Annotated in this window: 58 protein-coding genes and 1 pseudogene (1 of these 59 running past the window's edge); 37 read left to right on the plus strand and 22 right to left on the minus strand. The window is 67.4% G+C overall.

Annotation, left to right across the window (positions count from 1 at the left end; translation table 11 throughout):
* Positions 1 to 49: 49 nt before the first annotated feature.
* The gene (locus ACTIEF_RS04650) at positions 50 to 1,207 is read right to left on the minus strand and encodes a bifunctional 2-C-methyl-D-erythritol 4-phosphate cytidylyltransferase/2-C-methyl-D-erythritol 2,4-cyclodiphosphate synthase (protein WP_439471030.1); all 1,158 of its coding nucleotides are present in this window, start codon (positions 1,205 to 1,207) and stop codon (positions 50 to 52) included.
* Positions 1,208 to 1,271: 64 nt separating this feature from the next.
* Between ACTIEF_RS04650 and dusB the strand changes: the two genes are divergently transcribed.
* The 7 genes from dusB to ACTIEF_RS04685 all read left to right on the plus strand — a co-directional run bounded on the left by dusB (position 1,272) and on the right by ACTIEF_RS04685 (position 10,595).
* Positions 1,272 to 2,324: a tRNA dihydrouridine synthase DusB gene (gene dusB / locus ACTIEF_RS04655; RefSeq protein ID WP_439471031.1), complete on the plus strand. Its 1,053-nt coding sequence runs from the start codon at positions 1,272 to 1,274 to the stop codon at positions 2,322 to 2,324.
* On the plus strand, positions 2,321 to 4,603 hold the full coding sequence (locus ACTIEF_RS04660) for an ATP-binding protein (protein WP_439471032.1): 2,283 nt from the start codon (positions 2,321 to 2,323) through the stop codon (positions 4,601 to 4,603). Before dusB ends, ACTIEF_RS04660 begins: the two co-directional genes overlap by 4 nt.
* A gap of 9 nt (positions 4,604 to 4,612) precedes the next feature.
* A complete protein-coding gene (gene ntrX, locus ACTIEF_RS04665) occupies positions 4,613 to 6,028 on the plus strand; it encodes a nitrogen assimilation response regulator NtrX (protein WP_439471033.1) in 1,416 nt (471 codons plus the stop codon).
* Complete coding sequence (locus ACTIEF_RS04670; RefSeq protein ID WP_439471034.1) at positions 6,025 to 6,888, plus strand: D-amino-acid transaminase; 864 nt, start codon at positions 6,025 to 6,027, stop codon at positions 6,886 to 6,888. The genes ntrX and ACTIEF_RS04670 overlap by 4 nt, the downstream gene beginning before the upstream one ends.
* Positions 6,889 to 7,001: 113 nt before the next feature.
* Entirely contained in the window at positions 7,002 to 7,247 is a 246-nt protein-coding gene (hfq, locus tag ACTIEF_RS04675) for an RNA chaperone Hfq (RefSeq protein ID WP_131249128.1), read from the plus strand.
* A 174-nt stretch (positions 7,248 to 7,421) separates the two neighbouring features.
* Positions 7,422 to 8,729, plus strand: a complete 1,308-nt coding sequence (gene hflX, locus ACTIEF_RS04680; RefSeq protein WP_439471493.1) for a GTPase HflX — start codon at positions 7,422 to 7,424, stop codon at positions 8,727 to 8,729.
* A 228-nt stretch (positions 8,730 to 8,957) separates the two neighbouring features.
* A complete protein-coding gene (locus ACTIEF_RS04685) occupies positions 8,958 to 10,595 on the plus strand; it encodes a Na+/H+ antiporter (protein WP_439471035.1) in 1,638 nt (545 codons plus the stop codon).
* Here ACTIEF_RS04685 and ACTIEF_RS04690 read toward each other — a convergent pair.
* Genes ACTIEF_RS04690 through ACTIEF_RS04700 form a run of 3 tightly spaced genes read right to left on the minus strand, consistent with a single transcriptional unit; the run spans position 10,592 to position 13,304 of the window.
* Entirely contained in the window at positions 10,592 to 11,140 is a 549-nt protein-coding gene (locus ACTIEF_RS04690) for a DUF1643 domain-containing protein (RefSeq protein WP_439471036.1), read from the minus strand. The two genes, ACTIEF_RS04685 and ACTIEF_RS04690, sit on opposite strands and share 4 nt — an antisense overlap.
* A complete protein-coding gene (gene mazG, locus ACTIEF_RS04695; protein ID WP_439471037.1) occupies positions 11,137 to 11,925 on the minus strand; it encodes a nucleoside triphosphate pyrophosphohydrolase in 789 nt (262 codons plus the stop codon). The genes ACTIEF_RS04690 and mazG overlap by 4 nt, the downstream gene beginning before the upstream one ends.
* Positions 11,922 to 13,304, minus strand: a complete 1,383-nt coding sequence (locus ACTIEF_RS04700) for an MFS transporter (protein ID WP_439471038.1) — start codon at positions 13,302 to 13,304, stop codon at positions 11,922 to 11,924. Before ACTIEF_RS04700 ends, mazG begins: the two co-directional genes overlap by 4 nt.
* 120 nt (positions 13,305 to 13,424) lie before the next feature.
* Here ACTIEF_RS04700 and ACTIEF_RS04705 point away from each other — a divergent pair, with 120 nt between their 5' ends.
* The 4 genes from ACTIEF_RS04705 (at position 13,425) to ygiD (ending at position 16,219) form a co-directional block, all read left to right on the plus strand.
* Positions 13,425 to 14,318: a D-alanyl-D-alanine carboxypeptidase family protein gene (locus ACTIEF_RS04705; protein ID WP_439471039.1), complete on the plus strand. Its 894-nt coding sequence runs from the start codon at positions 13,425 to 13,427 to the stop codon at positions 14,316 to 14,318.
* Positions 14,318 to 14,773 (plus strand): hypothetical protein, encoded by a 456-nt coding sequence (locus ACTIEF_RS04710; protein ID WP_439471040.1) that lies wholly within the window; start codon positions 14,318 to 14,320, stop codon positions 14,771 to 14,773. The genes ACTIEF_RS04705 and ACTIEF_RS04710 overlap by 1 nt, the downstream gene beginning before the upstream one ends.
* 83 nt (positions 14,774 to 14,856) lie before the next feature.
* The gene (gene wrbA, locus ACTIEF_RS04715) at positions 14,857 to 15,459 is read left to right on the plus strand and encodes an NAD(P)H:quinone oxidoreductase (RefSeq protein WP_439471041.1); all 603 of its coding nucleotides are present in this window, start codon (positions 14,857 to 14,859) and stop codon (positions 15,457 to 15,459) included.
* A gap of 4 nt (positions 15,460 to 15,463) precedes the next feature.
* Entirely contained in the window at positions 15,464 to 16,219 is a 756-nt protein-coding gene (ygiD, locus tag ACTIEF_RS04720) for a 4,5-DOPA dioxygenase extradiol (protein ID WP_439471042.1), read from the plus strand.
* Here the strand turns inward: ygiD and ACTIEF_RS04725 are convergent, their stop codons facing one another.
* Both ACTIEF_RS04725 and ACTIEF_RS04730 read right to left on the minus strand, forming a co-directional pair.
* Entirely contained in the window at positions 16,220 to 16,615 is a 396-nt protein-coding gene (locus ACTIEF_RS04725) for a DoxX family protein (RefSeq protein ID WP_439471043.1), read from the minus strand.
* A gap of 89 nt (positions 16,616 to 16,704) precedes the next feature.
* Positions 16,705 to 18,258 carry an AMP-binding protein gene (locus ACTIEF_RS04730; RefSeq protein ID WP_439471044.1) on the minus strand — a complete coding sequence of 518 codons (1,554 nt, stop codon included), beginning with the start codon at positions 18,256 to 18,258 and terminating at the stop codon, positions 16,705 to 16,707.
* 160 nt (positions 18,259 to 18,418) lie between these two features.
* Here ACTIEF_RS04730 and lipA point away from each other — a divergent pair.
* The 7 genes and pseudogenes from lipA to ACTIEF_RS04765 form a co-directional block, all read left to right on the plus strand.
* Positions 18,419 to 19,396: pseudogene (lipA, locus tag ACTIEF_RS04735) on the plus strand (lipoyl synthase); the annotation flags it as partial.
* A 7-nt stretch (positions 19,397 to 19,403) separates the two neighbouring features.
* Positions 19,404 to 19,871, plus strand: coding sequence for a type II toxin-antitoxin system RatA family toxin (locus tag ACTIEF_RS04740; RefSeq protein ID WP_439471045.1), 468 nt, complete (start codon positions 19,404 to 19,406; stop codon positions 19,869 to 19,871).
* Positions 19,868 to 20,980 carry an NAD(P)/FAD-dependent oxidoreductase gene (locus tag ACTIEF_RS04745; protein ID WP_439471046.1) on the plus strand — a complete coding sequence of 371 codons (1,113 nt, stop codon included), beginning with the start codon at positions 19,868 to 19,870 and terminating at the stop codon, positions 20,978 to 20,980. The genes ACTIEF_RS04740 and ACTIEF_RS04745 overlap by 4 nt, the downstream gene beginning before the upstream one ends.
* Positions 20,973 to 21,500 (plus strand): GNAT family N-acetyltransferase, encoded by a 528-nt coding sequence (locus ACTIEF_RS04750; protein WP_439471047.1) that lies wholly within the window; start codon positions 20,973 to 20,975, stop codon positions 21,498 to 21,500. Before ACTIEF_RS04745 ends, ACTIEF_RS04750 begins: the two co-directional genes overlap by 8 nt.
* Complete coding sequence (locus tag ACTIEF_RS04755) at positions 21,500 to 22,015, plus strand: GNAT family N-acetyltransferase (RefSeq protein ID WP_439471048.1); 516 nt, start codon at positions 21,500 to 21,502, stop codon at positions 22,013 to 22,015. The genes ACTIEF_RS04750 and ACTIEF_RS04755 overlap by 1 nt, the downstream gene beginning before the upstream one ends.
* Positions 22,016 to 22,136: 121 nt before the next feature.
* Complete coding sequence (rpmF, locus tag ACTIEF_RS04760; RefSeq protein WP_056449735.1) at positions 22,137 to 22,319, plus strand: 50S ribosomal protein L32; 183 nt, start codon at positions 22,137 to 22,139, stop codon at positions 22,317 to 22,319.
* 109 nt (positions 22,320 to 22,428) lie between these two features.
* A complete protein-coding gene (locus tag ACTIEF_RS04765; protein WP_439471049.1) occupies positions 22,429 to 23,022 on the plus strand; it encodes a hypothetical protein in 594 nt (197 codons plus the stop codon).
* On the opposite strand, the gene ACTIEF_RS04770 is transcribed toward ACTIEF_RS04765, so the two are convergent.
* Complete coding sequence (locus tag ACTIEF_RS04770) at positions 23,019 to 23,432, minus strand: VOC family protein (protein WP_439471050.1); 414 nt, start codon at positions 23,430 to 23,432, stop codon at positions 23,019 to 23,021. The genes ACTIEF_RS04765 and ACTIEF_RS04770 overlap by 4 nt on opposite strands.
* A gap of 116 nt (positions 23,433 to 23,548) precedes the next feature.
* Here ACTIEF_RS04770 and eno point away from each other — a divergent pair, with 116 nt between their 5' ends.
* From eno to ACTIEF_RS04815, 9 genes are all read left to right on the plus strand, one after another.
* Positions 23,549 to 24,826, plus strand: coding sequence for a phosphopyruvate hydratase (gene eno, locus ACTIEF_RS04775; protein WP_439471051.1), 1,278 nt, complete (start codon positions 23,549 to 23,551; stop codon positions 24,824 to 24,826).
* Positions 24,827 to 24,951: 125 nt separating this feature from the next.
* Complete coding sequence (locus tag ACTIEF_RS04780) at positions 24,952 to 25,269, plus strand: FtsB family cell division protein (protein ID WP_439471494.1); 318 nt, start codon at positions 24,952 to 24,954, stop codon at positions 25,267 to 25,269.
* Between the two features lie 114 nt (positions 25,270 to 25,383).
* The gene (pdhA, locus tag ACTIEF_RS04785; RefSeq protein ID WP_439471052.1) at positions 25,384 to 26,403 is read left to right on the plus strand and encodes a pyruvate dehydrogenase (acetyl-transferring) E1 component subunit alpha; all 1,020 of its coding nucleotides are present in this window, start codon (positions 25,384 to 25,386) and stop codon (positions 26,401 to 26,403) included.
* Positions 26,404 to 26,406: 3 nt separating this feature from the next.
* The gene (locus tag ACTIEF_RS04790) at positions 26,407 to 27,768 is read left to right on the plus strand and encodes a pyruvate dehydrogenase complex E1 component subunit beta (RefSeq protein ID WP_439471053.1); all 1,362 of its coding nucleotides are present in this window, start codon (positions 26,407 to 26,409) and stop codon (positions 27,766 to 27,768) included.
* Entirely contained in the window at positions 27,765 to 28,082 is a 318-nt protein-coding gene (locus ACTIEF_RS04795) for a DUF5076 domain-containing protein (RefSeq protein WP_439471054.1), read from the plus strand. The genes ACTIEF_RS04790 and ACTIEF_RS04795 overlap by 4 nt, the downstream gene beginning before the upstream one ends.
* On the plus strand, positions 28,079 to 29,350 hold the full coding sequence (locus ACTIEF_RS04800; RefSeq protein ID WP_439471055.1) for a pyruvate dehydrogenase complex dihydrolipoamide acetyltransferase: 1,272 nt from the start codon (positions 28,079 to 28,081) through the stop codon (positions 29,348 to 29,350). The genes ACTIEF_RS04795 and ACTIEF_RS04800 overlap by 4 nt, the downstream gene beginning before the upstream one ends.
* 15 nt (positions 29,351 to 29,365) lie before the next feature.
* On the plus strand, positions 29,366 to 29,845 hold the full coding sequence (locus tag ACTIEF_RS04805) for a glutathione peroxidase (RefSeq protein WP_439471056.1): 480 nt from the start codon (positions 29,366 to 29,368) through the stop codon (positions 29,843 to 29,845).
* A gap of 2 nt (positions 29,846 to 29,847) precedes the next feature.
* A complete protein-coding gene (lpdA, locus tag ACTIEF_RS04810) occupies positions 29,848 to 31,254 on the plus strand; it encodes a dihydrolipoyl dehydrogenase (RefSeq protein WP_439471057.1) in 1,407 nt (468 codons plus the stop codon).
* Positions 31,254 to 31,715, plus strand: a complete 462-nt coding sequence (locus ACTIEF_RS04815) for a YcxB family protein (RefSeq protein WP_439471495.1) — start codon at positions 31,254 to 31,256, stop codon at positions 31,713 to 31,715. Before lpdA ends, ACTIEF_RS04815 begins: the two co-directional genes overlap by 1 nt.
* A gap of 20 nt (positions 31,716 to 31,735) precedes the next feature.
* On the opposite strand, the gene ACTIEF_RS04820 is transcribed toward ACTIEF_RS04815, so the two are convergent.
* Together ACTIEF_RS04820 and ACTIEF_RS04825 are read right to left on the minus strand one after the other, a co-directional pair.
* A complete protein-coding gene (locus tag ACTIEF_RS04820) occupies positions 31,736 to 32,623 on the minus strand; it encodes a sigma-70 family RNA polymerase sigma factor (RefSeq protein WP_439471058.1) in 888 nt (295 codons plus the stop codon).
* A gap of 46 nt (positions 32,624 to 32,669) precedes the next feature.
* A complete protein-coding gene (locus ACTIEF_RS04825) occupies positions 32,670 to 32,963 on the minus strand; it encodes a glutathione S-transferase C-terminal domain-containing protein (RefSeq protein ID WP_439471059.1) in 294 nt (97 codons plus the stop codon).
* Positions 32,964 to 33,169: 206 nt separating this feature from the next.
* On the opposite strand from ACTIEF_RS04825, the gene ACTIEF_RS04830 reads away from it, so the two are divergent.
* Genes ACTIEF_RS04830 through arsH form a run of 5 tightly spaced genes read left to right on the plus strand, consistent with a single transcriptional unit; the run spans position 33,170 to position 36,284 of the window.
* Positions 33,170 to 33,505, plus strand: coding sequence for an ArsR/SmtB family transcription factor (locus ACTIEF_RS04830; protein WP_439471060.1), 336 nt, complete (start codon positions 33,170 to 33,172; stop codon positions 33,503 to 33,505).
* Positions 33,506 to 33,512: 7 nt separating this feature from the next.
* Positions 33,513 to 33,938, plus strand: a complete 426-nt coding sequence (gene arsC / locus ACTIEF_RS04835) for an arsenate reductase (glutaredoxin) (protein ID WP_439471061.1) — start codon at positions 33,513 to 33,515, stop codon at positions 33,936 to 33,938.
* The gene (gene arsB, locus ACTIEF_RS04840; RefSeq protein ID WP_439471062.1) at positions 33,935 to 35,017 is read left to right on the plus strand and encodes an ACR3 family arsenite efflux transporter; all 1,083 of its coding nucleotides are present in this window, start codon (positions 33,935 to 33,937) and stop codon (positions 35,015 to 35,017) included. Before arsC ends, arsB begins: the two co-directional genes overlap by 4 nt.
* The gene (gene arsN2 / locus ACTIEF_RS04845; protein WP_439471063.1) at positions 35,017 to 35,433 is read left to right on the plus strand and encodes an arsenic resistance N-acetyltransferase ArsN2; all 417 of its coding nucleotides are present in this window, start codon (positions 35,017 to 35,019) and stop codon (positions 35,431 to 35,433) included. The genes arsB and arsN2 overlap by 1 nt, the downstream gene beginning before the upstream one ends.
* Complete coding sequence (arsH, locus tag ACTIEF_RS04850; protein WP_439471064.1) at positions 35,433 to 36,284, plus strand: arsenical resistance protein ArsH; 852 nt, start codon at positions 35,433 to 35,435, stop codon at positions 36,282 to 36,284. The genes arsN2 and arsH overlap by 1 nt, the downstream gene beginning before the upstream one ends.
* Positions 36,285 to 36,512: 228 nt before the next feature.
* Here the strand turns inward: arsH and ACTIEF_RS04855 are convergent, their stop codons facing one another.
* From ACTIEF_RS04855 to ACTIEF_RS04880, 6 genes are all read right to left on the minus strand, one after another.
* Entirely contained in the window at positions 36,513 to 36,863 is a 351-nt protein-coding gene (locus ACTIEF_RS04855) for a hypothetical protein (protein WP_439471065.1), read from the minus strand.
* Between the two features lie 75 nt (positions 36,864 to 36,938).
* A complete protein-coding gene (locus tag ACTIEF_RS04860; protein ID WP_439471066.1) occupies positions 36,939 to 38,000 on the minus strand; it encodes a hypothetical protein in 1,062 nt (353 codons plus the stop codon).
* On the minus strand, positions 38,000 to 38,893 hold the full coding sequence (locus ACTIEF_RS04865; protein WP_439471067.1) for a TniB family NTP-binding protein: 894 nt from the start codon (positions 38,891 to 38,893) through the stop codon (positions 38,000 to 38,002). The genes ACTIEF_RS04860 and ACTIEF_RS04865 overlap by 1 nt, the downstream gene beginning before the upstream one ends.
* Positions 38,887 to 40,530 (minus strand): Mu transposase C-terminal domain-containing protein, encoded by a 1,644-nt coding sequence (locus ACTIEF_RS04870; protein ID WP_439471068.1) that lies wholly within the window; start codon positions 40,528 to 40,530, stop codon positions 38,887 to 38,889. Before ACTIEF_RS04870 ends, ACTIEF_RS04865 begins: the two co-directional genes overlap by 7 nt.
* Positions 40,531 to 40,671: 141 nt before the next feature.
* Positions 40,672 to 40,962 carry a LytR/AlgR family response regulator transcription factor gene (locus ACTIEF_RS04875; RefSeq protein WP_439471069.1) on the minus strand — a complete coding sequence of 97 codons (291 nt, stop codon included), beginning with the start codon at positions 40,960 to 40,962 and terminating at the stop codon, positions 40,672 to 40,674.
* A complete protein-coding gene (locus ACTIEF_RS04880) occupies positions 40,962 to 42,068 on the minus strand; it encodes a sensor histidine kinase (protein ID WP_439471070.1) in 1,107 nt (368 codons plus the stop codon). The genes ACTIEF_RS04875 and ACTIEF_RS04880 overlap by 1 nt, the downstream gene beginning before the upstream one ends.
* 246 nt (positions 42,069 to 42,314) lie before the next feature.
* On the opposite strand from ACTIEF_RS04880, the gene ACTIEF_RS04885 reads away from it, so the two are divergent.
* Entirely contained in the window at positions 42,315 to 42,818 is a 504-nt protein-coding gene (locus ACTIEF_RS04885; protein ID WP_439471071.1) for a hypothetical protein, read from the plus strand.
* On the opposite strand, the gene ACTIEF_RS04890 is transcribed toward ACTIEF_RS04885, so the two are convergent.
* On the minus strand, positions 42,815 to 43,684 hold the full coding sequence (locus ACTIEF_RS04890) for an NAD(P)-dependent oxidoreductase (protein WP_439471072.1): 870 nt from the start codon (positions 43,682 to 43,684) through the stop codon (positions 42,815 to 42,817). The two genes, ACTIEF_RS04885 and ACTIEF_RS04890, sit on opposite strands and share 4 nt — an antisense overlap.
* The gene (locus ACTIEF_RS04895; RefSeq protein WP_439471073.1) at positions 43,681 to 44,184 is read right to left on the minus strand and encodes a flavin reductase family protein; all 504 of its coding nucleotides are present in this window, start codon (positions 44,182 to 44,184) and stop codon (positions 43,681 to 43,683) included. The genes ACTIEF_RS04890 and ACTIEF_RS04895 overlap by 4 nt, the downstream gene beginning before the upstream one ends.
* A 125-nt stretch (positions 44,185 to 44,309) precedes the next feature.
* Here ACTIEF_RS04895 and ACTIEF_RS04900 point away from each other — a divergent pair, with 125 nt between their 5' ends.
* Positions 44,310 to 45,212, plus strand: coding sequence for a flagellar motor protein MotB (locus tag ACTIEF_RS04900; protein ID WP_439471074.1), 903 nt, complete (start codon positions 44,310 to 44,312; stop codon positions 45,210 to 45,212).
* Positions 45,213 to 45,339: 127 nt separating this feature from the next.
* Complete coding sequence (locus ACTIEF_RS04905) at positions 45,340 to 46,101, plus strand: arginyltransferase (protein WP_439471075.1); 762 nt, start codon at positions 45,340 to 45,342, stop codon at positions 46,099 to 46,101.
* Here the strand turns inward: ACTIEF_RS04905 and ACTIEF_RS04910 are convergent.
* The 3 genes from ACTIEF_RS04910 to parC all read right to left on the minus strand — a co-directional run bounded on the left by ACTIEF_RS04910 (position 46,071) and on the right by parC (position 49,991).
* Entirely contained in the window at positions 46,071 to 47,111 is a 1,041-nt protein-coding gene (locus tag ACTIEF_RS04910) for a M48 family metallopeptidase (protein WP_439471076.1), read from the minus strand. The genes ACTIEF_RS04905 and ACTIEF_RS04910 overlap by 31 nt on opposite strands.
* 6 nt (positions 47,112 to 47,117) lie before the next feature.
* Entirely contained in the window at positions 47,118 to 47,687 is a 570-nt protein-coding gene (locus ACTIEF_RS04915) for a LemA family protein (RefSeq protein ID WP_439471077.1), read from the minus strand.
* A 90-nt stretch (positions 47,688 to 47,777) separates the two neighbouring features.
* Entirely contained in the window at positions 47,778 to 49,991 is a 2,214-nt protein-coding gene (gene parC / locus ACTIEF_RS04920; RefSeq protein ID WP_439471078.1) for a DNA topoisomerase IV subunit A, read from the minus strand.
* 101 nt (positions 49,992 to 50,092) lie between these two features.
* Between parC and ACTIEF_RS04925 the strand changes: the two genes are divergently transcribed.
* On the plus strand, positions 50,093 to 51,154 hold the full coding sequence (locus ACTIEF_RS04925; RefSeq protein WP_439471079.1) for an NAD(P)H-dependent flavin oxidoreductase: 1,062 nt from the start codon (positions 50,093 to 50,095) through the stop codon (positions 51,152 to 51,154).
* Here ACTIEF_RS04925 and recO read toward each other — a convergent pair.
* Positions 51,151 to 51,882, minus strand: coding sequence for a DNA repair protein RecO (recO, locus tag ACTIEF_RS04930; protein ID WP_439471080.1), 732 nt, complete (start codon positions 51,880 to 51,882; stop codon positions 51,151 to 51,153). The two genes, ACTIEF_RS04925 and recO, sit on opposite strands and share 4 nt — an antisense overlap.
* Before the next feature lie 124 nt (positions 51,883 to 52,006).
* Here recO and ACTIEF_RS04935 point away from each other — a divergent pair, with 124 nt between their 5' ends.
* A complete protein-coding gene (locus ACTIEF_RS04935) occupies positions 52,007 to 52,915 on the plus strand; it encodes a hypothetical protein (RefSeq protein ID WP_439471081.1) in 909 nt (302 codons plus the stop codon).
* Here the strand turns inward: ACTIEF_RS04935 and ACTIEF_RS04940 are convergent.
* Positions 52,912 to 53,369: the 3' portion of a nuclear transport factor 2 family protein gene (locus ACTIEF_RS04940; protein ID WP_439471082.1), read on the minus strand. It continues 43 nt past the right edge of the window; only the last 458 of its 501 coding nucleotides appear in the window; its start codon lies off the right edge, out of view — the gene reads right to left on this strand; it ends in the stop codon at positions 52,912 to 52,914. The genes ACTIEF_RS04935 and ACTIEF_RS04940 overlap by 4 nt on opposite strands.

Raw genomic sequence — 53,369 nt, forward strand, 5'->3', positions numbered from 1 at the left:
GTCCATATCGCCGCTTCCATGATCTGGATGCGGTGAATGTCGATTCGGCCTAGCGGGAAGGCAGTTCGACGGTCGCCACGGCCTGGGCCGCCAGACCCTCGCCGCGACCGGTGAAGCCGAGGCCCTCTGACGTGGTCGCCTTCACGCTGACGGCGTCCAGCGGGATGTCGAGAATCTCGGCCAGCCGTTCGCGCATGGCCTGACGGTGCGGCTTCACCTTGGGCCGCTCGCAGATCAGGGTCACATCGACGTTCGAGATGCGGCCCCCGCGCGCGGTCACCAGACCGGCGGCGTGTTTCAGGAACAGGTCGGACGGCGCGCCCTTCCACTTGTCGTCGGTGGGCGGGAAGTGGTCGCCGATATCGCCTTCGCCGATGGCGCCGAGGATGGCGTCGGTCAGGGCGTGCAGGCCCGCGTCGGCGTCCGAATGGCCGATCAGGGTCTGGTCGTGCGGGATCTCCAGCCCGCACAGCCACACCCACTGGCCTGGCCCCCAGCGGTGGACGTCATAGCCCTGACCGATCCGGACGGTGCGGGGAATCAGGGCCTCGGCCATGGCGAAATCCTCGGGATAGGTCAGCTTCATCAGGCGGGCGTCGCCCTCGACGATCTTCACGCGGCCGCCCGCGCGCTCGACCATGGTGGCCTCATCGGTGGCGGTTTCATCAGCGGGCCAGGCGGCGAAGGCGTCGGTCAGGGTCTTCAGTGAAAAGGCCTGCGGGGTCTGGGCGCGCCACAGGGCCTCGCGCTCGACCGCGCCGGAGACGATGCCGTCCGGGCTGGCGCGGCGCAGGCTGTCGGCGACGGGCAGGGCGGGCAGGGCGCCGTCGGCCTGATCCAGCGCCGCGATGCAACGGGCGATGACGGCGGCGGACAGGAAGGGACGCGCCGCGTCATGCACCAGAACGGGCCGGTCGTCAGGACCGCCCAGCGCCGTCAAGCCAGCCTTGACCGAGTCGGTCCGCGCCGCGCCGCCGGTCACGGCGCGCCAGCCGGTCAGGCCGTGCAGCGCCTCGGCGGCCTCGGCCTCCGAACCGGCGGAGACCACGACCACCACATCCTGCGCGCCCGCCTTCAGCAGGGCCTCGACGGACCAGCGCACCACCGGCTTGCCGCCGAGCAGCCGCCATTGCTTGGCCCCTCCAGCACGGGTTCCAGAGCCGGCGGCGACGACCACGGCGGCGAAGGCGGGGAGGGGCGAGTTCATGTCCGGCCTTCTAATCGCCGCCGTAGTGCTTGACGAGAGGACATTGAGCGGCGGTAAGGAGCCGATGACCACAGGCCTTCAGATCGGTGATGTTTGGGTGCCCGGACGGGTGCTCACCGCGCCCATGACCGGGATCACCGATCTTCCGTTCCGCGTGCTCGCCTCCCGGCTGGGCGCCGCCTATGTCGCGACCGAGATGGTGGCCGCCGCCGAGCTGGCGCGCGCCCGGCCCGACGTCGTGCGCCGCGCCGCGGTCGGCGAAGGCCTGCCCCTGACCGTGATCCAGCTGGTCGGCCGTGATCCTGAGGCGATGGCCGAAGGCGCGCGCATGGCCGAGAAGGCGGGTGCGGACATCGTCGATCTGAACTTCGGCTGCCCGGCCAAGGAGGTCACCGGCGCCGCTTGCGGCTCGGCCCTGATGCGGACGCCGGACCTGGCCTGTCGCCTGATCGAGGCGGCGGTGAACGCCACCAGCCGCCCGGTCACGGTCAAGATGCGCCTGGGCTGGGACGAGGCCACCCGTAACGCGCCGCTGATCGCCAAGCGGGCGGAAGAGATCGGGGTGAAGGCCGTCACCGTGCACGGTCGCACGCGCCAGCAATTCTATACCGGCAAGGCCGACTGGACCGCAGTGGCTGATGTGAAGGCGGCCGTCTCCATCCCTGTGGTGGTCAACGGCGACATCCTGACCGCCGAGGACGCGCGCGAGGCGCTGCGGCAATCCAACGCGGACGCCCTGATGCTGGGGCGGGGCGTCTATGGCCGTCCGTGGCTGGCGCCGCATCTGGAGCGGGCGCTGGCCGACGGGACGGTGCTGCAGGAGCCGGATCGCGAGGAGCGGCTGGCCATCGTCATCGAGCACCTGCGCGCCTCGGTCGCCTTCTACGGCCTGCCGCTCGGGCTGAAGATGTTCCGCAAGCATCTGGGCTGGTACGTCGAGCAGGCACCCTGGCCGGCTGATCCGCTGGACCGCCGCGCGGCCAAGAGCCGGCTGTGTCGTCTGGACAGTCCACAGGAGGTCGAGACGGCCCTGACGGATCTGTGGTCTCCAGTGGCGCATTCCGGCAACTCAGGTGTTGATATTGCGCCACAGCTGGTCAAAGCTGGAGCGGCATGACGGACACACCCGCCGCTGATGTCGAACCCGCACCCACCGCGTCGAGCGGGCCGGGGCGCTGGTTCGCCGGTTGGTCGGAAACCCATCGTCGCAACGTCTTCATCGTCGCCTTCGCCCTGGCGCTGATCACCAATATCGGGGCCATCTGGCTGGTCGCCGTCGCTCCCGGCTTCGGCGGGCAGGGTGATCGGGCCTCGATCAGCCAGCTGATGCTGCTGATCCTGATCGCCAACCTGCTGCTGATCGGCGGGCTGGCCGCGGTGGTCGGGCGACGGGCCTTCAGCCTTGTCCGCCGTCGGGGCGACGCGGGCGCGCGCCTGCACCTGCGCTTCGTGATCCTGTTCTCGTCCGTGGCCCTGGTGCCCGCCATCCTGATCGCCCTGGTGTTCGGCGTGCTGGTCAATCGCGGCGTGGACCAGTGGTTCAGCAACAATGTGCAGGCCGCCGTCGACAACGGCGCCGCCATCGGCCTGGCCTACACCACCGACGTCTCCGGCGAGATCGACGCGGACATCTCGGTGATCGGCGAGCAGCTGGAGAGCATCCGGCCGATCTTCGACAACCGCATCCAGTTCTCGGACGCCCTCAGCCAGGTCGGCGAGCTGTTCGGCTATCCGGCCGTCTACATCATCGACGAGCATGGCGAGGTGCTGGCCAGCGGCGAGAGCCCGGACGCGCCGCCCTATGTCGCTCCGTCACGCGACGCACTGGAAGAGGCGCAGGCGCAGGAACAGCCGTCGGTCCAGCAACTGACCGAGGGACCGGACGCCATCCGGGGGCTGCGCGCCTTCCCGGCCTATGGCGACGCCTACCTCTATGTGGTCCGGCCGCTGCAGCCGGGCCTGGTCGGGCAGGTGGCCTCGGCCCGGGAATCCATCGTGGCCTACAAGGAGGCCGAGGACAGCCGCGCCCGGATCCAGGCCGTCTTCGCCCTCAGCTATTTCGAGACCGCGCTTCTGGTGCTGGTCGGCGCGGTCTGGCTGGGCATGTCGGCGGCCACCGCCATCTCGGCGCCCATCGGCCAGCTGGTCGCGGCGGCGGACCGGGTGTCGGGCGGCGACCTGTCCGCGCGGGTGAACGCCGACGACGGTCCGGGCGAGATCAAGACCCTGTCCGCCGCCTTCAACCGCATGACCGACGACCTCGAGGCCCAGCAGACGGCCTTGAGAATGGCCAGCGAGGAGGCGGTCGAGCGCTCGCGCTTCATCGAAACCGTGCTGTCGGGCGTCTCGGCCGGGGTCATCGGGGTGGACCGTCAGCGCCGCGTCTCGGCCATCAATGACAGCGCCGTCGAACTGCTGGGCATCTCCGAGGACGTCATCGGTCGTCCGCTGGGCGAGGTCACGCCGGAGCTGAGCGAACTGGCCCGCCGCGCCGAGGCCCATATCGAGGAAGAGATCGACGTCAGCACCGACGGCGAGACCCGCCGCCTGCGGGTCCGCATCGAGGGCGGGGTCGGGGGCGAGATGGTCCTGACCTTCGACGACATCACCCGTCTGGTCACCGCCCAGCGCAACGCCGCCTGGCGCGACGTGGCCCGCCGCATCGCCCACGAGATCAAGAACCCCCTGACCCCGATCCAGCTGTCCGCCGAGCGCCTGCGTCGCCGCTATCGCAAGATGGTCGAGGAGGACGTCGAGGTCTTCGACCGCTGCACCGAGACCATCATCCGGCAGGTCGGCGACATCGGCCGGATGGTGGACGAGTTCTCGTCCTTCGCCCGCATGCCCGCCCCGCGCTTCACCGCCGTCAGCCCGGCGGAGCTGCTGCGCGAGGCGGTCTTCGCCCAACGCGTGGCCGTGCCCGACATTGACATCGATCTGGTCGAGCCCCTGCCCAAGGTCACCATCCACGCCGACCGCCAGATGGTCGGCCAGGCCCTGACCAACATCCTGAAGAACGCGGGCGAGGCCGTGACGGCCCGGCGCGAGGCCAGTCCCAGGCCGGACGACGGCGACGGCCCCGGCATGTCGGCCCGGCTGTCGGTCGACGAGACAACCATGACCTTCGTCATCGAGGACGACGGCCCCGGCCTGCCGGCCAGGGACCGCGACCGCCTGACCGAACCCTATGTGACCACGCGCGAGAAGGGCACGGGCCTGGGCCTGGCCATCGTCAAACGCATCTGCGAGGAGCATGGCGGCGAGCTGAAGCTGGCCGACGCCGAGACCCTGTCCGGCGCGCGCGTGTGCCTGATCTTCCCCCTGAAATCCCCAGTGAAAGCCCCGGCCGGATCGAAGGACGCGAAAGCGTCCGGCGCCGTCCCGGCCGTTGAATAGCGAGGCGATATGCGACCCACCGGTGCCGATATCCTGGTCGTCGACGACGAGGCTGACATCCGCGAACTGGTCTCGGGCCTGCTCGAGGACGAGGGGCACGCCGTGCGCGTGGCCTCCAACTCCGACGAGGCCCTGGCCGCCATCCGCGCGCGTCGTCCATCGCTGGCGCTGCTCGACATCTGGATGCAGGGCGGGGGGCTGGACGGCCTCGAACTGCTGGACGTCATCAAGGAACTGGATCCCGACCTGCCGGTCGTCATGATCTCGGGCCACGGCAATATCGAAACCGCCGTCAGCGCGCTTCAGCGCGGCGCCTATGACTTCATCGAGAAGCCGTTCAAGTCGGACCGGCTGGTGGTCGTGGTCCAGCGCGCGCTGGAGGCCTCGGCCCTGAAGCGCGAGAACCGCCGCCTGCGCGCCCAGGTCGCCGCGCCGACCGGCCTGATCGGCAAGTCCGCCGCCGCCCAGACCCTGCGCTCGACCATCGCCAAGGTCGCCCCGGCCAATAGCCGCGTGCTGATCTCGGGCCCGCCCGGGTCGGGCAAGGAGCTGGTCGCGCGTCAGATCCACGAGGCCAGCGCCCGCTCGCGCGGCGAGTTCGTCGCCATCGCGGCGGCGGGCATGACCCCGGAACGCCTCGACGTCGAACTGTTCGGCGAGGAGGGCGGCGACGGCCGTCCGCGCAAGATCGGCGTGTTCGAACGCGCCCACGGAGGCACCCTGTATCTGGACGACGTCGGCGACATGCCGCGCGAAAGCCAGAGCCGGGTCCTGCGCGTGCTGGTCGAGCAGCGCTTCCGCCGCGTCGGCGGCGAGCAGGACGTGCAGGTCGACGTCCGCGTCGTCACCTCGACCTCGCGCGACCTCAAGCAGGAGATCGCCGAGGGCCGCTTCCGCGAGGACCTGTTCCATCGCCTGAACGTGGTGCCGATCCGCGTGCCCGCCCTGTCCGAGCGCCGCGAGGATATCCAGGAGCTGGTCGACTACTTCATCGAAAGCCTGGCCTCGTCGCAGGGGCTGCCGCGTCGCCGTCTGGGCGATGACGCCATCGCCGTGCTGCAGGTGCACCCGTGGCCGGGCAACGTCCGCCAGCTGCGCAACAACGTGGAGCGGCTGCTGATCCTCGCCACCGGCGACATCAACGACCCCATCGGCGCCGACGCCCTGCCGCAGGAGGCGACCAACGCCGGCTCCACCGGCAGCCTGGGCGCCGAGCGGATCATCGCCCTGCCGCTGCGCGAGGCCCGCGAGGTGTTCGAGCGCGAGTATCTGGCCGCCCAGATCATGCGCTTCGGCGGCAACATCAGCCGCACCGCCGCCTTCATCGGCATGGAACGGTCGGCCCTGCACAGAAAGCTCAAGTCGCTGGGTGTCTCGCCCGCCCGGGGCGGCGAGGAAGAGGAAGAAGGACCCGTCGAGGAATGAGCCGCGTCGCCTACGTCAACGGCCAGTACGTCCCGCACAGCCAGGCCAGCGTCCACGTCGAGGACCGGGGCTTCCAGTTCGCGGACGGGGTCTATGAGGTCTGGTCGATCTTCGACGGGCGCATGGCCGATTTCGACGGCCACATGACCCGCCTGCACCGCAGCCTGAACGAGCTGCGCATCGACATTCCCATGTCGCGCGAGGCCCTGACCGCGGTGCTGAAGGAGACCATCCGGCGCAACCGGGTGAAGAACGGCATCGTCTATCTGCAGGTCACGCGCGGCACGTCGCGTCGCGACCACCCTTTTCCGCCAGAAGGCACCCCGCCCAGCGTGGTCATCACCTCGAAGTCGATCAACCCGCTGAAGACCGACACCATCGCCGAGAAGGGCGTGGCCGTGGTGACGACGCCGGACATTCGCTGGGGCCGTTGCGACATCAAGACCGTGGGCCTGCTGGCCAATGTGCTGGCCAAGCAGCACGCGAAGGATCGCGGCGCCTATGAGTGCTGGATGGTCGACGACATGGGGCTGGTGACCGAGGGCTCCTCGACCAACGCCTGGATCATCGACGAGCACGGCAAGCTGCGCACCCGCGACACCCAGGCCAACATCCTCAAGGGCTGCACCCGCACGACCCTGCTCGACATCCTCAAGGAGGAGGGGATCGAGCTGGAGGAACGCGCCTTCACCGTCGAGGAGGCCCAGCGCGCGAAGGAGGCCTTCTTCACCGCCGCCGGGGCCTTCGTCATGCCCGCGATCTCGATCGACGGGGTGAAGATCGGCGACGGCAAGCCCGGCCCGGTCGCGACCCGTCTGCGCGAACTGTACATCGAACGCGGGACAAGGGACGCGGTCTGACCGGATTGGCGGTTGCCCCCCGCGTTCGGGCCGTTAAGGTGGCTGGACCGGCGTCGACCGGTCCCGCGCCGCTCCTCCGGCCGGAGAACAATCAAGAACGGGAACTACCCGCCATGTCTCAAGACAAGCGTCAGAACCTTCAGGACACCTTCCTCAACTCGGTCCGCAAGACCAAGACGCCGCTGACCATCTTCCTGGTCAACGGGGTCAAGCTGCAGGGCATCGTGACCTGGTTCGACAACTTCTGTGTGCTGCTGCGCCGGGACGGCCAGTCCCAGCTGGTCTACAAGCACGCCATCTCGACCATCATGCCCTCGGCCCCGGTCCAGCTGTACGAGCCGGACGCCGACGAGGACTGATCGTCCCGCCGGTTGCGGCGGTTGAAGAGTGAAAAGTGCTAGTGAGCGAGATGTGAGCCGATGCGGTGCACGTCTGCGCTTACTATATTCGCGCAGGCTGTGATGCGGACGGCGACATGTTGCGCGCGCCCTCTCTCACTAGCACTCTTCACCCACTCATCTCCGAGACCTGATCTGACCACCAAGCTTATCGACCATTCCGTGCCGCTCATCCGGGCGGTCGTCATCCATCCTGACGGACGCTCCGACAGCCCCCGGCTGGCGGAGGAGCGCCTGCAGGAAGCCGTGGGTCTGGCCGCCGCGCTGGACCTCGATGTGCGCGCCGAGGAAATCGTGCGCGTGCGCAAGACCGCGCCCGCCACCCTGTTCGGCTCGGGCAAGGTCGAGGAACTTGCCGCCCTCGTGCGCGCGGCCGAGGCGGAGGCCGTCGTCGTCGATGACCAGCTGACCCCCGTCCAGCAGCGCAATCTGGAGAAGGCGTGGGAGTGCAAGGTCATCGACCGCACCGGCCTGATCCTCGAAATCTTCGGCCGCCGGGCCCGCACCAAGGAAGGCCGTCTTCAGGTCGAACTGGCGCGGCTCGACTATGAGCGCTCGCGTCTGGTCCGTACCTGGACCCACCTTGAGCGGCAACGCGGCGGCACCGGCTCCACCGGCGGCCCCGGCGAAACCCAGATCGAGCTGGACCGCCGCCTGATCGCCGACCGCATCGTCCGCCTGAAGGCCGAGCTGGAGGAGGTGCGCCGCACCCGCGGCCTGCACCGCAAGGCCCGCCAGAAGGTCCCGTTCCCGACGGTCGCCCTGGTCGGCTACACCAACGCCGGCAAGTCGACGCTGTTCAACCGGCTGACGGGGTCCGAGGTCTTCGCCAAGGACCTGCTGTTCGCCACCCTGGACACCACCCAGCGCACCATCCGCCTGCCGCAGGGCCGTCCGGCCATCGTGGCGGACACCGTCGGCTTCATCTCCGACCTGCCGCACGAGCTGGTCGAAAGCTTCCGCGCCACGCTGGAAGAGGTGGGCGAGGCCGACCTGATCCTGCACGTGCGCGACATCGCCAGCCCCGACACCGAGGCCCAGGCCAAGGATGTCGAGGCGGTGCTGGACCAGATCCCCGCCGTCGAGGGCAAGACCCGCCGGGTGCTGGAGGTTTGGAACAAGATCGACCTGCTGGACGAGGACGCCCGCGAGACCATCCTCGGTCACGCCGAGCGCCTGCGGGCGCAGGGCAAGGCCGTGGCGGTCTCGGCCTGGACCGGGGAGGGGGTCGATCCCCTGCGCGAGACCATCGCCTCCCTCATCGACGACGATCCGGAAAGTGAGTTCACCCTCGAACCCCAGCAGGGCGAGGCCCTGGCCTGGCTCTACGCCAATGGTCGGGTCACGGGCCGCGAGACGGACGACGAGGGCCGCACCCACGTCACCGTCCGCCTGCACCCGGCGGCTCTGGGCCGGTACGAGCGGCAGTTCAGCGCCGGTTGATCAGACGGTTTGCGCCGGCGCGGGTTCACGCTCGCACCGGCGCAGGCGCTTTCCATTTCCGATACGACCAAATTTGACGGATGGCCCCTGTAGGATGGTTGGAGCCTGAGGACGAACTGTCTAGGAAAGGATCGGGCGTGCGCCTTGGCGGCTGACTTCGGGCGAGGCTTCCCCGCCGAAATGTCCACTAAAGCGCACTCAAAAAAATTTTGATCGAGAAGGATCAGGATGCACCTGATCGAGACCACCCTGCTGTTGCTGCTGGCTGTCGTGGTGTCGGGGTCCGTCGCCCGCATCACCCGCATCGCCCTGCCGCTGGTCCAGATCGCTCTGGGGGCCGGGATCGTGCTGGTCACCGGCCATTCTGTCGACCTCGAGCCGGACATCTTCTTCCTGCTCTTCCTGCCGCCGCTGCTGTTCCTCGACGGCTGGCGCATTCCCAGGGAGACGCTGGTCCGCGACCGGGCCGTCATCCTGGAGCTGGCGCTGGGGCTGGTGATCTTCACCGTCGTCGGCCTGGGCTTCCTGCTCTGGTGGATGATCCCCGAGATGCCGCTGGCGGTGGCCTTCGCGCTGGCCGCCATCCTGTCGCCGACCGACCCCATCGCGGTTCAGGCCATCGCCGCCCGCGCCCCGATCCCAAAGCGGCTGATGCACATCCTCGAGGGCGAGTCCCTCCTGAACGACGCCACCGGCCTGACCGCCATGCGGCTGGCCATCGTCGCCGCCTCGACCGGGACCTTCGTCCTGACGCAGGCGATCGGCAGCTTCCTGTGGCTGGCGCTGGCGGGCGTCGCGGCGGGCGTGGGCGTCACCCTGGTCATCAGCACGATCAAGGGCTGGATCAGCCGCCGCTGGGGCGAGGACGTCGGCGCCCAGATCCTGATCAGCCTGCTGATCCCCTTCGCCGCCTATCTCGTGGCCGAGGAGCTGCACGCCTCGGGCATCCTCGCCGCCGTCGCGGCGGGCATCACCATGAGCTTCACCGAGCGGGGCGGGGCGCGGGGCCAGTCGCTGGCCATGACCCGCATCCGCCGCGCCGTCGTCTGGGACACGGTCCAGTTCGTCGCCAATGGCCTGATCTTCGTCATCCTCGGCGAGCAGATGCCGTCGATCCTCTCGCGCTCGGCCGAGATCGTGGCCGGGACCAGCCGTCCCGAGGTCTGGTGGCTGGCGGTCTATGTCGCGGCCACCTTCGTGGCCCTGGCCGTGCTGCGCTTCATCTGGGTGTGGACCTCCCTGCGCCTGACCCTGTTCCGCAAGCGCCAGAAGGGGGCGCCGCCCAAGGTCGGCCTGCGCCTGACCGCCGTCATGTCGCTGGCGGGCGTGCGCGGGGCCATCACCCTGGCCGGCATCCTGACGGTCCCCTTCGCGCTGGAGGACGGCACGCCCATGCCCGCGCGAACGCTGGCCATCTTCCTGGCCGCCTCGGTCATCATCGTCTCGCTGGTGGTGGCGACCCTCGCCCTGCCCAGGCTGCTTCAGGGCGTCGAGCTGCCGCCCGAGCCGTCGCACCAGCGCGAGGAGGACCACGGTCGCGTCACCGCCGCACAGGCGGCCCTGATGGCCATCGAGGACGCCTCCCACGACCTCGCCGAGGGCAAGCCCAACCCGGACCTCTACAGCGACGTCGCCAGCCGCCTGATGGAGATCTACCGTCACCGCATCGAGAGCCGGACCCGCACGGACGAGGACGATGTCGAGGCCGCCCGCCTCGGCGACGCGGTCGAGCGCCAGCTGCGCCTCGTTGGCCTGAACGCCGAGCGCGACGAGCTCCGCCGCATGGCCCGGAGCCGCGAGATCGACGAGGTCACGGCCAAGAAGCTGATCCGCGAGATCGACCTGCAGGAGCTGAGGTACAGCTAGGCTTGGTAGGGCCTCAGCGGGGTGTCGGCCCGCAGGTACAGGGGATGCTTCGGGCTCCCATCCCCATTGGTCCCGAGGCACCAGAGGGGGATGCCGTCCTCGCGCAGGGCCTCGATCAGGGCCTTGCCCGCCGGGGCCAGCGCCTTGTTCAGCTTGCCGTGGCACAGGACCACCAGCCCAGCCCCCGCCGCCGCCTTGCGGATGGCCGGCAGGTTGTCGGGCGAGGAGGCCTCGACCCCCGGGGCCAGCAGCATCTTCGGGTCGGTCGCCCGGTAGTCGCCGACGTTGGCCTTGACCATGGCGTCGAAGCCTTCCCGTTGTGCAAAGGTCCACTCGCGGGCGCAGGTCGGGTCATTGACCGTGGCGTCCGCCGTCGAGGGGTTCATGCCGATGAACAGGACGTAGCGCTCGGGGAAGACGTCTCCCAGCCAGCGCCGCATCAGCTGGCGATAGCGGCCATCGGCGCTGAAGGTCGCGTCGCCGTTGACCCCCGGCATCAGGGCCAGCCGGACCTTGCCGCCCGGGTCGTGCTTGTCCGCCGTCATGCCCGCTCCGCCGCCTTGGCCGCGTCCCACAGGCCGTCCATCTCGGCGAGGTCCGACTGCTCCGGCGTCTTGCCCGCCTTGGCCAGCTCGGCCTCGATGAAGCCGAAGCGGCGCACGAATTTGGCGTTGGAGCCGCGCAGGGCGTCCTCGGGCTCGACCCCCAGCTTGCGGGCCAGGTTGGCGACGACGAACAGCAGGTCGCCGACCTCGCCCTTCGCCTTGTCCAGATCGCCCGCGGCGATCTCGGCCCGCAGCTCCGCGACCTCCTCGTGCAGCTTGTCGAAGACCTCGTCGGTCGAGGGCCAGTCGAAGCCGACGCGGGCGGCGCGCTTGGTCAGCTTGGCGGCGCGGGCGAGGGCGGGCAGGCCGACGGGCACGTCGTCCAGCACGCCGTGCTGGGCCTTGGCCGCGCGCTCGGCGGCCTTGATGTCCTCCCACCGGGCCTTCTGGGCCGCGCCGTCCGCCTTGGCCGCCTCGTCCCCGAAGACGTGCGGGTGCCGCCGCTCCAGCTTGTCGGCGATGGCCTCAGCCACGTCGTCGAAGACGAACAGGCCCTGCTCCTCGGCCATGCGGGCGTGGAAGACCACCTGGAACAGCAGGTCGCCCAGCTCGGACTTCAGCTCGGTCCAATCCTTGCGCTCGATGGCGTCGGCGACCTCATAGGCCTCCTCCAGCGTATAGGGCGCGATGGTCTCGAAGGTCTGCTCCATGTCCCAGGGACAGCCGCCCACGGGGGCGCGCAGCCGGGCCATGATGGCGTTCAGGCGGTCGATAGGCGTGGTCATGGGGTCTCGGGGTTGGCGTCGCGGGCGTCGAGGGCCTGGCGGATTTCGTTATGCCGCTGCGCGGTCAGGGGATAGCCCTTCAGCACCCAAGCCGACGCCGCCATCAACAGGGCGGGGACAAGGACGAAGAGCACCTGCAGGGTGATCAGCGACATCTCGCTATTGCCTCCGAGCGGCGGGATCGCCTTGAAGCCCACCCACTGCAGGATCAGGTAGGGGACCAGGGCGACGACGTGGCCGATCTTGGTCGTGGCCGACAGGATGGACAGCATCAGCCCGGTCCGGTCCACGCCGGTCTCGTAGCGTTCCTCGTCGCCCGCGTCCGCCATCATGGCGCGGGTCAGGAACAGGCCGGCGGCATAGGGCAGGCCGGCGATGAACATGACGACGGCGGTCAGGACGAAATTGTGCCCCGGCGCCAGCGTCGCCCCGAGATAAAGGACGGCCGATGAAATCCCGGCGATGGCCAGGCCGCGATCCTTGCCGACCCGCGTCGCCAGCCACGCCCAGAACGGCGCCCCGCACAAACCGCCGATGAAGTAGAGGACCATGAGCGGTCCGGCCTGGGCATGGTCGTAGCCCTTGATCTGGCCGAAGAAGAAGAACAGCAGCGAGCCGGTGATGCCCGGCGCGATGCCCAGCAGCAGGTCCGCGAACAGCAGCTTGCGCACCACCGGCTTCCTGAACAGCGACACATAGGCGCCCAGGCTGCCGTGCGGCTGGCCGCCACTGGTGACGGGTTCGGGAACGGCCAGCAACGCCAGGCCCACGGTCACCGGCAGGGCGATGACGATCGCCCAACCCATGATCCGGACGCCGGCGGCGTAGTCTCCGATGCCGGTCTTCTCCACCACCGTGGGCAGGATCAGGATCAGCACCACGCCGATGATGTTGAACACCTGCCACCAGCCATAGACGCGGCTGCGCTGGTCGTATTCGGGCGCCAGGACCGCGGCCCAGCCCAACTGGCTCAGCGTGCCGATCGAGAAACCGAGGTACAGGACCAGCAGCCAGGCGAAGAGGAAGATCGGCGGCGCGCCGGGCTGGACGGCGACGAACATCATATAGGCCGCCAGCATCAGGATCGGCGTCGCCAGCACCAGCCACGGGCGATAGCGCCCGAACCGGCTCTTGGTCCGGTCCATGGCCCAGCCGATGAAGGGGTCGAAGGTGATGTCGATCACGCGCACGATCATGAACATCGCCGCCACGGCCCCCAACTCCAGTCCCACGAAGGTGGCGTAGAAGTCCGGCAGGGTGACCGGCAGGGCCACGCCGAAGGCCGCGAGCGGCAGGCAGACGGTCGAGAAGGCCGCCAGCACGGCGTTGGAACGGCGCGGGGCGGTTGGCCTGGGGGCGGGCGGAGCGGCGTCGGTCATGGACAGGTCCGGAGCGACGGTCCCGAGTCGACCGTCCGGGCCAGCATGCCGCCTTTGCCGTCCGCGCGCGAGCGGTGAAGGGCCTTGCGGCGGACACGATCTCAAGGCCACCATCGGCGCATGATCCGGGGCTCCTTCCTGACGCGACTCGCCGCCTGCGCCGTTCTGGCCGCGGGCCTGTGCGCGGCCGGCGCCGCCTCGGCCCAGACGCAGGACCAGTGCGCCGCCGATCCCATCGAGTGGGACGGCCCGGCCTTCGCCAACGCCGTCTCGTTCCAGCGTCTGGAATGGGCGCCGTTCAGCGCCACGGAGTTCGGCTGGGAGACCTATCTGCCGCTGATCCACAAGGAGCTCGGCACCGATTGCGCCCCGTCCACGACCCGCTTCGCCCGGGCGCTGGCGGAGTTCCAGTACAGCCACGGCCTGCCGGCGACCGGCTGGTTCGACGCGGCCACCTTCGCCGTCTTCCGCGGGGTCTGGCAGGAGCGGCGGCCCTTCATCATGGCGCGGGTGAACCAGCAGCCGTGCCCCGACCCGCCGCCGCTGTACCAGCTGGGCTATCTGGTCGAGTCGGAGGAGCATGCCGACCGTCTGACACGCCTGCTGCGCCGTGACGTGCTGGACGCCTATAGGGCGCTGGTCGCCGCCGCCCGGGCCGAGGTGCCGGAGGTCGCGGCCGATCCGGAGTTGCTGCAGATCTTCTCGGGTTTCCGCGATCCGGAGGCTGACGCCGCCCGCTGCGCCCAGCAGGGCAATTGCGACGGCCTGCGCCGCGCGGCCTGTTCACCGCACCGCACCGGGACGGCGGTGGACCTCTATGTCGGCCAGGCGCCGGGGCTGGGCGTGGACAACACCTCGGCGGCCAGCCGCCTGCATATGACCCGTGGCCCGACCTATCGCTGGCTGGTCCGCAATGCCGAGCGGTTCGGCTTCGTGCCCTATGTCTATGAGCCCTGGCACTGGGAGTGGGTCAGCCCGACGGGCGGTTACGCCGGGCCGCCCCCGCCGAGCTGATGCGCCCGCTGACGCCCGGCGAGGTCGAGCTGGCTCGCGAGGCGTTCGGCGAGGCGCTGGACTATCGGCTCATCCGTATCCTGCCGTCGCCCTGGCCGTTTGATCGGGCCTTCGTGCCGGGCCGCTGGTTCGGGCGGGACTGGATCGTCTGGCCGGAGAAGATCCTGCCGGCCGACCTGTCGACCGCGCCGCTGAAGCTGCAGTCCACCTTCATCCATGAGCTGACCCATGTCTGGCAGGCCCAGCAGGGGGTGAACCTGCTGACCGGCAAGCTGAGGGCAGGGGACAGCGCCGCCAGCTATGCCTATCCGCTGGCCGACGACTGCGACTGGGACCGGCTGAACATTGAGCAGCAGGCTATGGTGGTCGAGCACCGCTTCCGGCTGTCGCGCGGGCTGAGCGTCCCTGCGGACAAGGCCTTCTACGACCGGGTCTGTCCCATCCAGCGCCACTGAATTTGCAAAGCCCTCTTGCGCGCCGTCGCGGCTCACCCGAAATAGACACTGCGACAGTTGCTTTTACTTGCAGGAGATGGCCGATGGCCCGCGTTCTGGTTCTTTATCACTCGACTTACGGCCATATCGAAACCATGGCGGAAGCCGTCGCCGAAGGCGCGGGCTCGGTCGAGGGCGTCACCGTCGATATCAAGCGCGTGCCGGAAACGGTGCCGGAAGAGCTGGCCAAGGCCTCGCACTACAAGCTGGACCAGAAGGCCCCGGTCGCGGTGATCGACGACCTGAAGGACTATGACGCCATCATCATCGGCGCCGGCACCCGCTTCGGGTCGGCCGCGTCGCAGATGCGCGCCTTCCTGGATCAGGCCGGAGGCCTGTGGTTCACAGGCGCCCTGATCGGCAAGGTGGGCGGCGCCTTCACCGCCAGCGCCACCCAACACGGCGGCCAGGAGAGCACCTTCCAGGGCCTGCACAACTTCTTCATGCACCACGGCATGCCGGTGGTGGGCCTGCCCTATTCCTATCAAGCTCAGATGACGCTGGATTCGGTTGAAGGCGGCTCGCCCTACGGCGCGACCACCATTACCGGCGGCGACGGTTCGCGTCTGCCCAGCGAGATTGAACTGGGCGGCGCGCGGTTCCAGGGTAAACACATCGCCGAACTGGCGAAGAAGCTGCACGGGTAAGCTGATGCGTCAGCCGGCGATCTTCTTCGGTCACGGGTCCCCGATGAACGCGCTGGGCGGTCCCTATGCGGACGCCTGGCGCGCGCTGGGGCAGGCCGTGGGCAAGCCGAAGGGGGTGGTCATGATCTCGGCCCACTGGGAAACCGGCGGGCTGGGCGTGACGGCGCAGGAAAAGCCGGAAACCATTCATGATTTCGGCGGCTTCCCGGCGGAATTGCATGCGATGCAGTATCCCGCTCCGGGGTCGCCGGCACTAGCCGCGCGCGTGTCGGAACTGACCGGCGCGATCCAGACGACCCAATGGGGTCTGGATCACGGCACCTGGTCGGTGCTGGCCCACGTCTGGCCGGAGGCCGATGTGCCGATCGTCCAGCTGTCGCTGAACCGCCAGCTGGACGCCCGCGGCCACTATGAGCTGGCCAAGCGTCTGGCGCCGCTGCGGGACGAGGGCATTGTCATCGCCGGCTCAGGCGACTTCGTGCACAATCTGCGCGCCTGGAAGCGCACGGGCGGCGAGCCCTATGACTGGGCGATCCACTTCAACGATGCGGTGAAGGCCGCCTTCGAGCGGGGCGACGACGAGGCCCTGATCGACTGGATCGACCTGGCCGAAGACGCCCAGTTGAGCGTGCCGACGGATGAGCACTATCTGCCGCTGCTCTACATCGCCGCCCAGCGCGCGCCGGGCGACGATGTGAGCTTCTTCAACGACGTCATCGAGGGTGGATCGATCTCGATGACGGGCGTCAGGATCGGCTGATCAGCCCTTCTTGGCCATGGCGGCGTCAACCGACCACGGACCGGCGCCCGCCGCGGCGAAGTATAGCCAGACGAAGCAGTACAGGGCGATGGTCTCGCCGCCGTTGACGATCGGGAACGGGCCCTGCGCCGCGTGCACCGCCCAGTAGCCGACGGCGCTGAAGCCGGCGGCGAGGAAGGCGACTGGACGGGTGAACAGGCCCAGCACCAGAAGCGCGCCGAAGATCAGCTCCAGCGGACCGGACAGGCCCGCGAGGCTGAGGCCCGGCGGCGGAACGCCGTCCACGGCGGGGAAGCCCAGCACCTTGGCGGTGCCGTGACACAGGAACAGCAGGCCCGCGACGATGCGCAGGACGCTGAGCAGCTGCGGCTGGTAGGCGGAGAACTTGTTGAACATTGAACCCTCCCTCTTTGCTTTCAGAAGCAGGGGAATGTGGGCCGGAGTCGGCCCATCGCACAATGTTCTCTGTTGTCAGGCCGCCCCCATCAAGCGGCTTTGTCGACCTCGACCATCTGCTGGATGGCGACATAGTCGGTCTTGCCCGTGCCCAGCACCGGCACGTCGTCCACGCGCATGATCTTCTTCGGGACAGCCAGTTCGGGCGCGCCGTGCTCGCGGGCCCATTCGGCCAGACTGGCGACGTCGGCGTCCTTGCGGTCGGTGACCAGCACCAGCTTCTCGCCCTTGCGGCTGTCCGGGACGGAGACGACGGCGTGGCGGGCCTCCGGCCAGACGGCGCTGGCCAGGCCCTCGACAGCGGTCAGGGAGACCATCTCGCCGCCGATCTTGGCGAAGCGCTTCACCCGGCCGAGGATGGCGATATAGCCCTCTTCGTCGATGTCCACGATGTCGCCCGTGTCATGCCAGCCGTCCTTGAGCGGCTCGATCTTGCGGGGATCGTCGGGCGACAGATAGCCTTCCATCACGTTCGGACCGCGCAGGTACAGGCGACCGCCCTCGGCGATGCCGGGCACCTCTTCCAGCTTCCATTCCATGCCGGGCAGGATCTGGCCGACCGAGCCCGGGCGGTTGCGGTCCGGGTGGTTCACCGCGACTACCGGCGCGGCTTCGGTCGCGCCGTAGCCTTCCAGAAGCTTCAGGCCGTGGAAGCGGGTGTTGAACAGGTGGTGGGTCTCGTCGCGTACCCGCTCGGCGCCGGCGACGACGAACTGCAGGGTGTCGAAATCGTCCGGCCCGGCGACGCGGGCGTACTGGTTCAGGAAGGTGTCGGTCGCGAACAGGATCGAGGCCTTCACCTGCGGCAGCAGTTCGACGATCTGCTTGGCGTGCAGCGGGGAGGGATACTGGAAGGCCTTCATGCCCTGCAGCAGGGGCAGCAGGACGCCGCCGGTCAGGCCGAAGCAGTGGAAGGTCGGCAGCGGGTTGAACATCACCCACTCCGGCTTCAGGTCGATGTGCTGGGCCACCTGACGGCAGTTGGCGACCAGATTGGCCTGGCTGAGGACCACGCCCTTGGGCGCGCCGAAGCTGCCTGAGGTGAACAGCACCACGCCCGGGGCGTGGGCGTCGGTCTTCACGCGGAAGCGCCTGGGCGCGATCCCGGCGGCGAGGCCGTACAGCTTGTCCGGCAGGCCGATGGTCTCGCGCACGTCATCGAGCCAGACGATCTCGGCGACCGTCTCGATGTCGGCGATCAGCTCTTCCAGCTTGGCCTGCTGGATGAAGCGCTTGGCGGTCAGGACCTTCTTGACGCCCGCGGCGGCCAGCGCCGCCTTGATGTTCCGCTCACCGGCCGTGAAGTTGATCATCACCGGCACCCGCCCGTGGGCGTGCAGGCCGTAGAAGGTGACGACCACGCCCATGCTGGACGGCAGCAGGATGCCGACGCGCTCTTCCAGCTCGGTCATGGCGGCGATCTTGCGACCCAGCACGAAGGCGGCGCGGATCAGGCCCGTATAGGTCAGCGGCTTGCGATCCTGGTCCTCAAGGATCTCCTTGTCGCCATAGGTTTCGCGGGCGGCGATCAGGGCGTCGAAAATACCTTCTTCGCCGACCTTGGCTTCCAGCGGTACGCGCAAAACTCATCCTCCGTCGACGCGTTGTGCCCGCGCCCGTGCTTTAGAGCGGGGGAAACTAGAGTGCGGCGTTCACCTTGAAAAGATGCGTTACCTTGCGTGAGGTTCCACCGCGCCTTGCCTTCGCCGCACGGAAAGACGACATACCGGCTTCAAAGCCCCGGAGCCCGAGCCCGCCTTGGTCACCCTGATCGACACGTTGAAGAAGACGCCGTCCGAACTGCGTCACCCGGAAAAGCAGAACCGCCCGGAGACCGCGGTGCTGAAAAAGCCGGACTGGCTGCGCGTGAAGGCGCCCGGTTCGGGCCAGTATAACGCCACCAAAGAGATCGTCCGCTCCAAGGGGCTGGTGACGGTCTGTGAAGAGGCCGCCTGCCCGAACATCGGCGAGTGCTGGAGCCAGAAGCACGCCACGCTCATGATCATGGGCGACACCTGCACCCGCGCCTGCGCCTTCTGCAATGTGAAGACCGGCCTGCCGCAGCCGCTGGATCCGGAAGAGCCGGGCAAGGTCGGCCTGGCCGTCCAGCAGATGGGCCTGAACCACGTCGTGATCACCTCGGTGGACCGCGACGACGTGTCCGACGGCGGCGCCGCCCACTTCGCCGAGGTGGTGCGCCAGATTCGCCTGCAGGCCCCGGACACCACCATCGAGATTCTGACGCCCGACTTCCTGCGCAAGGACGGGGCGGCGGCGGTGATGATCGACGCCAAGCCCGACGTCTTCAATCACAACCTCGAGACCGTTCCGCGCCTGTATCTGAAGATCCGGCCGGGCGCCCGCTACTTCCACTCGCTGCGCCTGCTGCAGATGGTCAAGGAGCGCGACCCGAACCAGTTCACCAAGTCCGGCATCATGGTCGGCCTGGGCGAGACCAAGGAAGAGGTCATGCAGGTGATGGACGACATGCGGTCCGCTGGCGTCGACTTCATCACCATCGGCCAGTACCTGCAGCCGACCCGCAAGCACGCGGCCATCGAGCGGTTCGTGACGCCGGAAGAGTTCAAGGCCTATGAGGCGATCGCCCGGGCCAAGGGCTTCCTGATGGTGTCGGCGTCGCCGTTGACCCGCAGCTCGCACCACGCCGGCGACGACTTCGCCCGGCTGAAGGCGGCGCGTCTGGCGCAGACGGGGCGCTGAGCCCCGCTTGGCCGTCCACCGCGTCTCGAAAATCCTGCCTTATCAACCGGATCAGCTGGCGGAGCTGGTGGCGGACGTGAAGGCCTATCCGGACTTCGTGAAGTGGGTCACGGGGATGCGGGTCTGGAACCTGCGCGAGGAGCGCCCGGGCGTGACCGTGCTGGATGCGGAGGCTTCGGTGGGCTTCTCCTTCCTGACCGAGCGGTTCTCGACCTGGGTGCGGCATGACCGCGATGCGCCGCTGGTGGAGGTCGGCCTGCTGCGCGGTCCGTTCCGGCATCTGAAGAACCGCTGGCAGTTCTTCCCCGATCCCAAGGGGACGCGGGTGGAGTTCATGATCGACTTCGCCTTTGCCAATCCGCTGCTGAACGGCATGCTGCAGGCGAACTTTGACCGCGCGGTCTCGGCCCTGATGAGCAGTTTCGAGGCCGAGGCGGCGCGCAGGTACCGACCCCAAACCGAGTTCAAGGCATGAGCTTCGACTTCGACGCGACGGTGGTGGGCGCCGGCGCGGTCGGCCTGGCGTGTGGGCGGGCGCTGGCGAAGCGCGGCCTGACGGTGCTGGTGCTGGAGAAGGAGCCGCACATCGGTCAGGGCGTGTCCTCGCGCAACAGCGAGGTCATCCACGGCGGGCTCTACTATCCGACCGGGTCGCTGAAGGCGAAATTCTGCGTGGAGGGTCGCCGGGCGCTCTACGCCTTCCTCGACAGCCACAAGGTCGACTACCGCAAATGCGGCAAGCTGGTCGTGGCGACCGAGGAGGCCGAGGTCGAGCGGATCGAGGCCATCTTCCAGCAGGCCAGCGCCAATGGGGTCGAGGGGCTGGAGCATCTGACCGGGGCGCAGGCGCGGGCGATGGAGCCGGGGCTGAACGCCCATGCGGCCATCCTGTCGCCCGAGAGCGGCCTGTTCGCCAGCCACGACTATATGCTGGCCCTGCAGGGCGAGATCGAGGACGCGGGCGGCTCCGTGGTCCTGTCCACGCCGTTTGAGCGGGCAAAGGCTCTGCCGGGCGGCGGGTTCACGATTACAGCTGGAGGGGAGGGCGGGGCGACCCTGACGAGCGGCCTGCTGGTCACCGCGCCGGGGCTGGGGGCGCAGGATGTGGCGGCCCGCATCGAGGGCTACCCGGCGGACCGCATCCCCAAGGGGCATTTCGGCAAGGGCGTGTATTTCCGGCTGATCGGCAAGGCGCCGTTCGAGCGGCTGATCTATCCGCCGCCGATCCCCGGCGCGCTGGGCACCCACTACCGCAAGGATCTGGGCGGGCAGGCGGTGTTCGGGCCGGACCTCGTGTATGTCGAGACCGAGGACTATTCCGTCGATCCGGCCAAGGCGGCCGAGTTCGAACACTATATCCGCCGCTTCTGGCCCGGCCTGCCGGAGGGCGGGCTGACGCCGGACTACGCCGGCATCCGCCCCAAGCTGCATGGCAAGGGCGAGCCCCAGCCGGACTTCCAGCTTCGAGGCCGGGACGATCATGGCCTGGACGGTTTGGTGGCCCTGTTCGGCATCGAGAGCCCCGGCCTGACCAGTTCATTGGCCATCGGCGAGGCGGTAGTCGGGATGCTGCACAATGACTGACCCTGTGATCCGCGATGCGACGCCCGCCGACCTGGAGCCCCTGCATGCGCTGGTGGAGAGCGCCTATCGCGGCGACAGCGCCCGGCGTGGCTGGAGCCATGAGGCTGACCTCCTGGATGGCCAGCGGACGGATGCGCAGGAACTGAAGACCCTGTTGGCCGACACGACGCAGGTGGTGCTGGTGGCCGAGGCGTCCGGGGAGCTGGTCGGATGCGTGGTCGCCGCCGACAAGGGGCAGGGGACCGCCTATCTGGGCATGCTGTCCGTTGATCCTGATCGTCAGGCGGGTGGGCTGGGCCGTCGGCTGGTGGGCGCCGCCGAGGCTGTGGCGCGCGAGCGATTCGGCGCCGGGCGGATGGAGATGACCGTGATCCACAGCCGGGCCGAGCTGATCGCCTGGTATGAACGCCTCGGCTACCGCCTGACCGGCGAGCGGCGGCCCTTCCCGATGCAGGACCCGCGATTCGGCCTGCCGCGCGTCGATGACCTGACCTTTGTGGTCCTGACGCGCGATCTGTGATGGAGATCCGGACGCCCCGCCTGCTGCTGCGCTCGGCCCGTGAGGACGATCTGGCGGCCATGCATGCGGTCCTGTCCGACCCGAGGGCGACCGAGTGGTGGTCCACGCCGCCGCACGCCGATCTGGCCCAGACCGAGGTCTGGATGGCCAGCATGATCGCCAATGGCGACCAGCACCCGGACTTCGTCATCGAGCGCGACGGCGTGGTGATTGGCAAGGTCGGTTTCTACGCCCTGCCGGACATCGGCTACATCCTGCATCCGGACCACTGGGGGCTGGGTCTGGCGGGCGAGGCGGCCGAGGCGGCGATCAGCCATGTGTTCGCGACCACGGACCTGCAGGACCTGACCGCTGACGTCGATCCGGACAACGCCGCATCGATTCGTTTGCTGGAACGATTGGGCTTTGTCCGGACCGGTTTCGTGGAGCGGACGTGGAATGTCGGGGGCGAGTGGAAGAACAGCTTCTATTACGGACTTTCGCGGTCTGACTGGCTCTCTCGCCCTCCGGCCTGATCGCCCCTTGAACTCCCGGAGCGGTTCAGGCATAAGCCCGCGCTCGCAAGGCGGCTCTGAACGGGCCGCCGCTATTGTTTTCGCGCCTTCATCGGCGCCCGACCAGAAGATTGAGACGGAAATGGCCGTTCCGAAGCGCAAAGTATCGCCCTCGCGTCGCAACATGCGCCGCGCCCACGACGCCCTGGGCACCAACGCCTACGTCGAGGACAAGGACACGGGCGAGCTGAAGCGCCCGCACCACATCGACCTGAAGACCGGCACCTACCGTGGTCGCCAGGTTCTGACCCCGAAGGAAGACTAGTCTTCTGACGGACCCCGGCTTCGGCCGAACGAAAGATTTTAACGGCGCGCGATGACCTCGCGCGCCGTTTTCGTGCGTTTATGGCTCCGGACAACCTTCTGGAGCTCCCATGATCCGCACCCTTCTGCTGACCACCGCCGTCCTGGCCGTCGCCGCATGCAATGCGCCGTCCGAGCCCGCCGCGCCCGCTGAACCGGCCCCGGCGCCCGCGCCGGAGACGCCGTCCCCGGCTCCGTCGAACGTTCTGACCGCCAACGGCTTCGGACCGCTGCGGATCGGCATGACGACCGCCGAAATCGAGGCCGCGCTCGGTCCGGACTCCCAGCCGAACGCGGTCGGCGGGGCCGACCCGGCGAGCTGCGACATCTTCCATCCCACGAACGCGCCCGAAGGCCTGCTGGTCATGACCAACGGCGGGGCCCTGGCCAGCGTCTGGCTGACTCGCGCGTCCACGGTTCCGACGGATCGCGGCTTCAAGATCGGCGACACCGCCGCGGCGGTGAAGGCGGCCTATGGCGCGGCCGCCGTCGTGGTTCCGCACAAGTATGAGGATGCGCCGGCGGAATACATCACGGTCTGGGCCACGCCGGACCACACCGGCCCGACCGCGCGCGGGATCAAGTACGAGATCGGCCAGGACGGGAAGGTGAAGGCCATCGCGGGCGGCGGCTCGTCGATCGAGAACGTGGAGATGTGCTCCTAACCGCCTGACATTTCGAAGGTCAGGGTCACGGCGTCGGCGGAGCGATCCGCCGGCCCGTGATAGACCGCCTCGATATTGTTGCCGTCCGGGTCGAGAACGAAGGCGGCGTAGTAGCCGGGGCGATATTCCGCACGCTCACCCGGGGCGCCGTTGTCGCGGCCGCCCGCCTTCAGAGCGGCGGCGTGGAAGCGCTGGACGGTTTCCTGATCCGGGGCCTGGAAGGCGAGGTGGACATGCGTGGGCGTCTCGCCCGTATCGATCCAGAACTCGTCGGCCCAGAGGTGGGTCTCTTCCTGATGGAAGGGAATGCCCAGGGCGTCGAAAACCGCGCCGTAGAAGGCCTTTGAGGCCTTCAGGTCCCGGGCGCGCAGGTGGACATGGTCGATCAGACGGCCGCGTTTCAGTTCCATGGGACGCTCCTTTGCGATGAGAACGCGTTACGGGGCGCAGCGGGTTCCTTGCCGTGGCGGGCCGCGACGGGCTAAACGCGGCGTCTGACCGTCGCCTCGCACAGCAGAGTTCTTCCATGACCGACATCGCCGAAATCGTCGCCCGCCAGATCCTCGACAGCCGGGGCAATCCGACGGTGGAAGTGGATGTGATTCTGGATGACGGCTCGTTCGGCCGCGCCGCCGTGCCCTCGGGCGCCTCGACCGGCGCGCACGAGGCTGTCGAACTGCGCGACGGCGACAAGGACCTGTGGGGCGGCAAGGGCGTCCAGAAGGCGGTCGACGCCGTCAACGGCGAAATCTTTGACGCCCTGTCCGGCATGGATGCCGAAGACCAGCGTCGCATCGACGAGACCCTGATCGGTCTGGACGGCACCGCCAACAAGGGCCGTCTGGGCGCCAACGCCATCCTTGGCGTCTCGCTGGCCTGCGCCAAGGCCAGCGCCGTCAGCTCGAACCTGCCGCTGTACCGCTATCTGGGCGGCGTCTCGGCCCGCGTGCTGCCGACCCCGCTGATGAACATCATCAACGGCGGCGCCCACGCCGACAATCCGATCGACATCCAGGAGTTCATGATCCTGCCGACCGGCGCGGAGACCTTCTCGGAAGGCCTGCGCATGGGTGCGGAAATCTTCCACTCGCTGAAGAAGGCCCTGAAGGACGCCGGGCACAACACCAACGTCGGCGACGAGGGCGGCTTCGCCCCGAACCTGCTGTCGGCGGAAGCGGCGCTGGAGTTCATCACCAAGGCCGGTCAGGCCGCGGGATATCTGGCGGGCGAGGACTTCCACCTGGGCCTCGACGTCGCCGCCACCGAGTTCTTCAAGGACGGCAAGTACGTCATGGCGGGAGAGGGCAAGACCTTCGACGCCGACGGCATGGTCGGCTACCTGGCCGACCTGTGCGAGCGCTTCCCGATCGTCTCGATCGAGGACGGCTGCGCCGAGGATGATTTCGACGGCTGGAAGATCCTGACGGACCGTCTCGGCGACCGCGTCCAGATCGTCGGCGACGACTTGTTCGTGACCAATCCGGCGCGTCTGGCCGCTGGTATCGGCGAAGGTCTGGCCAATTCGATCCTGATCAAGGTCAACCAGATCGGCACGCTTTCGGAGACGCTGGATGCGGTCGATATGGCCCACCGCGCCGGCTACACCGCCGTCATGAGCCACCGCTCGGGCGAGACCGAGGATTCGACCATCGCCGACCTGGCGGTCGCCACCAACTGCGGTCAGATCAAGACCGGCTCGCTGGCCCGTTCGGACCGCACGGCCAAGTACAACCAGCTGCTGCGCATCGAGGAACTGCTGGGCGACCAGGGCATGTATTTCGGCGACGGCATGCTGCTGAAATAGGCGAACGGCGGTTCGCACCGCCGGCGCCAGATTCTACGGTCAAGCTACGGTTCGTTAGGGCTTTTCGGTCATGACTCGTCAATCACGAGTCCACGCTCAGAAGGAGCGTCCGAGTGCCCGATCGCATGAAGCCCTACGTTCCGTCCTGCATCCTGCTGTTGCTGATCGCCTATCTGGGCGTTCAGGCCCTGACGGGCGAACGCGGGCTGCTGAGCGGGGGCGAGCGGGACGCGCTGCTGGCGCGCCGTGAGGCCCAACTGGCAGATATCCTTGAGGAAAAGCAGGATCTGGAAGTGCGCGTGCGCTACCTCCGGACTGACAGCCTGTCGCGGGATTTGCTGGAAGAGCGGGCCCGCGCGGTGCTGGGTTTCGCTGATCCCCGGGATTATGTGATCCGCGTGTCGCACCCAGTTCAGACCGCCGCCGCGCCACGCAATTCGTGAACTTTAGTTACAGCTTCGCCGGGTCGCTTTGCGTTTCGGGATCGAAGGCTGCTAAAGCCCCTTTCCGTAACGACAAGCGTCCCTGCACAGTGGGGGCCCACCGGGAGAAGACGGATGGCGAAGGCCCCCGCCGCCAAGACTGATTCAAAGAAAATTCCGAACACGCCCACGGCCTCGAAAGAGGACCTGCTGCGGTTCTATCGTGAAATGGTTCTGATCCGCCGCTTCGAGGAGCGCGCGGGCCAGCTGTACGGCATGGGCCTGATCGGCGGCTTCTGCCACCTGTACATCGGCCAGGAGGCCGTCGCGGTGGGCGTTCAGGAGAGCGTCAAGCAGGGCCACGACAAGATCATCACCGGCTACCGCGACCACGGCCACATGCTGGCCGCCGGCATGGACCCGAAAGAGGTCATGGCCGAGCTGACCGGCCGCATCGGCGGCTCGTCCAAGGGCAAGGGCGGCTCGATGCACATGTTCGACGTGCCGACCGGGTTCTACGGCGGTCACGGCATCGTCGGCGCCCAGGTGGCGCTGGGCACCGGCCTTGCCTTCGCGGGCAAGTACCGTGGCGATGACTCGGTCGCGTTCGTCTATTTCGGCGACGGCGCCTCGAACCAGGGTCAGGTCTACGAGAGCTTCAACATGGCCCAGCTGTGGAAGCTGCCGGCCATCTACATCATCGAGAACAACCAGTACGCCATGGGCACGAGCATCGAGCGCTCGTCGTCCACGACCGAGCTGTACCAGCGCGGCGCCAGCTTCGGCATCCCGGGCGAGCAGGTCGACGGCATGGACGTACTGGCGGTCCGCGACGCCACGGCCCGCGCCGTGAAGCGTGCGCGTGAAGGCGGTGGTCCCTACATCCTCGAGGTGAAGACCTATCGCTACCGCGGTCACTCGATGTCCGATCCGGCGAAATACCGGACGAAGGAGGAGGTCGACGAGGTCAAGAAGACCCGCGATCCGATCGATCACATCAAGCTGCTGCTCGATCAGGCCAAGGCGACGGAAGACGAGCTGAAGGCCATCGACAACGAAATCAAGGCGATCGTCGCCGAAGCTGTTCAATTCGCTCAAGAGAGCCCGGAGCCGGATCCGTCCGAGCTCTACACCGACGTTTACGTGGAGGCCTGATCCGTGACCGACATTCTGATGCCGGCGCTGTCCCCCACGATGGAAGAGGGCACGCTGACCAAATGGCACATCAAGGCCGGGGACGTCGTATCCGCGGGCCAGGTGATCGCCGAGATCGAAACCGACAAGGCCACGATGGAAGTCGAGGCCGTGGATGAGGGCGAGGTGCTGGAAATTCTCGTGGCCGAAGGCTCCGAGAACGTGAAGGTCAACACGCCGATCGCCCGTCTGGCGGGCGAAGACGGCGCGACCGCTCCGGCTCCGAAGGCTGAGGCGGCTCCGGCTGCCCCGGCGGATTCGTCGGGTGAGGAAGAAAAGGCCGCCGCTCCGGTCGCCGCGACCCCGACGGTCGAGCTGAAGGACCCGGAAATCCCGGCCGACGCCAAGCTGGTGAAGACGACCATCCGTGACGCCCTGCGCGACGCGATGGCCGAGGAAATGCGTCGCGACGCGAGCGTGTTCCTGATCGGCGAGGAAGTCGCCCAGTACCAGGGCGCCTACAAGGTCAGCCGTGAGCTGCTGCAGGAGTTCGGCGACCAGCGCGTCGTCGACACCCCGATCACCGAGCATGGTTTCGCCGGCCTGGGCGTCGGCGCCGCCATGGCGGGCCTGAAGCCCATCGTCGAGTTCATGACGTGGAACTTCGGCATGCAGGCCATCGACCACATCATCAACTCTGCGGCCAAGACCCTGTACATGTCGGGCGGCCAGATCCGCGCGCCCATCGTGTTCCGTGGTCCGAACGGCGCCGCGTCGCGCGTGGCGGCCCAGCACAGTCAGGACTATTCGGCCTGGTACGCCCAGGTTCCGGGCCTGAAGGTCATCGCGCCTTACGACGCGGCTGACGCCAAGGGCCTGCTGAAGGCGGCGATCCGCGATCCGAACCCTGTCGTCTTCCTCGAGCACGAGATGATGTACGGCCTCGAGTTCGACGTGCCGGACGTCGAGGACTACGTCCTGCCGATCGGCAAGGCCAAGGTCCGCCGCGAAGGCACGGACGTCACCATCACGGCGCACAGCCGCATGGTCGGCTTCGCCCTGCAGGCCGCCGAGCAGCTGGCCGGCGAAGGCATCTCGGTCGAGGTCGTCGACCTGCGCACCCTGCGTCCGCTGGACCACGAGACCATCGTCAACAGCGTCAAGAAGACCAACCGTCTGGTTTCGGCCGAAGAGGGCTGGGGTTCGATGGGCGTCGGCGCCGAGGTCGTGGCCCGTGTGATCGAGCACGCCTTCGACTATCTGGATGCGCCGCCGCTGCGCGTGCACCAGGAAGACGTGCCGCTGCCGTACGCCGCAAACCTCGAAGCCCTGTCGCTGCCGGGCGTGGACAAGATCATCAAGGCTGTGAAGCAGGTGATGGCATGACCGACGCCAGCGCCTTTGACCTGGTCACTCCGGACAGCGTCGCCGCTGATCCGGAGGCCATCGAGATCATCCGCATCTGGTGGTCGAAGAATGAGCCGGTGATGTCGGTGAAGCCGGCGTTCAACAACCCGGCCCAGTTCGGCGAACTGCTGGCCATCGCCGCCCGCCACATGGCCTACGGCTACGCCGTGCGTCACGGCCACAATGAGAAGGAGGCGTACAACCGCATCCTTCACGGCCTGAGCGAGGCCATCAAGGCCGACAACGTCACGACCGTCGCCGAGCCGATCTCGCCCAACGGAGGCGTGCAATGACCGACATCCTGATGCCCGCCCTGTCTCCGACGATGGAAGAGGGCGTTCTGGCCAAGTGGCACGTGAAGGCGGGTGACGTGGTCAAGGCCGGCGACGTGATCGCCGAGATCGAAACCGACAAGGCCACCATGGAAGTCGAGGCCGTGGACGAGGGCGAGATCACCGACATCCTCGTGGCCGAAGGGACCGAGGGCGTGAAGGTGAATACCCCTATCGCCCGCCTGAAGGACGAGGGCGGCGCCGCCGCTCCGGCCAAGGCTGATGCGCCGAAGGCTGCCGAAGCGCCCAACGCTGAAGCCGCCGCTCCGGCCGCCAAGGTGGAAGCGCCCAAGGCGGCTCCGGCCGCGCCGAAGGCTGCTGACGGCGGTCGTCTGTTCGCTTCGCCGCTGGCGCGTCGTCTGGCCGCCCAGAACGGCGTCGATCTGACGGTGATCAAGGGCACCGGCCCGCACGGTCGGATCGTCAAGCGCGACGTGGAAGCCGCGCCCAAGGGCGGCGCCAAGCCGGCTCCGGCTGCCGCCGCCTCGGGCATCGCCTCGCGTCCGGTCCAGTCGCTGGCCCAGATGGGCATTCCGGACGGCAGCTACGACCTGATCCCGCTGGACGGCATGAAGAAGGCCATCGCCCGGCGCATGGTCGAGTCGATCCAGCAGGTGCCCCACTTCCCGCTGTTCATCGATGTCGAGCTGGACGCCCTGCTGGCGGCCCGCGCCAAGATCAATGCGCTGCTCGAGAAGGACGGCGTGAAGGTCTCGGTCAACGATTTCGTCATCAAGGCCGCCGCCATGGCCCTGAAGGCCGTGCCGGAAGCCAACGCCAGCTATACGCCCGAAGGCATCGCCATGCACCACAACGCCGATGTGGCGATGGCGGTGGCGATCGACGGCGGCCTGATCACCCCGATCATCCGCAAGGCCGAGCTGAAGTCCCTGTCTCAGATCGCCACCGAGTCCAAGGACCTGGCCAAGCGCGCCCGCGACCGCAAGCTGAAGCCGGAAGAGTTCCAGGGCGGCACCTTCTCGGTGTCCAACCTGGGCATGTTCGGCATCAAGTCGTTCTCGTCGATCATCAATGAGCCGCAGGGCGCGATCATGAGCGTCGGCGCGGGCGAGCAGCGTCCGGTCGTCAAGAACGGCCAGCTGGCCATCGCCACCGTCATGACGGTGACCATGACCTGCGATCACCGCGTCGTCGACGGCGCGACGGGCGCCCGCTTCCTGCAGGCGTTCAAGCCGCTGATCGAAGATCCCGTGACGATGCTGGCGTAAGGGCGAGGGCAGGGCATGACCTCGGTCTATGACTTCACCGCCACCGGGATCGACGGGACCGAGGTTCCGCTGTCCCGGTTCGCGGGGAAGGCCCTGCTGATCGTCAACGTCGCCTCGCGCTGCGGCTACACCCCGCAGTACGAGGGGCTGGAGGCTCTGTCCCGCGAACTGGCCGACCGGCCGTTCGCGGTGCTGGGTTTCCCCTGCAACCAGTTCGGGGCGCAGGAGCCGGGGCGGGCGGACGAGATCGCCAGCTTCTGCTCCACGACCTATGGCGTCGACTTTCCGATGTTCGACAAGATCGAGGTCAACGGCCGCAACCGGCATCCGCTCTTTGACTGGCTGACCCGCCAGAAACGCGGCCTTCTGGGGACGCGTGACGTAAAGTGGAACTTCACCAAATTCCTGACCGACCGGGAGGGCAGGGTGGTCGCCCGCTACGCGCCCCAGGTCGAACCCCGGGCCATCAAGGCCGACATTGAGAAGTTGATCTGACCATGGCTGCTGAATTCGATCTCGTCATCATCGGTTCGGGCCCGGGCGGCTATGTCGCCGCCATCCGCGCCTCGCAGCTGGGCCAGAAGGTCGCCATCGTCGAGCGCGAAGCGCTGGGCGGCATCTGCCTGAACTGGGGCTGTATCCCGACCAAGGCCCTGCTGAAGTCGGGCGAGAAGTATGAAAGCCTGTCGCACCTGAAGGACTACGGCCTGTCCGCCACGGGCGCGTCGTTCGACTTCGACGCCATCATCCAGCGCTCGCGCGGCGTCGCGGCGACGATGAACAAGGGCGTCGCCTTCCTGATGAAGAAGCACAAGGTCGAGGTGATCGAGGGCTCGGCCAAGCTGGAGAAGGCCGCCGGAACGCCCAAGGTCGTCGTCGCCCTGAAGGCGGGCGGTTCGCGCACCGTCGATGCGAAGAACGTCATGCTGGCCGTCGGCGCCCGCGCTCGCGCCCTGCCGCAGATCGGCCTGGAGGCTGACGGCGACAAGATCTGGGCCTATCGCGACGCCCTGGCGCCCAAGAAGCTGCCCAAGACCTTCGTGGTCATCGGCTCGGGCGCCATCGGTCTGGAATTCGCGAGCTTCTACCGTGCCTTGGGCGCGGAAGTTACGGTCGTGGAAGCGGTCGAGCGCATCATGCCGGTCGAGGACGAGGAAATCTCCAAGGCCGCCCAGAAGGCCCTGGAGAAGCGCGGCATCAAGTTCCGCGTCGGCGCCAAGGTGACCAAGGTCTCCAAGACCGCCTCGGGCGTGAAGGTCGACGTCGAGATCGGCGGCAAGGCCGAGGCGCTGGAAGCCGAGGTCTGCATCTCGGCCGTGGGCATCACCGCCAACACCGACGGCATCGGTCTGGAGGCGCTGGGCGTCGAGCTGGATCGCGGCCACATCAAAATCGACAGCCACTGCCAGACCAATCTGCCTGGCCTCTATGCCATCGGCGACTGCGCCGGCGCGCCCTGGCTGGCGCACAAGGCCTCGCACGAAGGCATCCACGCCGCCGAGTACATCGCGGGCTTCAAGACCCCGAACGTCGTCTCGCCCATCGCCGGCTGCACCTACACTCAGCCGCAGGTCGCCTCGGTCGGCGTGACCGAACAGGCCGCCCGCGCCGAGAAGCGCGAGGTCAAAGTCGGCCGCTTCCCGTTCAAGGTGAACGGCAAGGCCGTGGCCGCCGGCGAGACGGAGGGCTTCGTGAAGACCATCTTCGATGCGAAGACCGGCGCCCTGATCGGCGCCCACATGATCGGCCACGAAGTCACCGAGATGATCCAGGGCTACGTCACCGCCATCACCATGGAGGCGACGGAAGAGGACATGCACGGCATCGTCTATCCGCACCCGACCATGTCGGAGGCCATGCACGAGGCGCAACTCGACGCCTACGGGCGCATGCTGCACATGTGATGCTGACGGTCCGGTATGCGCTGACCCGCGAAGAATTGCGGGCCTGGTACAAGGCAATGTGGCTGCGGAAGCTGTGGGTGTTCCACGCGGCTATCGCGGTACTGCTGTCTGCGACCTTCGCCATGGCGGAGATCGGTGGTTCGACCTTGTCGGGTTTCCAGTCGGGCGTCGCCGCCAGCGCGCTGATCATCGTCTTCATGATCGTCTGGCCCCAGATTCGTTACCGGGCAGATGAGCGGACCCTGACGTTCGACGCTGAGGGCCTGTCCTACGTTCGCGGCTCGCAAACCGGTTTCATGGCCTGGAAGCAGATCGCTTCTGTCGCCGATACGCCGGAGGGGGTTGTCGTCACGGGGCGCAGCCTGAGCGCATTCATCGTCCCCACACGGGCGTTTGGCGGCGAGGCGGAGAAGGTCGAGGCCTTTCGGACAATCAGCGAGCTCTGTCGGCGGGCGTCCTGACGCCCCACCGGAGGCGTTCGTCAGTGAAGTTCCTCGCTGCTCCCCGGTAGCCCCAGCTTCGCCAGCTTGTCAGGGTTGCGGGTGATGTAGACGGCGGTGATACGGCCATCCTCGATCTCCAGCGCGGTCGTCTGCAATGTGCCGTCCCGCTCGTAGCTGATGTAGCCCGGCAGGCCGTCGATCCGGCTCCAGCGGACCAGAACCGGGGGGATGGTCAGCTTGCGATGCAGGCCCGCGAACAGGCGCACGATCCGGTCCAGACCGATGATGGGCCGCAGCCAGGCGTTGGCCTTGCCGCCGCCGTCGGCGGTCAGGATGACGCCGTCGGCCAGCAGGGCGCGCAGGCCCGCGACGTCGCCGTTGTTGGTGGCGTGGAAGAAGGCCCTGGCGATGCGGTCGCCTTCCTCCGGCGCGACGGGATAGCGTGGGCGGGCCGACTGCACATGTTTGCGGGCGCGGACCGCCAGCTGGCGGATGGCGGCGGCGTCCCGGCCCAGCGTGCCGGCTATCTCGTCCATCGGGACGGCGAAGACGTCGTGCAGCAGGAAGGCGGCGCGCTCCAGCGGCGACAACCGCTCCAGCGCCATCATCAGGGTCAGGGTCAACTCGTCCTGCGCCGGGGCTTCCTCCTCCGGCTCATAGACCGGCTCAGGAAGCCAGTTGCCGACATAGGCCTCGCGGCGGGCGCGGGCGGACTTAATGATGTCGAGGGACAGGCGGGTGACGGTGCGCACCAGAAAGGCCGCCGGCTGGCGCACCGTGCTCTGGTCCACGCCCTGCCAGCGGATCCACGCCTCCTGCACCACATCCTCGGCCTCCGCGCACGAGCCGAGCATGCGGTAGGCGATACGGACCAGGCGGGTCCGGTTTGCCTCGAACACAGCCGTCGTGTCCTGATCCCCCATCATGCGCCCATTCGCGCCCGCCACGGGGTTCAAAGCAAGCCCTCGACGGTCATGGCCGCGCGGACGGTGGGCGGGCGCGTAGCCTATCACGAAGGGCCGCCAGCCGCTCGGGCGTCTCGACCCCGACCCGTTCCGCCCAGAGCAGCATGACGAACAGGTAGAAGTCGGCCACCGTCGGCGTGTCGCGGAACAGGAAGTCCCCCGCCATTGCGGCCTCCAGAGGGGCCAGAAGGCGCTGGACGTTGGCCGTCGCGGCGGCCTTCTCCGCCGGACTTCCTGCGTGCCACATCGGCTTGAAGGCGCGGTGGATCTCGGTCGTGATGTAGGTCAGCGCCTCCAGCACCCGCGTCCGGCCCAGCGGGCCGGACAGGGTGAGGGCGGGGGACTGGTTGCGCGCGGAAGGATGGTCCGACGAGTTCCGGGCTCGATGGGCCGCTGCTGAGCAGCTTGCTGCCTTGGCTGGCCTCGACTGAGACCTAAGGCCACCCTGTCCAGCCTGGAAGCGCGATGAAAACTTGATTCCGACAACGTTTCGAATAATCTAGAAATATGGAAACCGAAGCCTCAATTCTCGCTCTCGCCGCCCTCGCTCAATCGACACGGCTGGAGGCGTTTCGCCTGCTTGTGCGTCACGAACCCGACGGCCTGCCGGCCGGTGACATCTCCAACCATCTAGCGATCCCGGCCAACACCTTGTCGTCCCATCTCGGCGTCCTGACCCGTGCGGGCCTGATCAAGTCGGAGCGACGGAGCCGGTCGATCATCTACCGGGCCGACCTGGAGCGGTTCCGCGACCTGGTCCTGTTTCTGCTCAAGGACTGCTGCGGGGGCAGGGCTGACCTTTGCGAGCCCTTGCTGGCTGAACTTGCGCACTGCCGCCCCTGAGGATCCCGTGGACATCGTCATCTATCACAACCCGGCCTGCGGGACGTCGCGCAACGCGCTCGATCTGATCCGCCACGTCGGGATCGAGCCTCACGTGATCGAATACCTGAAGACCCCGCCGTCGCGCGCCATGGTCGCCTGGCTGGCCGAACGGACCGGCAAGCCGCTGCGCGATCTGTTGCGCGAGAAGGGCACGCCGTTCGTCGAACTGGGTCTCGGCGACCCGGCCCTGACGGACGACCAGCTGCTCGATGCGATCGAGACCCATCCGGTCCTGCTCAATCGTCCTATAGTCGTCAGTCCTCTCGGTGTCGGCCTGTGCAGACCGTCCGAGGCGGTCCTGGACCTTCTGCCCGCCGATGATCTGAAGCCCTTCGCCAAGGAAGACGGCGAGGTCGTGATCGACGACGCCGGCCAGAGAGTGACGCGATGACCGATACCCCCATGACGGCGTCGCCACGTCGACTGTCGTTCCTCGACCGCTGGCTGACGGTGTGGATTTTCGCGGCCATGGGCTTCGGCATTCTGCTTGGAACCGTGGCGCCGGGCCTGCCCGCCTGGATAGACGGTCTCTCGGTGGGGACCACCAACATCCCGATCACCATCGGCCTGATCCTGATGATGTACCCGCCACTGGCCAAGGTCCGGTACGAAGCCTTGCCGCGCGTGTTCGCCGACAAGCGGGTCCTGGCCCTGTCCCTGTTCCAGAACTGGGTGCTGGGTCCGGTGCTGATGTTCGCGTTGGCGGTCATCTTCCTGCGCGATCAGCCGGAGTACATGACCGGCGTGATCCTGATCGGCCTGGCGCGCTGCATCGCCATGGTGCTGGTCTGGAACCAGCTGGCGCGGGGCGACAACCAGTATGTGGCCGGTCTCGTGGCCTTCAACTCGATCTTTCAAATCCTGTTCTTCAGCCTCTACGCCTGGCTCTTCCTGACCGTCCTGCCGACGCTGTTCGGCCTTCAGAGCAGCGTGGTGGACGTCAGCGTCTGGACCATCGCCGGAGCCGTGCTGGTCTATCTCGGCGTGCCGTTCCTGGCGGGTTTCCTGACCCGCCGCAGCCTGATCGCCCGCAAGGGCGCCGACTGGTATGAGCGCCGCTTCCTGCCGCGCATCGGGCCGATGACCCTGATCGCGCTGCTCTTCACCATCGTGGCCATGTTCAGTCTGAAGGGCGGGGAGGTGGTGGCCCTGCCGCTCGACGCCCTGCGCATCGCCATGCCCCTTACGCTCTACTTCCTGATCATGTTCGTGGTCAGCTTTCTGATGGGGCGGCTGATCGAGGCGGACTATCCGCGCACCACGGCCTTGGCCTTCACCGCCGCGTCCAACAATTTCGAGCTGGCCATCGCGGTGGCCATCGCCGCCTTCGGCCTGGCGTCGCCGGTGGCCTTCGCCGCCGTCATCGGCCCGCTGGTGGAGGTGCCGGTGCTGATCCTGCTGGTGTCGGTCGCCCTCTGGATGGGGCGACGCTGGTTCCCGGACACGGTCCCGCCGGCGGAGGCCGGGTGATGATGCTCCTCCGTCTGATCGAGGCGAGCGACGACGGCTTGGTCGCCGCCCTGCGGGCCGAAGGCCTGCCCGCGCCTGACGCCGGCCGTTACTTCAGCGCCGATCACGACGGCGCCGTCGTTGGCTACGTTGGGCTGGAGGGAGAAGGGCGCGACCTGCTGCTCCGCTCCCTGGTCGTGCTCGCCGACCAGAACGCGCAAGGCCTGGGAAGCCGGGTGCTGGCCGCCGCCGAGTCCGTCGCCGGCGACCTCGGCGCCGCACGCCTTCATCTGCTCACCACGACGGCCGAGCCCTTCTTCGCCCGGCACGGCTACCGGGCCGCGAACCGCCAGACGGCGCCCGAGACGATCCGGCGCACCCGCGAGTTCTCGGGGCTCTGCCCGGCGTCGGCGGCCTATCTCACCAAGGATCTCTGATGACCTTCGCCCGCCTGCGATCGCTGCCTGATCCGGATCATCTGCCGGCCTTGGACGAGGCTTATCTCTCGGCCGATCCCGCCCGCGACCTGGGGGCCAACGACCATCCGCCCCGGATCCTGCTTCTCTATGGCTCTCTGCGTGAGCGGTCCTATTCACGCTTCTGCGTCGAAGAGGCGGCTCGCCTGCTGCGATGGATGGGCTGCGAAACCCGCATCTTCGATCCGTCGGACCTGCCCCTTCCGGGGTCGCACGGCGACGACGATCACCCGGCGGTGCGCGAATTGCGCGAGCACGCCCTGTGGTCGGAGGGCATGGTCTGGTGCAGCCCCGAGCGGCACGGTCAGGTGTCGGGCCTGATGAAGCTGCAGATCGACCATCTGCCGCTGAGCATGGGCGGCGTGCGCCCGACCCAAGGCCGGACCCTCGCCGTCATGCAGGTCTCCGGCGGGTCGCAGAGCTTCAATGCCGTCAATACCCTGCGACTGCTGGGTCGGTGGATGCGGATGATCACCATCCCCAACCAGTCGAGCGTGGCCAAGGCCTTCCAGGAGTTCGACGACGCCGGGCGGATGAAGCCGTCCGTCTACTATGAGCGCATCGTCGATGTGATGGAGGAGTTCGTCCGCTTCACCATCCTCACCCGGCCTCATGCCGCGCGGCTGGTCGACCGCTACTCCGAGCGGAAGGCGGCCGGGGTTCCGATCGACGCAGCCACCGATCTGTCATCTATCGCCATCGCTGCGCGACAAGTTGCCCCGGCCCGTGACGAGGAACCGCCGCCGACCTCTATACGGACGTGGTGGGTAAGTTCGTCGAGAACGAGATCGACCGCTGGAAGAACGGATTGATCGCGGGACCGACGTCGTCGCTGTATCATCAGCGACATCATCTGTACCAAGGACAGGAGGTGTCAGTCGATCAGCCGGTACGTTTAACGCCTAAGATATATTATGCGAAATAAATGTATGATCCAGGCCGCGCTTGTCAGTGTTCCAGGTTCCTGAGACTCCGGGCCTGAGCGGCGGTTTGGTTCCGGGTTCGTTGGACTCCGGTTCCAGGTTCGTCGGACTCAGGCGCTAAGCGGCTTCCGCATTCGCGCTTTCCAGCACATGGCTGACGGCGGTGAACACTAGCTCATTCGGCGTCACCCGTCGACCAAGCGCCGCATCCCGAACGGTGTGAGCAAACCGGACCGGCACGTTGACGCTGATGTGTACAGCGTCGTTCTCGATTGCGAAAAGATGCCGATATCCCGCCATGTGGTCTCGGATGAAGGTCTCCACGGTCTCGACGTAGAAGTCTGCGGCTTTCGACCCACGACGGGCCGCCAACGTCTTCATGGCTTCGTGCATCGGCCTGGGCAGACGAAGACTCATCGAACGATGACCGCTTTCCTCGGCGGATTGGGCGTCGCTGGAGGTCTTCACTTTCGCTCCCTTAGGCAGTTCATCCAGGGAGATTCGCAAACCCGGACTCTGTCGTCTAGAGCGTTCGATTATATCCTATGGGATATAAAGTGCGACCGCTGCCGCGGGTCCAATGCGCTTGGTTAACGAGGCTGGCCATCTTCGGATTCGCGCTTCCATCTCCGCTAGGCGGCTGTCTTCGGCATAAGCGAACAACAGACTCAGAAGATCGGATGTCGCGAGCCCGCCGAGTGCACTACGGGCTCGTTTCTGTCCAATCCGACCGTAAGCTAGTTCGGCGTGTACATTCAGTTGACGGCCATCCTCCAGATGGTCAAATCGGGAGGGGTCGATCAGGATGCGTGCGCAACTTTCGAGAAGCCGGCGTTGCCAGAAGGCGCCGATCGACGGGAAACTGCCCGGTCCAAACTGAGCGGCCTGTTCCTGTGGGAGCCAGTCCCCCTCGGCGACCCGATGGATCAGACGCTCCCGGCTGCCACGAGCTTGCGTGAGAAGCAGGTCGGCCAGGTCCATCAGCACCGTGCGCGCGGCCGACCAATGGGGACCTACACACCAGTAGTCAGGGAAGGCCGATCCTCGCAGCGCCGAGCAGATGTCATTTTCCAGGCAGAAACCCAGCACCGAGAACGACCCCTTACGCCCTCCCCTCCGCTGACCAGCGCGCCGAAAGGGATCTGTGACCTGATCGACATCGCGAACAAATCGAACCCGGTGATCTCGAAGGCCTGCGACAATGACGGGTACAAGCTCCGCCGCCGCGAGGTCGGTCAGCGGAATGCGGTGTTTTTCGCAGCTAACGCGCCAGCAAAGGCGCCATTGATTGCGTAGGTAGTGGTCCCGGCCTGCGGCCGCGTCGTCGGCGAGGCAGGCCTCGCACCCCTTGCCGATGCCTGCCGAGTTGCTTGCCGGGATGTTTAGGTCGTCGATGGTGAACCGGGGCCATTCGGGCGTCGCTAAAGCCAGCCTTTCCAAATCGGCTTGGGATGCCCCTCCCCTCTGCATCGCCTTGAGTATGTGCTGCGAAAGGGCGACTCCTCCGCGGATCGCCTGGTCAGCCAGTACTGGATCCAGCCGTCTTCGCGCCGACCATCGGAGGACGACCGAGCTGGGCGCTTCGTCAGGATAGGAGAGCGTCATCAGATCGCGGACCGTCGAGTCCGCCTTCCCGCTCGGGTCCGCGCATGCCTTAGGGCGGCGAGGCTATTGCTGAGCTCGCCAGATTCAAGGATGGCCTCCGTGATCTGTTCTGAGCCTGACAGCACCGCCTGGGAGCTGGCCTCCTGCACCAGGTACGAGGCTCGACCGACATAGCCACTGGTCAACTCATAGGCACGCTCGAGCATGCTCACTGACCAGGATGTTGGCTGCCGCAGCGGCATGGCTCCGGTTAGCAGTTCCACAAACTCGCGGAACTCTGGCGGGGCGAGTGGCCTGAGTTCAAAGGTCTCAAACCGGTTTTCGAGCTGCTCATCGCCTTGCAGAGCCGTCATCGCCGCCGCCGTCCCGAAGCCCAGCAGAGCCATCCGGTGCACATTGCAAAGTCTGCGAATGGCGTTGAGACATACGTTGCCCCGCGCGCCGACATAAGCGTTCAAGTTGCCCGCCTCGTCCAAGATCATAACGTCGGGACGAAGCTCATCGAGAAACGAAGAAACCGCTCTCAACAGGGTACGAACATTGCCGCTGGGCACATACTGATGTCCGGCTTGCAGTATGGCTTCGTAGAATCGAGCTTCGTCTGCCTCGACCGGGGCCTCAACCATCAGGACTACCGGCGGCTTCAGCAAGCCGGGAAGAAACGTTCTCTGAGAAATTTCCCGCAACAGCTTCACTTTGAGCGCTGTCTTGCCGGCGTTCGGGACACCCCAGAACAGCAAGGCCTTCGGCCGCAACCGGCCTGCCGTGACAATGGCGAGACGAGCGCGGATGAGGGCTTCGTCGCTCACCGGATTTGAAGCCCATCGGTCTTTCAGAATGAGAGTAACCCGGGACCAGGGATCGTCTTGGAGGACTGGAGTATCGGTCACCACTCCTCGACCTCGCGCGCTTGCGATGGAAGCGGCCTCGAGTTGAAGTCGAGCGCCAGAGGCGCAGTTTCCACGGAGAGAAAAACGGATGTCTTGGATTCTATCGCGCGCTGGGTGCTTTCGCTTTGACGCCTCGCGCGCCGCGTAGCTTTTGCCTCGGCCTCTATGAGCTCCTGCGCCTGTTCCCGCAGAGAATGGATGTCGTCCTCGTTGAAGGTGGACGCCGCCTTTGCCCGAAGTTCGGCACATGCCAACTCGTGCTCCCTCAGCGTGAATGGGGGCCTCCTGCGATACAGGTGGACCCTCTCCCATCCAGTCGGGCTCAAGACCCAGATGTAAGACATGTCGCGTGGGTCGAAACGAAGTTCGACCGATCCGGCCCCTTTACGGATTAGCGGGCCGAACCAAGGAGCCCAGTAGCGGAGCACCTTGAAATGGATACCCGTGCGGCTGACCTGTCGCTTCGCGCTGGGTAGGAAGGCCAGCAGTACATCCTCCGCATAGCTCGGGGGAACAGCTTTCGGTTTAAAGCCATTTTGGACTGCTTCGTCCCAACGAGATTGGGGTGTGAAGCCATCGATGCCGCGGTGTGGGGACCGATGGTAGCGGCTGATTTGCAGGAGTACCCACGTCTCGAATGCATCGAGCGTCATGACCGCCCGACGATCACTGTCGTAATCACCGCGCTGTTCAACGTTGGAGAAGGTGGTCCCCGGTACGAGATGCAACTCGCCCATCAGAGTGCCGATGAAACGTTCAATCAGCGCTCCGAACCGCGGCTGGCGGACCGGGCGGAAGTATTGGGCTACATCGTAGGTATCCAAGCCACGCCTGATCGCCAGCGACTTGAAGTCCATGCCGTTGTCGGAGTGAAGGACCTCAGGGAAACCGTGGCAGGGCCAAGGCCAATCGTGACCAATCGATTCAAGAAGGGCGTCTTTGGGCATAAATGCCCTAAGCAGCACCATTGCCGTCTGGATGATCGACGGCGCCCCCAAGCTCACGTAGCAGCCGACGCACATTCGCGTGTAAGCATCAATCACTAGCGTGATCGTGGGCCGCCCGATTGGCAGTCGATAACGCCTGTCGACGAGGATCAGATCGGCCAAGGTGTGATCAATGAGCCAGATCTGATTTGGGGCTGTGGCCTCAATGCCTCCGGGGCGAGGGGCGGTTCGTTCGGCAGCATTCTCCCCTTCCCTGGTCCGCAAACGCGTGAACAGGTCGATCGCCTGTATTCGCGTATGAACGGCTTTGCGGCCGGGCGGGATTAGCCCCTGCGCTCGGCACTTGCCTCGTATCTCGATGACCACAGCCGATTCCTTCGGCTTCTGAGACGAGCAGTACGAGCGTTCCAGGACCTCTGAGATCACCGCCTCGATGCGTGGGTCGAGCAACCCTTGGCCGGCCTCGGGGCCTGGCGCATGAGGCAAGAGAGCCGTGGGGCGTGGATCTGCCTCCAGTAGCCGGATCAGCCGATATGCATTGGATGTCGAAATGCCGAGAAGCTGCGCTGCCCGGTCTACATCCGCGCGCTTCTTCCTATCTCGCTGTGCCAAGGGAGCGAGGATTTCCGCTTGTCGCACGGCCGTTGCCCAATCGGCATCCGAAGCGTCATCGCGGCCAATCCGCTGAGCCATTGGGAAGTTCGCTAATAATTGGATATGTGGATATCAGCATTTATTGTTTCTTGGATGTCAACTCGACGGCGTCTTCCATCTGGTGGCGCAACCCGGAGATCGCTCGCTGCAGCGTCCATCCCAGAAAGCCGAAGGCCGCGACTAGTCGAGCGCCTCGACCTCGAAGGCGTCGGCGGCGAACATCTCGAAGGCCGTGACGAAGACGATCTCCGGGCGGCGCTCCTCGGGCATCTGGGCGGCGACGGCCAGGCCGCTCAGATCGGGCATCTGGATGTCCAGCAGCACCAGATCCGGCCCGGTCTCCTCTATGGCTTTCAGCGCGCTCTCGCCGTCGGTCGCCGTTCCGGCCAGTTCGACGCCGGGGATCTGGGCCAGCAGGATCTGCAGTCGCTCGCGGGCGGCGGGTTCGTCATCGACGATCAGGACGCGCATCAGGCGGCTCCCTCGGCGGCGTTTTCGATCTGCAGCGGCAGGCGCAGGATGACCCGAAAGCCGGGGTTCAGGGGCTCGGCGATCACCACCCCGCGCGCGCCGTACAGCACTTCCAGGCGTTCGCGGATGGCGGTCAGGCCGATGCCGCTGCCGGGCGCCTGCAGGCTGGATTTGAGGGGACGGGCGTCATCGCGGACGGTGATGACCAGATCATCGTCCGTCGCCGAGACCTGTATCACAAGGGAGACGCGGCTGCGGCTGCGTGCGACGCCGTGCTTGATGGCGTTCTCGACCAGAGGCTGCAGGATGAAGCTGGGCGCCATCGCGTTCCGCAGCCGCTCCGGGCAGAGGATTTCGACCGACAGCCGTTCGCGGAAGCGTTCGGCCTCGATCTCCAGATAGGCCTCCACGGTTCCCAGTTCGTCCTCCAGGCGGAGGAAGCCGCTGGAATCCAGCGACAGGGTTTGGCGGAGGAAGGAGGCCAGCCGCTCCAGCATGGCCTCGGCGTCGGCGTTGCGGTGCGCGACCACGGCGGCGCTGACGGCATTCAGGGTGTTGAACAGGAAGTGGGGGTTCAGCTGGTATCTCAGCGCCGCCAGCCGCGCCGCGGTCGCCGTCTCTCGCGCCTGCGCCGTCTGGCTTTCGGCGATGACGAGCTGGGCTTCCCGTTCCCGCAGGCGCTCGTTGAAGTCGACCAGCACGGCGCCGGCGACGAAGATGGCGAACATCCAGCCGACGAAGATGGTGTTGCTGGTGGCGCGGAACAGGATGTAGCTGAGGGGACGGTCGGGGGTCATTCCGATCTTCGACAGCAGCACGCCGACCGCGCCGTCGATGAGGCCGAGCAGAACCGCGCTGACCGCCGTGCCGAAGATCGCGGCCGCGATATACCGGGCACGGGATCGCGTCGCCCACGGATGCAGCCACTCGTACAGACCCACACAGATCAGAATCCCGCCCATCACGAACGTCACGACCGTGATCAGCGTCGCGGTCGAGAAATCCCCGTTGGCGAAGGCCGGCGCGAGCAGAAGCGGGATGTTCACGGCCCAGAGCGCCACGGCGATCAGCCAGGCGCGGGCGCGCGGATCAGTCGGAAGTGTCATGCCGTGACGCTAGCGCAGGCCGTCGGGCGCGCCCATCCACTCCGTCGCCCCGGAAACGCGTTTCGTCGATGGCGGGAGAACGGGATATCGGCGCCGGTTTGATCAGCCTGCGGACAGCGCGCCGTTTGTCGTGCGAGGCCGCGGATTGGTCGCTCCGGCGACGCTCCCGGCGCCTCGGGCGCTGGCGGGTCGCGCGTGTCGGGCGCGCGCCGCAGAAGGGCTCCACACAAGGACAAGGAGCCCCTCATGTTCCCGCTGAAGACGACCGATAGTCCCCTCCCGTCTCGCACGTCGGCGCGCCTTCTGCTGTGCGCCAGCCTGTGCGCCGTGATGAGCGCCAGCGCGGCCTCGCCGATGCACGCCTGGACGCAGGATGGAGCCGAGGCCGCCCCCGATGACGGCTTCCAGCCGCTCGGCGCCTGGTCGGTGCGGGTGGACCGGATCGAGAACCCCCGCGAGGACCGGCTGGTCCACGTCTATCTGACCCTGCGCAACGATAGCGCGCGAAACCTGATGCAGACCGAGAACGTCAGCGTGCTGTTCGAGGACACGACCGGCATCACCGTCGAGAGCGGTCAGGGGCTGAAGGCTCAGCCCGGCTATCCGGAATTGTTCGGCTCGCCGCCGCCGGTTGTCGCCCCCGGTCGGGAAATCAGGACCAAGTTCGTCTTCGACCGCAACCGCGGCGCCACCCCCGTGCGCGTCACGGTGCAGGAAGGCCGCGATCACTCGGCCGATTTCGAATTCTAGGCCTTGCGCGCGCGGTCCTGCAGTCGGGCCGCGAGGCTGGAGGTGTCCCAACGGGCGCCGCCCAGAGCCTGAACCTCGGAATAGAACTGATCGACCAGGGCGGTCAGGGCCAGATGGCTGCCGTTGGCGCGGGCCTCGTCCAGCACGAGGCCCAAGTCCTTGCGCATCCAGTCGACGGCGAAGCCGAAATCGAACTCGCCCTTGGCCATGGTCTTCCAGCGGTTGTCCATCTGCCAGGACTGGGCCGCGCCCTTGGACACGGCGTCGTAGACGGCGTCCGTGTCCAGACCGGCCTGTTCAGCGAAATGCACGGCCTCGGCCAGGCCCTGGACGACGCCCGCGATGCAGATCTGGTTGACCATCTTGGTCAGTTGGCCCGCGCCCGAGGGGCCCATGTGCTTGATGGCCTTCGAATAGCTCATCAGCGCAGGTTCCACCCGAGACAGGGCGTCGGCGTCGCCGCCCGCCATGACGCTGAGCTGGCCGTTCTCGGCGCCTGCCTGACCCCCTGAGACCGGGGCGTCGATGAAGAAGGCCCCCTGCCCCGTCGTCAGGTCGGCCATTTCACGGGCGACCTTGGCCGAGGTCGTGGTGTGGTCGACGATGACGGCGCCCGGCGCCAGATGCGGCAGGGCCTCGATCACCACCTGACGGACGTCGTCGTCATTGCCGACGCACAGGACGAACAGCCCCGCGCCTGCGGCCGCCTCGGCCACGGTGGCGACGAAGGTCCCGCCGGTCGCTTCGGCCCAGGCCCGCGCCTTGTCCGGCGAGCGGTTGTAGCCCACCACCGCATGGCCCGCCGTGACCAGATGCCGGGCCATCGGGCCGCCCATCACGCCCAGGCCCGCGAAACCGGTCTTCATTCGTCTGCTCCAAGCGATCGGTAACGGCCACGCCAGAAGGTCAGGGCGTCGCCGTGAGAGGTGGAAAAGGCCTCGACCCGGCCCACGATGACCATATGGTCGCCCATCTGGATGCGGTCGTGCACCACGCACTCGAACCGGGCCAGGGCCTCCGGCAGGCAGGGCGGGCCGTCGGGGCGGCGTTCGAACTCACCCGGCTCCAGCAAGGCCACGCCGCGCGCGAAGCGGACGGCCTTGTCCTTGTCCTCGACGGGCAGGACGTGGACGGCGAAATGCTCGGCCGCGGCGAAAACGGGCCAGCGCTCGGACCGCTCGTCGATGCACCACAGCAGAAGGCGCGGCTCCAGCGACACCGAGGTGAAGGAGTTGATGGTCAGGCCCAGCGGCCCCTGCGGGCTGTCGGCTGTGACCACGCAGACGCCGGTCGCGAACGAACCGAGCGCCCGGCGATAGGCCAGGGTCTCGTCGGTCGGGTGTTCGGGCGGCGGTTCAAGCGTCACGCCCCGTGCCTAAGGTCCCCCGCCCCTCAAAACAAGCGGGATCGGCGGTTCGGACGATATGGGAAACGTCGCCTTAACCCTGTTGTCCCATGTTCGGACAGTTTCGGCGTGTGAAGGCCCGTACCATGTCCATGAGCGATCGCCCGATCCTCATCAAGAAGGTCAAGAAAGGCGGCCACGACGGCCACCATGGCGGCGCGTGGAAGGTCGCCTATGCGGACTTCGTGACCGCGATGATGGCCTTCTTCCTGCTGATGTGGCTGATCAACACGACCGATCCGGAACAGAAGCGCGGCATCGCCGAATATTTCGCTCCGGCCAGTGTGTCGTCGACGACCTCGGGCTCGGGCGGCATCCTGGGCGGCACCGCCCTGGGCGACGACGGCGCCAAGTCCTCGGGCAGCATGTCGGTCATCACCCAGCTGGCTCCCGACGCCCCGGTCAATCCGGCCGAACAGGTCGGTCAGAGCTCGGATCTGGCCGGCGCCAGCGAGGCCCAGCTGCGCGAGGAAATCGCCCGCCGCGAGGCCGCCGACTTCGCCTCGGCCGCCGAATCCCTGCGTCAGGCCATGCAGTCGATGCCCGAGCTGGCCGAGCTGTCCAAACAACTGATCATCGACCAGACTCCGGAGGGTCTGCGCATCCAGCTGGTCGACCAGGAAGGCCGGTCGATGTTCGAGCAGAACTCCTCGCGCCCCAACGCCCGGGCGCAGGTGCTGCTGCGGGCCGTGTCGCGGGTGATCAACCAGTTGCCGAACCGCATCTCCATCACTGGCCACACCTCGGCGGCGCCGGGATCGAACCGCGCGACCGGCCCCAACGACTGGACCCTGTCGTCCGAGCGCGCCAACGCCTCGCGTCTGGTGCTGCAGGCCGCGGGCGTTGATCCGGACCGCGTCTACCAGGTCTCGGGCAAGGCCGGCTCTGACCCGCTCTACCCGGATGATCCGACCCTGGCGGGCAACCGCCGGATCGCCATCGTGCTGTTGCGCGAGGCGCCGGTCCTGCCCATGGACACCAGCCTGTGACCACCCGCCTGTCGCGCCGGGTTCGGGCGACGGGCGAACGGGCTTGCGCCTCGCTGCAATGCGGCGCCAGATGCGGACATGAACGGTTCGCCGGAATTCGGACGCCTTCAGGTGCGGAGATGACTCCGTGACCTTCGTTCCGCAGCGCCAGCTTCGCTTCTACATGACGTCGGTGGCGCCGTGTCCCTATCTGCCGGGCCAGACCGAACGGAAGGTGTTCGCCAACCTGCCCTTCAGCGACGGCGCCCACGTCAATGACGAGCTGACCCAGGCGGGCTTCCGCCGCAGCCAGAACATCGCCTATCGCCCGGCCTGCGAGACCTGCGAGGCCTGTGTGTCGGTGCGGGTCCCGGTGGGTGAGTTCGTCTTTTCCCGATCGCAACGGCGGATTCTGAAGCGCAACGACGATCTGTCGCGCGATCTGGTCGAGGCCGAGGCCACGACCGAGCAGTTCGACCTGCTGCGCCGCTATCTGGCCGCCCGCCACGCCGAGGGCGGCATGAACGGCATGGGCTGGCACGACTATGTCGCCATGGTCGAGGACACGGCGGTCCGAACCCATCTGATCGAATACCGCATGCCGTCAGCGGATGGCGGACCGGGCGATCTGGTCGGCGTCTGCCTGACCGACCTGCTCTCGGACGGGCTGTCGATGGTCTACAGCTTCTTCGATCCGGCCCTCGAGGACCGCAGCCCCGGCCGGTTCGCCATCCTGGATCACATCCGGCAGGCCCAGGCGGTCGGACTGCCCTATCTGTATCTCGGCTACTGGGTCCGGGGCTCGCAGAAGATGGACTACAAGGCCTCGTTCCGCCCGATGGAGCAGCTCACCCGCTTCGGCTGGGAGCGGCTGATGGATCAGCCCGCCGACGGCACCGAAGTCTCGTAGGACGCGGCGTAGGACGGCGCGGCCTCGCCGGACCACGGACCGGGATCGCGCCCGCCCCCGAATTTCTTCAGGGCCTCGATGCGTTTCTCGATCGGCGGGTGGCTGGCGAACAGGCCTTCAAGGCCGACGCCGTCCGGCTGGTTGTCCAAGAACATCTGTTGCAGCTCGTCCGGCCCCTTCAGGCTGGAGCGGCCCTCGACCTTGCGCAGGGCCGAGATCATGGCGTCCGGGTTCTTGGTCAGCTCGACCGCCCCCGCATCGGCCACATATTCGCGGGTCCGCGACAGCATCATCCGGATCACCAGCGCCAGCACGAAGCCGATCACGGCGAAGGCGATGCCGATCAGGATCAGCGGCATGGCGTTCTTGTTGTCGTCGTTGCTACGCCGACGTCCGCCCGAATAGAGCAGCGCCCGGAACACCATCTCGGCCAGCACGCTGATGATCCCCGCGAAGATCGAGGCGATCACCATGGTCCGCACGTCCTTGTTGATGACGTGGGTCAGCTCGTGGGCCAGCACGGCCTCCAGCTCGTCGCGGGTCAGCTGCTGCACCAGTCCGCGCGTGACGGTGATGCTGTACTGCCCCTCGTGCAGGCCTGTGGCGAAGGCGTTCAGGCTGTCGTTGTCGATGACCCGGAGGGTCGGCGTGCGCAGGCCCCGCGAGATCGCCAGATTCTCAAGCAGATTATAGAGTTCCGGCTCGGTCTTGCGTTCGACCTTGCGGGCGCCGGTCAGGGCGTCGACCATCGCCTGGCTGCCGAAATAGGCGATGGCGAACCAGACGGCGGCGATGCCGAGGGCGAGCGGGATCGTCGCCCCCAGCCAGGACGCCGCCAAAGCCATGTCGTCGCCCAGCCCCTTGCCCGAATTGGGCAGGAAGCCCATACCCATCAGGATCAGCTCGACACCGTAGACCATGCCGATCAGCAGGATGGGGAAGGTCACCAGCAGGATGACCGACCGCGTATTGTTCGCCCAGATGTGGGTCTGGAGCCCGACGGCGCCCATGTGAGGTTAGAACTTCACCTGCGGCGGGGCGGCGTTCATCGCGGCGCGGTCGCCCTCGCCCACGTCGAAGAACGGCTTGTCCGATCCGAAACCGAACAGGCCGGCGAACAGAACGGTCGGGAACTGGCGGCGCACGGCGTTGAACTCGCTGACGGCGCTGTTGAAGAAGCGACGGGCGGCGGCCAGCTTGTTCTCGATGTCCGAGATTTCAGCCGACAGCTGCTGGAAGTTGGTGTTGGCCTTCAGGTCCGGATAGGCTTCCGAGACGGCGAACAGGCGGCCCAGGGCGCCGGTCAGCATGTTCTCGGCCTGCACCTTGTCATTGACCGAGGTGGCGCCGGCGGCGGCCGCGCGGGCCTGGGTGACGGCGTCCAGGGTGCCGCGCTCGTGCGTGGCGTAGCCCTTCACCGTCTCGACCAGGTTCGGGATCAGGTCCTGACGCTGCTTCAGCTGCACGTCGATGTCGGCGAACGACTGATCGGCGCGCTGATCCAGCGCGACCAGCTTGTTGTAGCCGCCGACGACGATGAACAGCAGCACCAGAACGACGACGCCGATGATGATCCAGGTGATCATTGCATTCTCCAATCGGCCGGAAGCCCGGCCATCCCCTTATTATCGCGTGACACCGCAACGCTGGATAATGAAATCCGCGTCACCCGTGCGTTAGCGGAACTTCCTCATGCCGCGCGGTCCCTGACGGCCCGCCTGGGCGCGTTTGCCCAGCCAGTCCTTCCAGTCGGGCCAGTTGCGGCGACGACCGCCGCCGTCGGCCCATTCCGGTCCCTGTTCGGCGTTGAATACGGCCACGTCGACCAGGCCGCCCTGCTTGAAGTTCTGCAGCTTCACACCCTTGCCCCGGCCCATTTCGGGCAGTTCGGCCAGTGGGAAGATCAGGGCCTTGATGTTCTCCCCGATGGTGGCGACGTGGTCGCCCGCCGGGGTCTGAGGCACGCGGATCGCCGCCAGAAGGTCGCCGTTCAGCACCTGTTTGCCGCCGCGCTTCTGGGCCAGCAGGTCATCTTCCGGCGCGATGAAGCCGTAACCGGCCTTGGACGCGATCAGCAGCTTGCCGCCCGGCTGGTGCGCCAGCAGGTTGATGATCTCGGCCTTCTCGTCCAGCTCGATCATCAGGCGCAGCGGCTCGCCGTGGCCGCGGCCCGAGGCCAGCTTGTCGGCGCCGACGGTGAAGATGCGGCCGTCCGAGGCGGCGACCAGCAGCTTGTCGGTCGTATAGGCCGGGACCAGGAAGGCCAGGCTGTCGCCTTCCTTGAACTTCAGCTCCGACGGATCCTCGACCTTGCCCTTGGCGGCGCGGATCCAGCCGCGCTCGGACAGGATGACGGTGATCGCCTCGCGCGGGATGAAGGCTTCGACGGGGGCGAAGGCCGAGGTGTCCACGGCTTCGGCGATGGTCGTCCGGCGCGGCGAGATCAGGGCCTTGCGGACGACCTCCAGATCCTTGCCGACCTGCTTCCACTGTTTGGCGGGCGAGGTCGAAAGTGCTTGGAGATTGGCAAGTTCTTCCGACAGTTCCTTGAATTCGTTCTCAATCGCCATTTCCTCGATCCGCGCCAGCTGACGCAGGCGGGTGTCGAGGATGTAGTCGGCCTGCATCTCGGTCAGGCCGAAGCGCGCGATCAGGACGGCCTTGGGCTGTTCCTCCTCGCGGACGATGCGAATGACCTCGTCCAGGTTGAGGAAGACGATCCGCAGACCTTCCAACAGGTGCAGGCGCTTCTCGACGCGCTCGATCCGCCACTGGGCGCGACGGATCAGCACCTCGCGGCGGTGATCCAAGAAGGCCTGCAGGCAGGCCTTCAGACCCATGACGCGCGGCGTATTGGTGGCGTCCAGAACGTTCATATTGATGGGGAAGCGGACTTCCAGATCGGAAAGCTTGAACAGGCTTTCCATAAGAACTTCAGGCTCTACCGTCCGGGACTTCGGCTCGATGATGAGGCGAATGTCTTCCGCAGACTCGTCGCGCACGTCGGCCAGCAGCGGGGCCTTTTTGTTCTCGATCAGGTCGGCGAGGTCGGCGATCAGCTTCGACTTCTGCACCTGATAGGGCATTTCGGTGACGACGATGCGCCAGACGCCGCGGCCCAGGTCCTCGGTCTCCCAGCGGGCGCGCAGACGCACGCCGCCACGACCGGTCTCATAGGCGTCGAGGATGGAGGCATGGCCTTCCACCGCCACGCCGCCGGTCGGGAAGTCCGGGCCGGGCACGATCTGCACCAGTTCCTCGGTCGTCGCCTCGGGCCGCTCCAGGAGCAGGTGGCAGGCGTCGATCAGTTCGCCGACGTTGTGCGGCGGGATCGAGGTGGCCATGCCCACGGCGATGCCGGACGAGCCGTTGGCCAGCAGGTTGGGGAAGCCGGCGGGCAGGACGACCGGCTCCTCGTCCTGATCGTCATAGGTGGGGCGGAAGTCGACCGAATCCTGGTCGATGCCCTCCATCAGCAGCACGGCGGCGGGCGTCAGCTTGCACTCGGTGTAGCGCATGGCCGCGGCGTTATCGCCGTCGATGTTGCCGAAGTTCCCCTGCCCATCGACCAGCGGGTAGCGCTGGGCGAAGTCCTGGGCCAGGCGGACCAGGGCGTCATAGATCGAGGCGTCGCCGTGCGGGTGGTACGAGCCCATCACCTCCCCGACGACCTTGGCGCACTTCCGCGCCGCGGCCTGCGGGTTCAGGCGCATCTGGTGCATGGCGTACATGATGCGCCGGTGCACGGGCTTGAAGCCGTCGCGAACGTCCGGGAGGGCCCGGTTGGTGATCGTCGACAGGGCATAGGCGAGGTAGCGCTTGGACAGCGCGTCGCCCATCGGCTCGTCAACGATACGGCCGCCTTCGGGCGGGGTCGTGTGGATGGTCATGAAACAGCGAATCGGGGATCGGAAGCCGGAAGTCTAGCGCAGCCTTGGGCTGGCGGGGGCTTCCCGACCGCCTATCTGGGGATCATTGGAGGCTGAACATCATGCAGACCGCCCTCACCCGCCGCCTGACCCTGCGTCATCCGGTCATCCAGGCGCCGATGGCCGGGACCTCCACGCCGGAGATGGCGGCGGCGGTGACCAATGCGGGCGGGCTGGGCTCCATCGCCGTGGGCTCGGTCGGGCCGGACGAGGCGCGGGCGCAGATCCGGGCCACACGAGCGCTGACCGACGGGCCGTTCAATGTGAATGTCTTCTGCCACGACCCGGCCGAGGCCGATCCGGCGCGCAACGCCGGCTGGATCGAAAGCCTGCGGCCCCTGTTCGCGGACTTCGGCGCCGAGCCCCCCGCCGAGCTGCGCAACATCTACCGCAGCTTCCGCGTCGACGACGCCATGCTGGCCGTCCTGCTGGAGGAGCGGCCCACCGTGGTCAGCTTTCATTTCGGCCTGCCGGACCCCGACCGGATCGCGGCGCTGAAGGCGACCGGGATGGTGCTGATGGCCACCGCCACCTCCCCCTCGGAAGGCCGCGCCGTGCAGGCGGCGGGCGTCGACATGGTGGTGGCCCAAGGCGTCGAGGCGGGCGGCCATCGCGGCGTCTTCGATCCGGCGGACGATCCGCGCTTCGCGACACTGCCCCTCACCCGGTTGCTGGCCACGCAGCTCGACATCCCGGTCATCGCGGCGGGCGGCATCATGGACGGCGCGGGCGTGGCGGCGGCTCTGGCCCTCGGGGCGGCGGGCGCCCAGCTGGGCACGGCTTTCGTGGGCTGCCCGGAAAGCGCGGCGGGCCCGGCCTATCGCGCCGCTCTGGCGGGGGCGAATGCGGAGCGGACCCGGGTCAGCGCGGTCATTTCCGGCCGTCCGGCGCGGGGGTTGGAGAATGATTTCATGCGCCGGGCCGATCAGAGCCGGATCGCGCCCTATCCCTTCGCCTACGACATCGGCAAGGCGCTGAACGCGGCGGCCACGGCGAAGGGCGATACGGGCTACATGCCGAACTGGTCCGGGCAAGGCGCGCCGATGAGCCGAGCGATGCCAGCGGGCGAGCTGCTGGAAACCTTGGCCGCGGAGCTGGATCAGGCGCTGGCAGGGCTGCGCTAAAGCCGCCCCGCCTCGCGCAGCTTGTCGATCATCCAGACCCGCGCGGGCGGCAGGGGCCGGTCCATGGGGTGAAAGACGAACTGTTCCAGGAAGTGGCCGGTCAGGTCGAAGCCCGCGCCGGTATCGCCTTCCCGCAGCCCCGCCTGGGCGCCGAGCATGAAGGGCGGCAGCTTCAGCAGCTTTCCGGCGTAGGGCTCGCCCGCCTCGCGGCTGACGGCGCGGCCCGTGCGCGGGCTGACCCAGCACAGATCGTCCACCGAGCCGGTGGCGGCGCAGCGGCTGAGATCCAGTCCGAACCCCAGATCCTCCAGCAGGCCTGCCTCAAAGCGCACGAAGACGGCGGGCCAGACCTCCGGCAGGACGAAGGCCGACATCAGCGCCTCAAAAGCGAGGAAGGCCCCGGGATGCGGCTCCCGCTCCGGCAGGGCGCCCTGGGCCACGGCGGCGGCGGCGGCCAGACCGGTCAGGGCCAAGGGATCGTCGAACAGGGCGCTGGGCCCCTCGCCCACCGGCTCCAGCCGGGCCGAGCCCAACTGTTCCGAAGTCCGCGCCCGCACCTCGGCCACCACACGGGCGCCCGGCTGCAGGAAGGGCTTCATGCGCCGCGAGGCCCCGCCCGCGACATAGGCGGCCCGCCGCCCCTGTCCCTCGGTCAGCAGATCGACCACCACCCCGGTGTCGCCATGGGCGCGGGCGGACAGGACGAAGGCGTCTTCGGTGAAATCCATGCCTCACCTAGCCCGGAGAACGTCTTGAGAACAACCGCCTGATTTCGCTGACGCCCGGTCTTGTGGCGCGACCGGACGGCGGGCTAGCGTGACGGCTGAAGTAGAGTTCGCGGGGGCGCGCATCATGACCGATTTTCCGACGTCCAATTCGCGGCGTCCCAGGGCGCGCAAGCCGGGCGCCGCCGGGCCGGTGATCGGCTCGATCCTTGTCTTCCTGTGGGCCTTCATCTTTTCGGTGTCGCAGAGCTTCACCAAGGTCAAAGGCACGGCGAACATGGCCGGTGATCTGCTGGCGGGCATCTGCGTCGGCCTGTTGGGCGGGCTGCTTGGGGCGGTGATCGTCTGGCTGATCGTCTATTTCGTCTTCAACGGGCGGCGCTCGCCCAAGGGCAAGCTGGTGCTCGGGCTTCTGGTCGGGGTGGCCATTGTGGGCGCCCTGCCCGCCTCGGGCTTTCGTGCGCTCGGTGCGGGCGTGGCGGCCGAGACGGACGCGATCAACGCCGTCCGCGATGGGGTCAATGCGCGGCGCGACGCCCAGGTCGAACAGATCAGTCGTGAGCGCGACGCCCTCGTCAGCGGCGGCTTCTTCGAGCCCGCGGCGCTAGGCGCCCCCGGTGGTCTGACGCGCGCCCGCACCAAGCTGGTGGCCTTGCGCAAGATGCTTGTTGAAGCCGAGGCCGATGACGATCGCCTGCGCGCCCAGGCCCGGTCGGAGCTGGCGCAGACGCCGGTCTCCGCCGCCCGCAGGGATGAGATGCTGCGTGAGTTCGACGCCAACGTGGACGGCGAGCGGGAGCAGGCCCGGATCACCGCCGAGCTCAGTGCGATGCTGTTCGACGAGATGGAGGCGCAGCTCGACATCCTGGCACGCACCCACTGGACCGTCGACTATGGCCAGATCACCTTCACGACCGTCCGCGACATGAACGCCTTCAACGTCCGCGCGGACCGGGTCGACGAGATTTCGCGCGAGCTGGACGGCAGGGAACGGGCGCGACAGCAGCGGATCAATGCGGAACGCGCGCTCCGCTAGTCGGCGGCGCGCACCGCCTCGACCACGGCCCGGGCCTTGTCGTTCGGGATGGTGAAGCTGAGGACGTATTGTTCGATCTTCCAGCCGTCGTCCGTCAGGCGCAGCACGCCCGAGCCCCTGGTGACGCCGTAGGCGGCGTTGTCCAGCACCTCGTCGAACCAGGCGATGCAGCGGCATGGGATCGGCGCGATGGTCACGACCCGCTCGCGCGGCACATAGGTCCAGCCCCGTCCGCGCGCGAAATGGGGCTCCGTATAGGCGCGGAACTCGGTCAGCGACCAACGCTCGGTCGCATCCGTGCCGATGAACCGGGCGTCCGGGGTGAACAGGCTGAAATAGGCCGTGGTGTCGGCGGCGGTGGAGGCCACGTTCAGCTGGTCCAGCACCCGCCCGATCTCGGCCTCGGCGTTCTGGGCGCCATCCTGGGCCGGGGCCTGAGCCTGGGCGGCGGGCG

Source organism: Brevundimonas sp., assembly GCF_051858995.1.
In the GTDB taxonomy this organism is placed as follows: domain Bacteria; phylum Pseudomonadota; class Alphaproteobacteria; order Caulobacterales; family Caulobacteraceae; genus Brevundimonas.

What these genes read in the sequence shown, in the direction of transcription:
- ACTIEF_RS04650 (WP_439471030.1), bottom strand. Translation starts at nt 1,207, where the DNA reads ATGAACTCGCCCCTCCCCGCCTTCGCCGCCGTGGTCGTCGCCGCCGGC.
- dusB (WP_439471031.1), top strand. Translation starts at nt 1,272, where the DNA reads ATGACCACAGGCCTTCAGATCGGTGATGTTTGGGTGCCCGGACGGGTG.
- ACTIEF_RS04660 (WP_439471032.1), top strand. Translation starts at nt 2,321, where the DNA reads ATGACGGACACACCCGCCGCTGATGTCGAACCCGCACCCACCGCGTCG.
- ntrX (WP_439471033.1), top strand. Translation starts at nt 4,613, where the DNA reads ATGCGACCCACCGGTGCCGATATCCTGGTCGTCGACGACGAGGCTGAC.
- ACTIEF_RS04670 (WP_439471034.1), top strand. Translation starts at nt 6,025, where the DNA reads ATGAGCCGCGTCGCCTACGTCAACGGCCAGTACGTCCCGCACAGCCAG.
- hfq (WP_131249128.1), top strand. Translation starts at nt 7,002, where the DNA reads ATGTCTCAAGACAAGCGTCAGAACCTTCAGGACACCTTCCTCAACTCG.
- ACTIEF_RS04685 (WP_439471035.1), top strand. Translation starts at nt 8,958, where the DNA reads ATGCACCTGATCGAGACCACCCTGCTGTTGCTGCTGGCTGTCGTGGTG.
- ACTIEF_RS04690 (WP_439471036.1), bottom strand. Translation starts at nt 11,140, where the DNA reads ATGACGGCGGACAAGCACGACCCGGGCGGCAAGGTCCGGCTGGCCCTG.
- mazG (WP_439471037.1), bottom strand. Translation starts at nt 11,925, where the DNA reads ATGACCACGCCTATCGACCGCCTGAACGCCATCATGGCCCGGCTGCGC.
- ACTIEF_RS04700 (WP_439471038.1), bottom strand. Translation starts at nt 13,304, where the DNA reads ATGACCGACGCCGCTCCGCCCGCCCCCAGGCCAACCGCCCCGCGCCGT.
- ACTIEF_RS04705 (WP_439471039.1), top strand. Translation starts at nt 13,425, where the DNA reads ATGATCCGGGGCTCCTTCCTGACGCGACTCGCCGCCTGCGCCGTTCTG.
- ACTIEF_RS04710 (WP_439471040.1), top strand. Translation starts at nt 14,318, where the DNA reads ATGCGCCCGCTGACGCCCGGCGAGGTCGAGCTGGCTCGCGAGGCGTTC.
- wrbA (WP_439471041.1), top strand. Translation starts at nt 14,857, where the DNA reads ATGGCCCGCGTTCTGGTTCTTTATCACTCGACTTACGGCCATATCGAA.
- ygiD (WP_439471042.1), top strand. Translation starts at nt 15,464, where the DNA reads ATGCGTCAGCCGGCGATCTTCTTCGGTCACGGGTCCCCGATGAACGCG.
- ACTIEF_RS04725 (WP_439471043.1), bottom strand. Translation starts at nt 16,615, where the DNA reads ATGTTCAACAAGTTCTCCGCCTACCAGCCGCAGCTGCTCAGCGTCCTG.
- ACTIEF_RS04745 (WP_439471046.1), top strand. Translation starts at nt 19,868, where the DNA reads ATGAGCTTCGACTTCGACGCGACGGTGGTGGGCGCCGGCGCGGTCGGC.
- ACTIEF_RS04750 (WP_439471047.1), top strand. Translation starts at nt 20,973, where the DNA reads ATGACTGACCCTGTGATCCGCGATGCGACGCCCGCCGACCTGGAGCCC.
- ACTIEF_RS04755 (WP_439471048.1), top strand. Translation starts at nt 21,500, where the DNA reads ATGGAGATCCGGACGCCCCGCCTGCTGCTGCGCTCGGCCCGTGAGGAC.
- rpmF (WP_056449735.1), top strand. Translation starts at nt 22,137, where the DNA reads ATGGCCGTTCCGAAGCGCAAAGTATCGCCCTCGCGTCGCAACATGCGC.
- ACTIEF_RS04765 (WP_439471049.1), top strand. Translation starts at nt 22,429, where the DNA reads ATGATCCGCACCCTTCTGCTGACCACCGCCGTCCTGGCCGTCGCCGCA.
- ACTIEF_RS04770 (WP_439471050.1), bottom strand. Translation starts at nt 23,432, where the DNA reads ATGGAACTGAAACGCGGCCGTCTGATCGACCATGTCCACCTGCGCGCC.
- eno (WP_439471051.1), top strand. Translation starts at nt 23,549, where the DNA reads ATGACCGACATCGCCGAAATCGTCGCCCGCCAGATCCTCGACAGCCGG.
- ACTIEF_RS04780 (WP_439471494.1), top strand. Translation starts at nt 24,952, where the DNA reads ATGAAGCCCTACGTTCCGTCCTGCATCCTGCTGTTGCTGATCGCCTAT.
- pdhA (WP_439471052.1), top strand. Translation starts at nt 25,384, where the DNA reads ATGGCGAAGGCCCCCGCCGCCAAGACTGATTCAAAGAAAATTCCGAAC.
- ACTIEF_RS04795 (WP_439471054.1), top strand. Translation starts at nt 27,765, where the DNA reads ATGACCGACGCCAGCGCCTTTGACCTGGTCACTCCGGACAGCGTCGCC.
- ACTIEF_RS04800 (WP_439471055.1), top strand. Translation starts at nt 28,079, where the DNA reads ATGACCGACATCCTGATGCCCGCCCTGTCTCCGACGATGGAAGAGGGC.
- ACTIEF_RS04805 (WP_439471056.1), top strand. Translation starts at nt 29,366, where the DNA reads ATGACCTCGGTCTATGACTTCACCGCCACCGGGATCGACGGGACCGAG.
- lpdA (WP_439471057.1), top strand. Translation starts at nt 29,848, where the DNA reads ATGGCTGCTGAATTCGATCTCGTCATCATCGGTTCGGGCCCGGGCGGC.
- ACTIEF_RS04815 (WP_439471495.1), top strand. Translation starts at nt 31,254, where the DNA reads ATGCTGACGGTCCGGTATGCGCTGACCCGCGAAGAATTGCGGGCCTGG.
- ACTIEF_RS04820 (WP_439471058.1), bottom strand. Translation starts at nt 32,623, where the DNA reads ATGATGGGGGATCAGGACACGACGGCTGTGTTCGAGGCAAACCGGACC.
- ACTIEF_RS04830 (WP_439471060.1), top strand. Translation starts at nt 33,170, where the DNA reads ATGGAAACCGAAGCCTCAATTCTCGCTCTCGCCGCCCTCGCTCAATCG.
- arsB (WP_439471062.1), top strand. Translation starts at nt 33,935, where the DNA reads ATGACCGATACCCCCATGACGGCGTCGCCACGTCGACTGTCGTTCCTC.
- arsN2 (WP_439471063.1), top strand. Translation starts at nt 35,017, where the DNA reads ATGATGCTCCTCCGTCTGATCGAGGCGAGCGACGACGGCTTGGTCGCC.
- arsH (WP_439471064.1), top strand. Translation starts at nt 35,433, where the DNA reads ATGACCTTCGCCCGCCTGCGATCGCTGCCTGATCCGGATCATCTGCCG.
- ACTIEF_RS04860 (WP_439471066.1), bottom strand. Translation starts at nt 38,000, where the DNA reads ATGACGCTCTCCTATCCTGACGAAGCGCCCAGCTCGGTCGTCCTCCGA.
- ACTIEF_RS04870 (WP_439471068.1), bottom strand. Translation starts at nt 40,530, where the DNA reads ATGGCTCAGCGGATTGGCCGCGATGACGCTTCGGATGCCGATTGGGCA.
- ACTIEF_RS04875 (WP_439471069.1), bottom strand. Translation starts at nt 40,962, where the DNA reads ATGCGCGTCCTGATCGTCGATGACGAACCCGCCGCCCGCGAGCGACTG.
- ACTIEF_RS04880 (WP_439471070.1), bottom strand. Translation starts at nt 42,068, where the DNA reads ATGACACTTCCGACTGATCCGCGCGCCCGCGCCTGGCTGATCGCCGTG.
- ACTIEF_RS04885 (WP_439471071.1), top strand. Translation starts at nt 42,315, where the DNA reads ATGTTCCCGCTGAAGACGACCGATAGTCCCCTCCCGTCTCGCACGTCG.
- ACTIEF_RS04890 (WP_439471072.1), bottom strand. Translation starts at nt 43,684, where the DNA reads ATGAAGACCGGTTTCGCGGGCCTGGGCGTGATGGGCGGCCCGATGGCC.
- ACTIEF_RS04900 (WP_439471074.1), top strand. Translation starts at nt 44,310, where the DNA reads ATGTCCATGAGCGATCGCCCGATCCTCATCAAGAAGGTCAAGAAAGGC.
- ACTIEF_RS04910 (WP_439471076.1), bottom strand. Translation starts at nt 47,111, where the DNA reads ATGGGCGCCGTCGGGCTCCAGACCCACATCTGGGCGAACAATACGCGG.
- ACTIEF_RS04915 (WP_439471077.1), bottom strand. Translation starts at nt 47,687, where the DNA reads ATGATCACCTGGATCATCATCGGCGTCGTCGTTCTGGTGCTGCTGTTC.
- parC (WP_439471078.1), bottom strand. Translation starts at nt 49,991, where the DNA reads ATGACCATCCACACGACCCCGCCCGAAGGCGGCCGTATCGTTGACGAG.
- ACTIEF_RS04925 (WP_439471079.1), top strand. Translation starts at nt 50,093, where the DNA reads ATGCAGACCGCCCTCACCCGCCGCCTGACCCTGCGTCATCCGGTCATC.
- recO (WP_439471080.1), bottom strand. Translation starts at nt 51,882, where the DNA reads ATGGATTTCACCGAAGACGCCTTCGTCCTGTCCGCCCGCGCCCATGGC.
- ACTIEF_RS04935 (WP_439471081.1), top strand. Translation starts at nt 52,007, where the DNA reads ATGACCGATTTTCCGACGTCCAATTCGCGGCGTCCCAGGGCGCGCAAG.